The organism is Pseudoalteromonas piscicida (assembly GCF_002208135.1).
Classification (GTDB): domain Bacteria; phylum Pseudomonadota; class Gammaproteobacteria; order Enterobacterales; family Alteromonadaceae; genus Pseudoalteromonas; species Pseudoalteromonas piscicida_A.
Genome location: NZ_CP021647.1, coordinates 588,873 through 646,543, shown reverse-complemented (window position 1 = coordinate 646,543; position 57,671 = coordinate 588,873). Strand labels below are relative to the sequence as shown.

Annotated in this window: 48 protein-coding genes, 1 pseudogene and 1 riboswitch (2 of these 50 cut by a window edge); of the genes and pseudogenes, 29 read left to right on the top strand and 20 right to left on the bottom strand. The window is 42.9% G+C overall.

Translation table 11 applies throughout. The features are described 5' to 3' along the window. Together B1L02_RS21335 and B1L02_RS21330 are read left to right on the top strand one after the other, a co-directional pair. Positions 1–683 carry the 3' portion of an aspartyl/asparaginyl beta-hydroxylase domain-containing protein gene (locus B1L02_RS21335; RefSeq protein WP_088532763.1) on the top strand. 478 nt of this gene lie to the left of the window's left edge, so only the last 683 of its 1,161 coding nucleotides appear in the window; its start codon lies beyond the left edge, outside the window; it ends in the stop codon at positions 681–683. Positions 684–886: 203 nt separating this feature from the next. Further along, complete coding sequence (locus B1L02_RS21330) at positions 887–1,162, top strand: SelT/SelW/SelH family protein (RefSeq protein ID WP_088532762.1); 276 nt, start codon at positions 887–889, stop codon at positions 1,160–1,162. 60 nt (positions 1,163–1,222) lie between these two features. On the opposite strand, the gene B1L02_RS21325 is transcribed toward B1L02_RS21330, so the two are convergent. After that, positions 1,223–1,699, bottom strand: coding sequence for a GNAT family N-acetyltransferase (locus B1L02_RS21325; RefSeq protein ID WP_088532761.1), 477 nt, complete (start codon positions 1,697–1,699; stop codon positions 1,223–1,225). A 342-nt stretch (positions 1,700–2,041) separates the two neighbouring features. On the opposite strand from B1L02_RS21325, the gene B1L02_RS24785 reads away from it, so the two are divergent. From B1L02_RS24785 to B1L02_RS21305, 4 genes are all read left to right on the top strand, one after another. Continuing rightward, the gene (locus B1L02_RS24785; RefSeq protein ID WP_232003190.1) at positions 2,042–2,368 is read left to right on the top strand and encodes a chalcone isomerase family protein; all 327 of its coding nucleotides are present in this window, start codon (positions 2,042–2,044) and stop codon (positions 2,366–2,368) included. 102 nt (positions 2,369–2,470) lie between these two features. Next, positions 2,471–3,001: a DUF3833 domain-containing protein gene (locus B1L02_RS21315; RefSeq protein ID WP_088532760.1), complete on the top strand. Its 531-nt coding sequence runs from the start codon at positions 2,471–2,473 to the stop codon at positions 2,999–3,001. 231 nt (positions 3,002–3,232) lie between these two features. After that, complete coding sequence (locus tag B1L02_RS21310; protein ID WP_088532759.1) at positions 3,233–5,374, top strand: prolyl oligopeptidase family serine peptidase; 2,142 nt, start codon at positions 3,233–3,235, stop codon at positions 5,372–5,374. Positions 5,375–5,601: 227 nt separating this feature from the next. After that, on the top strand, positions 5,602–5,841 hold the full coding sequence (locus tag B1L02_RS21305; RefSeq protein ID WP_088532758.1) for a Rho-binding antiterminator: 240 nt from the start codon (positions 5,602–5,604) through the stop codon (positions 5,839–5,841). Here B1L02_RS21305 and B1L02_RS21300 read toward each other — a convergent pair. The 3 genes from B1L02_RS21300 to B1L02_RS21295 all read right to left on the bottom strand — a co-directional run bounded on the left by B1L02_RS21300 (position 5,830) and on the right by B1L02_RS21295 (position 8,708). Next, positions 5,830–6,291 (bottom strand): GNAT family N-acetyltransferase, encoded by a 462-nt coding sequence (locus B1L02_RS21300; RefSeq protein ID WP_088532757.1) that lies wholly within the window; start codon positions 6,289–6,291, stop codon positions 5,830–5,832. The two genes, B1L02_RS21305 and B1L02_RS21300, sit on opposite strands and share 12 nt — an antisense overlap. A 279-nt stretch (positions 6,292–6,570) precedes the next feature. After that, the gene (locus B1L02_RS23900) at positions 6,571–6,753 is read right to left on the bottom strand and encodes a hypothetical protein (RefSeq protein WP_151201446.1); all 183 of its coding nucleotides are present in this window, start codon (positions 6,751–6,753) and stop codon (positions 6,571–6,573) included. 224 nt (positions 6,754–6,977) lie between these two features. After that, positions 6,978–8,708: an ABC transporter ATP-binding protein gene (locus B1L02_RS21295; RefSeq protein ID WP_088532756.1), complete on the bottom strand. Its 1,731-nt coding sequence runs from the start codon at positions 8,706–8,708 to the stop codon at positions 6,978–6,980. A 125-nt stretch (positions 8,709–8,833) separates the two neighbouring features. Between B1L02_RS21295 and B1L02_RS21290 the strand changes: the two genes are divergently transcribed. The 3 genes from B1L02_RS21290 (at position 8,834) to B1L02_RS21280 (ending at position 13,118) form a co-directional block, all read left to right on the top strand. Next, positions 8,834–9,724, top strand: coding sequence for a TetR/AcrR family transcriptional regulator (locus B1L02_RS21290; RefSeq protein WP_088532755.1), 891 nt, complete (start codon positions 8,834–8,836; stop codon positions 9,722–9,724). A gap of 290 nt (positions 9,725–10,014) precedes the next feature. Further along, positions 10,015–12,765, top strand: coding sequence for an ATP-binding protein (locus B1L02_RS21285; RefSeq protein WP_223229969.1), 2,751 nt, complete (start codon positions 10,015–10,017; stop codon positions 12,763–12,765). Continuing rightward, positions 12,762–13,118, top strand: a complete 357-nt coding sequence (locus B1L02_RS21280) for an Hpt domain-containing protein (protein ID WP_088532754.1) — start codon at positions 12,762–12,764, stop codon at positions 13,116–13,118. The genes B1L02_RS21285 and B1L02_RS21280 overlap by 4 nt, the downstream gene beginning before the upstream one ends. Here the strand turns inward: B1L02_RS21280 and B1L02_RS21275 are convergent. Further along, positions 13,115–13,897 (bottom strand): MBL fold metallo-hydrolase, encoded by a 783-nt coding sequence (locus B1L02_RS21275; protein ID WP_088532753.1) that lies wholly within the window; start codon positions 13,895–13,897, stop codon positions 13,115–13,117. The two genes, B1L02_RS21280 and B1L02_RS21275, sit on opposite strands and share 4 nt — an antisense overlap. A gap of 201 nt (positions 13,898–14,098) precedes the next feature. Between B1L02_RS21275 and B1L02_RS21270 the strand changes: the two genes are divergently transcribed. The 5 genes from B1L02_RS21270 to B1L02_RS21240 all read left to right on the top strand — a co-directional run bounded on the left by B1L02_RS21270 (position 14,099) and on the right by B1L02_RS21240 (position 21,575). Beyond that, complete coding sequence (locus B1L02_RS21270; protein WP_223192172.1) at positions 14,099–15,097, top strand: hypothetical protein; 999 nt, start codon at positions 14,099–14,101, stop codon at positions 15,095–15,097. Between the two features lie 1,053 nt (positions 15,098–16,150). Beyond that, positions 16,151–19,780 carry a polymorphic toxin type 15 domain-containing protein gene (locus B1L02_RS24780; protein WP_223192173.1) on the top strand — a complete coding sequence of 1,210 codons (3,630 nt, stop codon included), beginning with the start codon at positions 16,151–16,153 and terminating at the stop codon, positions 19,778–19,780. After that, positions 19,780–20,466, top strand: a complete 687-nt coding sequence (locus tag B1L02_RS21250; protein ID WP_088532751.1) for a GAD-like domain-containing protein — start codon at positions 19,780–19,782, stop codon at positions 20,464–20,466. The genes B1L02_RS24780 and B1L02_RS21250 overlap by 1 nt, the downstream gene beginning before the upstream one ends. A 407-nt stretch (positions 20,467–20,873) precedes the next feature. Beyond that, positions 20,874–21,047, top strand: coding sequence for a hypothetical protein (locus B1L02_RS23895; protein WP_157757272.1), 174 nt, complete (start codon positions 20,874–20,876; stop codon positions 21,045–21,047). 264 nt (positions 21,048–21,311) lie between these two features. Further along, the gene (locus B1L02_RS21240) at positions 21,312–21,575 is read left to right on the top strand and encodes a hypothetical protein (RefSeq protein WP_088532750.1); all 264 of its coding nucleotides are present in this window, start codon (positions 21,312–21,314) and stop codon (positions 21,573–21,575) included. Between the two features lie 147 nt (positions 21,576–21,722). Here the strand turns inward: B1L02_RS21240 and B1L02_RS21235 are convergent, their stop codons facing one another. Continuing rightward, positions 21,723–22,256 carry a DinB family protein gene (locus B1L02_RS21235; protein WP_088532749.1) on the bottom strand — a complete coding sequence of 178 codons (534 nt, stop codon included), beginning with the start codon at positions 22,254–22,256 and terminating at the stop codon, positions 21,723–21,725. Positions 22,257–22,442: 186 nt separating this feature from the next. On the opposite strand from B1L02_RS21235, the gene B1L02_RS21230 reads away from it, so the two are divergent. Both B1L02_RS21230 and B1L02_RS21225 read left to right on the top strand, forming a co-directional pair. After that, the gene (locus B1L02_RS21230; RefSeq protein ID WP_088532748.1) at positions 22,443–23,171 is read left to right on the top strand and encodes a glutathione peroxidase; all 729 of its coding nucleotides are present in this window, start codon (positions 22,443–22,445) and stop codon (positions 23,169–23,171) included. Positions 23,172–23,460: 289 nt separating this feature from the next. Then, positions 23,461–24,921 (top strand): dihydrolipoyl dehydrogenase, encoded by a 1,461-nt coding sequence (locus B1L02_RS21225; protein ID WP_088532747.1) that lies wholly within the window; start codon positions 23,461–23,463, stop codon positions 24,919–24,921. Positions 24,922–24,965: 44 nt separating this feature from the next. On the opposite strand, the gene B1L02_RS21220 is transcribed toward B1L02_RS21225, so the two are convergent. Continuing rightward, complete coding sequence (locus B1L02_RS21220) at positions 24,966–26,033, bottom strand: ABC transporter permease (protein ID WP_223192174.1); 1,068 nt, start codon at positions 26,031–26,033, stop codon at positions 24,966–24,968. On the opposite strand from B1L02_RS21220, the gene B1L02_RS21215 reads away from it, so the two are divergent. The 3 genes from B1L02_RS21215 to B1L02_RS21205 all read left to right on the top strand — a co-directional run bounded on the left by B1L02_RS21215 (position 26,011) and on the right by B1L02_RS21205 (position 28,115). Next, positions 26,011–26,154, top strand: a complete 144-nt coding sequence (locus tag B1L02_RS21215) for an ATP-binding protein (protein WP_223192206.1) — start codon at positions 26,011–26,013, stop codon at positions 26,152–26,154. The two genes, B1L02_RS21220 and B1L02_RS21215, sit on opposite strands and share 23 nt — an antisense overlap. A 94-nt stretch (positions 26,155–26,248) precedes the next feature. Next, positions 26,249–26,391, top strand: a riboswitch (yybP-ykoY riboswitch). A gap of 34 nt (positions 26,392–26,425) precedes the next feature. Beyond that, positions 26,426–26,989 (top strand): manganese efflux pump MntP family protein, encoded by a 564-nt coding sequence (locus B1L02_RS21210; RefSeq protein ID WP_088532746.1) that lies wholly within the window; start codon positions 26,426–26,428, stop codon positions 26,987–26,989. A 448-nt stretch (positions 26,990–27,437) separates the two neighbouring features. Then, complete coding sequence (locus tag B1L02_RS21205) at positions 27,438–28,115, top strand: LiaF domain-containing protein (protein WP_088532745.1); 678 nt, start codon at positions 27,438–27,440, stop codon at positions 28,113–28,115. Between the two features lie 68 nt (positions 28,116–28,183). Here the strand turns inward: B1L02_RS21205 and B1L02_RS21200 are convergent, their stop codons facing one another. Beyond that, positions 28,184–30,349, bottom strand: a complete 2,166-nt coding sequence (locus B1L02_RS21200; protein ID WP_088532744.1) for a M3 family metallopeptidase — start codon at positions 30,347–30,349, stop codon at positions 28,184–28,186. A 237-nt stretch (positions 30,350–30,586) separates the two neighbouring features. On the opposite strand from B1L02_RS21200, the gene B1L02_RS21195 reads away from it, so the two are divergent. Beyond that, a complete protein-coding gene (locus B1L02_RS21195; protein WP_088532743.1) occupies positions 30,587–31,162 on the top strand; it encodes a DJ-1/PfpI family protein in 576 nt (191 codons plus the stop codon). Positions 31,163–31,205: 43 nt separating this feature from the next. Here B1L02_RS21195 and B1L02_RS21190 read toward each other — a convergent pair whose 3' ends face one another. The 3 genes from B1L02_RS21190 to B1L02_RS21180 all read right to left on the bottom strand — a co-directional run bounded on the left by B1L02_RS21190 (position 31,206) and on the right by B1L02_RS21180 (position 36,596). Beyond that, complete coding sequence (locus B1L02_RS21190) at positions 31,206–34,604, bottom strand: ATP-binding protein (protein ID WP_088532742.1); 3,399 nt, start codon at positions 34,602–34,604, stop codon at positions 31,206–31,208. Between the two features lie 171 nt (positions 34,605–34,775). Beyond that, positions 34,776–35,759 (bottom strand): glutathione S-transferase family protein, encoded by a 984-nt coding sequence (locus B1L02_RS21185; RefSeq protein WP_088532741.1) that lies wholly within the window; start codon positions 35,757–35,759, stop codon positions 34,776–34,778. 9 nt (positions 35,760–35,768) lie between these two features. Continuing rightward, the gene (locus B1L02_RS21180) at positions 35,769–36,596 is read right to left on the bottom strand and encodes a pirin family protein (RefSeq protein WP_088532740.1); all 828 of its coding nucleotides are present in this window, start codon (positions 36,594–36,596) and stop codon (positions 35,769–35,771) included. A gap of 270 nt (positions 36,597–36,866) precedes the next feature. Between B1L02_RS21180 and B1L02_RS21175 the strand changes: the two genes are divergently transcribed. The 3 genes from B1L02_RS21175 (at position 36,867) to B1L02_RS21165 (ending at position 39,140) form a co-directional block, all read left to right on the top strand. Then, positions 36,867–37,376 carry a DUF2141 domain-containing protein gene (locus B1L02_RS21175; protein WP_010376030.1) on the top strand — a complete coding sequence of 170 codons (510 nt, stop codon included), beginning with the start codon at positions 36,867–36,869 and terminating at the stop codon, positions 37,374–37,376. 148 nt (positions 37,377–37,524) lie between these two features. Beyond that, a complete protein-coding gene (locus tag B1L02_RS21170) occupies positions 37,525–38,412 on the top strand; it encodes an ABC transporter ATP-binding protein (protein ID WP_088532739.1) in 888 nt (295 codons plus the stop codon). A gap of 2 nt (positions 38,413–38,414) precedes the next feature. Continuing rightward, a complete protein-coding gene (locus B1L02_RS21165; protein ID WP_088532738.1) occupies positions 38,415–39,140 on the top strand; it encodes an ABC transporter permease in 726 nt (241 codons plus the stop codon). Between the two features lie 333 nt (positions 39,141–39,473). On the opposite strand, the gene B1L02_RS21160 is transcribed toward B1L02_RS21165, so the two are convergent. Next, positions 39,474–39,824: a LysR substrate-binding domain-containing protein gene (locus tag B1L02_RS21160; protein ID WP_223192175.1), complete on the bottom strand. Its 351-nt coding sequence runs from the start codon at positions 39,822–39,824 to the stop codon at positions 39,474–39,476. Positions 39,825–40,017: 193 nt separating this feature from the next. On the opposite strand from B1L02_RS21160, the gene B1L02_RS24775 reads away from it, so the two are divergent. Further along, positions 40,018–40,239, top strand: coding sequence for a hypothetical protein (locus tag B1L02_RS24775; protein ID WP_223192176.1), 222 nt, complete (start codon positions 40,018–40,020; stop codon positions 40,237–40,239). A 50-nt stretch (positions 40,240–40,289) separates the two neighbouring features. Here B1L02_RS24775 and B1L02_RS21150 read toward each other — a convergent pair whose 3' ends face one another. Together B1L02_RS21150 and B1L02_RS21145 are read right to left on the bottom strand one after the other, a co-directional pair. Further along, positions 40,290–40,646, bottom strand: coding sequence for a hypothetical protein (locus B1L02_RS21150; RefSeq protein WP_088532737.1), 357 nt, complete (start codon positions 40,644–40,646; stop codon positions 40,290–40,292). A 199-nt stretch (positions 40,647–40,845) separates the two neighbouring features. Then, positions 40,846–41,412 (bottom strand): uracil-DNA glycosylase family protein, encoded by a 567-nt coding sequence (locus tag B1L02_RS21145; RefSeq protein WP_088532736.1) that lies wholly within the window; start codon positions 41,410–41,412, stop codon positions 40,846–40,848. Between the two features lie 201 nt (positions 41,413–41,613). Here B1L02_RS21145 and B1L02_RS21140 point away from each other — a divergent pair, with 201 nt between their 5' ends. From B1L02_RS21140 to B1L02_RS21130, 3 genes are read left to right on the top strand one after another with little or no spacing between them, the layout of a single operon-like run. Continuing rightward, positions 41,614–41,919 (top strand): hypothetical protein, encoded by a 306-nt coding sequence (locus B1L02_RS21140; protein ID WP_088532735.1) that lies wholly within the window; start codon positions 41,614–41,616, stop codon positions 41,917–41,919. Continuing rightward, positions 41,916–43,499: a PepSY-associated TM helix domain-containing protein gene (locus B1L02_RS21135; protein WP_088532734.1), complete on the top strand. Its 1,584-nt coding sequence runs from the start codon at positions 41,916–41,918 to the stop codon at positions 43,497–43,499. The genes B1L02_RS21140 and B1L02_RS21135 overlap by 4 nt, the downstream gene beginning before the upstream one ends. Further along, on the top strand, positions 43,499–43,831 hold the full coding sequence (locus B1L02_RS21130; RefSeq protein ID WP_088532733.1) for a DUF3325 domain-containing protein: 333 nt from the start codon (positions 43,499–43,501) through the stop codon (positions 43,829–43,831). The genes B1L02_RS21135 and B1L02_RS21130 overlap by 1 nt, the downstream gene beginning before the upstream one ends. 348 nt (positions 43,832–44,179) lie before the next feature. On the opposite strand, the gene B1L02_RS21125 is transcribed toward B1L02_RS21130, so the two are convergent. After that, a complete protein-coding gene (locus B1L02_RS21125) occupies positions 44,180–44,746 on the bottom strand; it encodes a hypothetical protein (RefSeq protein ID WP_088532732.1) in 567 nt (188 codons plus the stop codon). A gap of 459 nt (positions 44,747–45,205) precedes the next feature. Between B1L02_RS21125 and B1L02_RS21120 the strand changes: the two genes are divergently transcribed. Further along, positions 45,206–48,088, top strand: coding sequence for a hypothetical protein (locus B1L02_RS21120; RefSeq protein WP_088532731.1), 2,883 nt, complete (start codon positions 45,206–45,208; stop codon positions 48,086–48,088). Positions 48,089–48,122: 34 nt separating this feature from the next. Here B1L02_RS21120 and B1L02_RS21115 read toward each other — a convergent pair whose 3' ends face one another. From B1L02_RS21115 to B1L02_RS21105, 3 genes and pseudogenes are all read right to left on the bottom strand, one after another. Next, positions 48,123–49,778 (bottom strand): hypothetical protein, encoded by a 1,656-nt coding sequence (locus B1L02_RS21115; RefSeq protein ID WP_088532730.1) that lies wholly within the window; start codon positions 49,776–49,778, stop codon positions 48,123–48,125. A 66-nt stretch (positions 49,779–49,844) separates the two neighbouring features. Next, positions 49,845–51,763: pseudogene (locus B1L02_RS21110) on the bottom strand (alkaline phosphatase PhoX). Between the two features lie 196 nt (positions 51,764–51,959). After that, positions 51,960–52,496, bottom strand: a complete 537-nt coding sequence (locus B1L02_RS21105) for a lipocalin family protein (protein WP_088532729.1) — start codon at positions 52,494–52,496, stop codon at positions 51,960–51,962. Positions 52,497–52,671: 175 nt separating this feature from the next. Here B1L02_RS21105 and B1L02_RS21100 point away from each other — a divergent pair, with 175 nt between their 5' ends. Next, positions 52,672–53,211: a DUF6942 family protein gene (locus B1L02_RS21100; protein ID WP_088532728.1), complete on the top strand. Its 540-nt coding sequence runs from the start codon at positions 52,672–52,674 to the stop codon at positions 53,209–53,211. Between the two features lie 309 nt (positions 53,212–53,520). Here the strand turns inward: B1L02_RS21100 and B1L02_RS21095 are convergent, their stop codons facing one another. Together B1L02_RS21095 and B1L02_RS21090 are read right to left on the bottom strand one after the other, a co-directional pair. Beyond that, complete coding sequence (locus B1L02_RS21095) at positions 53,521–54,183, bottom strand: class I SAM-dependent methyltransferase (RefSeq protein WP_088532727.1); 663 nt, start codon at positions 54,181–54,183, stop codon at positions 53,521–53,523. A gap of 10 nt (positions 54,184–54,193) precedes the next feature. Beyond that, positions 54,194–57,671, bottom strand: partial view of an SbcC/MukB-like Walker B domain-containing protein gene (locus tag B1L02_RS21090; protein ID WP_088532726.1) — the 3' portion only. The gene runs 182 nt beyond the window's last position; the window shows 3,478 of its 3,660 coding nt (coding positions 183–3,660); its start codon lies off the right edge, out of view; its stop codon occupies positions 54,194–54,196.

The following is a 57,671-nucleotide window of genomic DNA, read 5'->3' as shown; positions in this document are numbered from 1 at the left end:
AAGCACCACACCTGTTTTACGTGGCAAATCTTAGTGCGCATCCAATTTGGCCCGCAGAGCAATTTTCATGGTATGAAAGCTTTAACGCCGCGATCCCCGACATAATCAAAGAGTTTCACACGGCTTTTGATACAGCATCTTCGCACCTTACCCCCTATTTGTCGGGTAAGGTGTATGAAAGTGCATTTCCATCGCTTGCAAACAGCAACAACTGGCAGGCATTATCCCTTTTTAAGGAGGGCGTGGAAGACGTTTCAGTGTCAAAGCACTTCCCTATTCTAAAAAAAGCTTTAGAGAAAGTGCCGTACTATGGCTTGACGACATCCCCATACGAAGTGTTTTACTCTAAATTAGCCAAAGGCCAAACTATTACTCCCCATTACGGCCTTTCCAATCACAGTCTAACAGTACATTTGGCTATAGATATTCCCTACGACTGCTACTTGGAGGTCGATGGTAACCGCGTTTTATGGCAAGAACATCAACTCACCATATTCGACGACTCTTATTTACATTTAGCGCACAACGGCAGTGACCGAGATCGGATTGTGCTTATTTTCTCCATTTGGCACCCTGATCTATCATTGACTCAACGCCAAGCAATCCAATCAGAATTTAAGAATAGACAACACTGGATTGATAATTTAAGTACAACTTTGGATCAATATAAAAACGATCACTAAAATCTCAATTTTCGTCACTGTTAACCCCCAACTTACCACAAAAGGGGTTGTTACTAGGTAAAGAACCCGTAACTTAAAGACTGACCTTATGATTAAGGTCTCCCTGGATAATTTCGGGGGCAACCCCCGTTTTTTTTTATGCTAGCCACGTGATAAATCGCAGTGCTAGAATCCAGTAACAATCCTCAAACTAATGTAAATTCATGCAAAAACCCATTATCACTATCCATTATTGTGTGCTTTGCCAATGGATGTTGCGAGCCGCTTGGCTTGCACAGGAGCTGCTTTCAACTTTCTCTGATGATTTAAAACAAGTTGCGCTAGCGCCAGCAAGTAAAGGCATATTCGAAATTTACTATAACGATACGTTAATTTGGTGCCGAAAAATGGATGAAGGGTTTCCTGAAGCCAAGGTACTAAAAAGAAGAGTGAGGGATCTATTAGATCCAGAACGTGATTTAGGTCATGTAGACAAATAGCCCACACCCAAATTAAATAAAAAAGAGAGCGAGCGAAATAGCCCGCTCAATCCACCATGCTTACTCAGCAAAATCGATGAGTTCTTGTCCTGTAAGGCGATAAATAATCCATTCGTTTTGTGCTTTAGCGCCGATGCTTTCATAAAAGTCGATTGATGGTTTGTTCCAGTCAAGTACTACCCACTCAAAGCGACCGCAGTCCTTTTGTAGTGCAAGTCTTGCTAGGTACTTCATGATCCCTTTACCTGCGCCAACACCGCGTTTGTCTTGTGACACATATAGGTCTTCAAGATAAAGTCCGTGCTTGCCAAGCCAAGTAGAATAATTAAAGAAATACACTGCGAACCCGATTGCTTCACCATCTAGTTCACAAATAACGCTGTGTGCTCTGGCTTCTTTACCAAACAATTTCTGTTCTATTTCTTCCACGGTATTGAGCACTGCATCTGGCTCTTTCTCATAAATTGCAAGTTCGTTAATAAAGTGCAGTATTGTCGCGGCATCAGCTACTTCTGCTGGGCGAATTGAAAGGCTCATAATGGCTCCTGTATGTAGGTTTTAGTCAGCTTAACAAATTGTAAAGGGGGATGACAGCACCTTTCAGGCAGCATCAAAGTGAACAAACTCTCCAACTCGTTCGTATAAGAAGTTAACCGTTTTTATACAGGAAGAGGTTAATATGCAAAGGACGATCTTTGCCTTTTTGATGTTGCTATTCAGCACTCAGGGTTTCGCAAGCACCAGTGATCTTGTAAATCAATTTATAGAGAACCCTCAACAAGTCGGCAAAACAAGTCGAATGACCTATTTGTTTTGGGATGTTTATGATGCCAGCCTTTATGCCCCCAAGGAGCGTACTCTCAAGACCAGCCTTTTGTATTGGCACTACATTATTTACGCGCGCTTGACGGCAAAGAGATAGCAAAACGATCTCTTAAAGAGATGGAAAAGCAAGGATTTAATAATTCGAGTAAAGGTGAGCGATGGCTAACAAAAATGGTGCAAATATTTCCTGACGTCTCGAAAGGTACCCTACTATTTGGCGTAAGAACACCTGACGGCTATACCCAATTTTATGAAGATGAAAAGCTTATTGGCGAAGTGAATGATCCGGAATTTACTACCCGGTTTTTCAACATTTGGCTTGGTGAAAAAACGTCCGAACCGACCATGCGAGCCGAGCTTCTCGGTCTAGAGCGGAAATAGTATATGACTCTTTTTCCCACAGTTACAACGTCGCTATTTAGTTCAACGAGACATACCAGAAGCGATAACACTCAACCACATTTCAAGCTTAAGGAGAAAACAATGCGCGTTACCCTCGTAATACTTACTTTATTTTTATTGTCGGCTTGCAGCTCCGGCATTGATGGTAAAAAGTACTCTACACTCAAACCGCAATTTGACCCCTATGAGTTTTTTGTTGGTGATGTAAAAGCATGGGGAATAGTCCAAGACAGAGATGGTAACTTAGTGCAACAGTTTACCGTCGATATCAAAGGCTCAATCAATAACCAGTCAGAGCTTGTTTTAGATGAATCCTTCAACTATTTGCTCGGTGATGGCGTCAAGACCCGAGTATGGACGATCACACAAACAGCTGATAATCAGTATTCTGGTCGTGCTGGCGATATTCTCGATTCAGCATCTGGTCAAACCTACGGCAATGCCATGAATTGGCAGTATAGAATGGACTTACCCGTTGACGACACCAGCTACGAAGTACACTTTGATGATTGGATGTGGTCTTTTGACCAAACCACTCTCATGAACCGGTCTTATATTGAAAAGTTCGGTATTGTAATGGCTGAAGTGACAATATTTATGCAAAGGCAATAATAAGTACGCCAAATTGACTTCAGTTTAACCTTCTTACTCGTGTATTTGTCTACAATTTGTAGACAAATACACCGGTTTCACTACAATCCACAACTATTCTAGTAGCGCAATCAGTGCCCAACACTGATAAATACTTAACAGAAATGCCGTATCGAAGCGTTTCATTACTGAGTAAAGCGCAAGAAACTGCGGCGATATTGTAGCTCATAAAAACCAATAGGAATCCCTACAATGATAAAGAAGATACTAGCTGGAGCCATAGCTCTTGCGCTTGTCGGATGTGTTAATACCGAAAATGAACAATCTAAAAATGCAACATTGGCACAGTCTGTAAAATACCCAATCACTAAAACGGGCACTGTTGTAGACAGTTATTTTGGTACTCAAGTGGCAGATCCATATCGCTGGTTAGAAGACGATAAAAGCGCAGAAACCGCTGCATGGGTAAAAGCACAAAACGAGACCACCCAAGCATATTTATCGCAAATTCCGTATCGTAAAGATATCGAAAAGCGCCTCACTGAACTACTTGATTACGAACGTGTTTCTCAACCGTTTAAGCACGGCAACTATACCTATTTTTACAAAAATGATGGGTTACAAAACCAAAGTGTTTTGTACCGCCAAAAAGAAGGTGGAGAGGCTGAGGTATTTTTAGACCCAAATACCATGAGTGACGATGGTACAACATCACTTGCAGGATTAAGTTTTAGTAAAGACGCTTCATTAGTGGCTTATCAAATTTCCGAAGGTGGGAGTGACTGGCGTAAAGTAATTGTGCTAAACGCCGAGACTAAAGAGCAGGTCGGTGAAACGCTAGTCGACGTGAAGTTTAGTGGTATCTCTTGGTTTGGTAATGAAGGTTTTTACTACTCAAGCTATGATAAACCTAAGGGCAGCGAACTTTCTGCAAAAACTGACCAACATAAAGTGTATTACCACAAGATTGGCACACCTCAAGATCAAGACAAGGTCATTTTTGGTGCTACTGATGCGCAAAAACACCGTTATGTTTATGGTGGTGTGACAGACGATAAAAAATACTTGGTGATCTCTGCTGCGGTATCAACATCTGGTAATAAGCTATTTATTCGTGACTTAAGCAAACCAAATAGTGACTGGGTAACGATTTTAGACCATACCAACTCTGATACCAGCGTGATCCACAGTGAAGGCGACACATTGTTCCTAAGCACTAACTTAGATGCGCCGAACCGTCGTATCGTTAAAGTCAATGCGAAACAGCCACAACCAGAAAACTGGCAAGATGTGATCCCAGAAACCGACAATGTACTATCGGTATCTACGGGCTCTGGTTACCTATTTGCGACTTACATCAAAGATGCAATTTCATTGGTAAAACAATACGACTTCACAGGTAAATTGATCCGTGACATTACCCTTCCAGGCGTAGGCACAGCGAGCGGGTTTAGCGGTGAGGAAGAAGACGAGGTACTTTATTACTCATTCACTAATTACAAAACGCCAAGATCTATCTTTGCTTTCAATGCAAAGTCTGGCACCAGCGAATTATACAGCTCAGATAAAGTAGATTTTGATTCAGATGCTTACGTATCAAAACAAGTTTTCTACACCTCAAAAGACGGTACCCGCGTACCGATGATCATCACCCATAAAAAAGGGTTGAAATTGGATGGTAACAACCCAACTCTGTTGTACGGTTATGGTGGATTTAATGTCAGTCTTAAGCCTTACTTTAGCCCTACACGTGCAGCTTGGTTGGAACTGGGTGGGGTTTATGCTGTAGCAAACTTACGTGGCGGCGGTGAGTATGGCAAAAAATGGCACAAAGCAGGTACTCAAATGCAGAAACAAAACGTCTTTGATGACTTTATTGCTGCAGGCGAATATTTAGTATCTGAAAACTATACTTCAAGTGAAAAACTCGCGATTAACGGCGGTTCGAACGGTGGCTTATTAGTAGGCGCAACGATGTTGCAACGCCCAGACTTATTCAAAGTGGCTGTACCTGCGGTTGGGGTACTTGATATGCTGCGTTACCACACGTTTACTGCAGGAGCTGGCTGGGCTTACGACTACGGTACAGCAGAAGACAACAAAGAGATGTTTGAATATCTGAAAAGTTATTCACCAGTACATAACGTGAAAGCTGGCGTAAATTATCCAGCAACCATGATCACAACAGGTGATCATGACGACCGCGTAGTACCTGCGCACTCTTACAAGTTCGCAGCTGAGCTACAAAGCAAACACACCGGTGCTAATCCGACGCTTATTCGTATCGAAACCAATGCTGGACACGGCGCAGGTACACCAATAAGCAAGACGATTGAGCAGTATGCCGATATTTATGGCTTTACGCTTTACAATATGGGAATTAAATCTCTTTAGGCATAAGCCAAACTTCAAAAGCCATCTGTACAAGCAGATGGCTTTATACCAATTAGTCTTAATACTTGCTCAATTTGAAGGAACAAATCTGACGCTAACTGCGTTAAAAATTTCTCATTTAGAACAACTAAATAGCAAAATTTTCGCCTAGTTATCGACAAGATTTTCTCGCCTCAAAATAGATCACTTAATTAAGCTAATTGGTATTACTCAATAAGGACGTATCTATGATCAGTTGCCAACAATATGATTATATCGAACTTACGTGCCTTAAACGCCTGGCGGTAACTATTGAGATGAAAGATGGTGAAGTTGTGCGTGGCAGCTGCGAAAACACGGCCATAGTCGACGCTCAGGAGTGTTTATTTTTAGAACAAGAAAGCCAAACTGCAACTACGGTGCTTACAGCAATTGCCAGTATCTCTGTCGATACCGACAACCCCTATTTTACTACATTAAGATTTTAGTGATAACGCCATAAAGACACTTAGCGGGTTGTCACGATACATACCAAAACGTTCACATCGCTCAAATCCCAAACTCTCATAAAGACTTATCGCATTGGCTTGCTTAGAGCCTGTTTCCAGCCGAATAAGAGGGATCTGCGCTTCACCCGCGTAGTGAAGCAAAATTTGCATAATACGTTTAGAAAGCCCTTTACCTCGATAGCTAGGTTTCACGTATAGGCGTTTAATTTCACCGTATAAGGTTTTATCAAACTGCTTTACAATTGCACCACACGCCACAATCCCCTCTTCATTTTGTAAGCCAACGGCATACACGTTAGGTTGATTGATTTCTTCTATTGATAAAGACTGTGCGCTCGCGATTGGATATAAGCTGTTCATAAGCTTATCGATTTCAGAAAACACCGCGACTACTTGTGGGTCATCTGACTTTAACTGAATTAATTGCATACCTGCCTCTGAGAAGTAAAGCCAATTTGTCCTGCGTCCATAAACTGAGCAATATTATTACTATTCTGGCCGACGTCAAACTATACCGAGTTAGAAATAATAAGCAAATTATAGAGGTAAGATGATAGGCTGAATGCCTACGGAAACTTTATGATGATACTAGTCCAATAAAATAACCATCTGTTTTTAATAAATAAAAATTAGTAAACCCGAACTGTTACAAAGTGTAAGGTGAAGAGGTGAATTAGATATTTCAAGGTAACTAAGAATTTTTCATTCTTATTCTGTCGGGCGAACATCATGCTTTATCGCGCCATTCTTATGTATTGTTACTTTGATTTCTACAGGCTCTTTGCTCTTGCTTGGAAAGCTCAGTAAAGTCAGTAACAACAACACGCCTGTTAGCACGACAATAAGAGGGATAGAGGTATGCGAACTTGTATGTGATGCTCTATGGGGCATAAACAAACCTACTCAAATGAATCTGTCTTCCCTCAGAACCAATCCTTTTTAACCAAAAACCAATATAGCACTTAGTTAAATATAATTACTTTTTATCACACCTATGCATTTAGTGCTATATCACTTAAAAAAAACATCAAAAAGTATTAATTTAATCGTTTACCAATGACGTTGCTGTTCATTCACTTGACACCTATCCGACTGGCGGACCCCAACCAAAGTTATTAGCTTGCAGCTTGAAGGCTGAACTGTTTATTCACTAGGCTTTGGTAAAGCGAAGAGTGTTGCATCAAATACTGATGATCTCCCTGTGACTCAATCTCACCTTTGTTAATGACGATAATATTATCAGCATCCATAACCGTACTGAGTCGATGTGCGGCGATAATTGTAGTACGACCTTTTTTTGCATTTTTCAGGGCAATTTGAATGGCAGCTTCACTTTGTGAATCAAGGCTTGCCGTTGCTTCATCCAACAGCAGCAATGCTGGATCTTTTAATAGTGCTCGCGCTAATGCTACTCGTTGTCTTTGCCCGCCAGACAGAGTAATGCCACGTTCACCAATTTGAGTATTCAATCCATCAGATAGTGTCGCGATGAACTCAGCTAAATCGGCCGAGGCAATGGCATGCTGTAATTGTTCATCGTCTATTGTCTCATAAGCACCGTAGAGCAAGTTTTCATATAAGGTGCCGCACAACAGCGGGCTCTCTTGCGCAGCGTAACCAATTTGCGCTCTTAAATTGGCTCGGTCTAGCTCTTCAACATTAAGCCCAGCAATTTCAATGCAACCACGCTGCGCCTGATAAAAACCCTGCAACAAAGCAAAGAGTGTAGACTTACCAACTCCTGATGGCCCAACAATAGCGGTCTTTTTTCCACTTAAGAATTCACAGCTCAAGCTTTTAAAAACCGGTTTATCATCAGCATAACTAAAAGATAAATTGCGAACATAAATTGACTTATCAGTCAGGCTAATCATATGACCACTGTCATTTTGTGGTGTCGCTGCTAAGATCTCATTAATACGAACGGCAGCTCCTTTTGCTTTATTAAAGGCGGCTACGACCATGCTTAACTGCCCCATCGGCAACACAATGTTCAGTAAAAACATAATAAACGCTACAAAAGCGCCTAGCGTCATCGCACTGTTGGCAACCCTTGATGCGCCAAATCCTAGTACCAACACTATCGAAGCCATGATCACTAAATTCACCAATGCGCCCATGGTAGCTAAAAGTGTATGTTCTGACATTGCGGTTTTATAGAGTGACTTCAATTCATTATTATTCTTTTTAGCTTCTATTTTCTCTGCACCTTGTGCTCTTAGTAAGCGGATATTGGCAAACAGTTCGGTTAACCTTCCAAGCATAGAGGCTTCAGTATCTTGTAATGACTTAGACAGATCCGTCAGCCTGACAGAAAACGGTAAGATAATCAGAAAACTAACCATAACTGCACTGAGCATCACGAGTGTCATTTGCCAGTCTAAAAACCATAGAATAATAAAAGAACCAAATAATGAAACCACGCCAGATATAAAAGATACAGACTGCTCGCTCACGAGGTTTTCAATAATTTCAGTGTCTTTTACGATACGATTCGCGGGTTCCCCAGCCCTTGTATTATCAAAGAAGGAAACAGGCAAACGAATGAGGTGCTGAAAAAGGTCTCCGCGTAATTTAAGCTTTTGCTCATTGCCAATTTTACCCATGATATAAGTCATCAACCCTGTTAGCACAGCGGAAAGTACTAATACCATGATTAATATGACTACCTGTTCATTTGAAAAATGACCTTTTTCTCCGAGTTCTTCCAGCAATCTTTTTGTTTGCAATGGCACCAACAAACCTAAAATACTAGAAATAAGCGTAAAAAAAACCAGAATTGATAGTAATAGGCGGCTTGGCCGCGTGCGCCTGACTAGCTGTATTAAAGATGATGTATTGCTCATAATTATGATGTCCCCGTTGAATAGATAACACAATAATTGACCATATTTTAAATTTAGTCAATTTAAACCTGACCTATTGGTCATTTTTAAATTGACTGTATACTGCAATGTGAACAGGAGGAGCTATGTCTGATAAGCGGAAATTAATACTGGCATGCGCGGAGCAGTTACTTTTAGCTGAGGGCGATAGTGCCTTTAGCATGCAAACCATCGCCAATAAAGTGGGCATTTCGAAAGGTGCTATTTACCTACACTTTAAGTCAAAAGACGAACTACTATTAGCCGTTTTTGAGCGTCAAACAGCGGATCTGCTGGATAAAATAAGAGCAATACTAGAAAGTGATAAATTGACTCCAATTGCCAAGCTAAAACAACAAATCCGCTTCCAGCACGAAGATTTACAGCAGTACCAAGCGATGTTTCAGCTCTTATTGCAGGAGGAGTCACTGAGCTTTTCAAATAATTTGATCATGTTCTATCAAGAATTTCGCTTAACGTGGCTTACGCTACAGGAAGGTTTTTTACTTGAAAACTATGGCAAGCAAGTCCGGCCATGGAAAACCGATCTTGCAATGACACTTGATGGCATTATAGCTAACTATCTTTCGCTTCCCGTGATTGAAGGTATTAATTTCGACACTGAAAAGCTGGTTAATTGGGTGGTGTCATGCATGGACTCAATTTGTACAGCGCTACCAAATCAAGCACTGTTGCCGGTGTTAACCGAGCAGGATTTCCCGTCCCAAAAAGAGATCGAAGCCAAAAAACGACAACTCCACGAACAAAAGGTCCAACAAGCTTTTTTACAGCTCCAAGAAAAATCTCAAAAGCTAAAGCTTGCACCACAAAAGCGTGAGATCGTTGACCATACAATCGCTCTGTTGGAAGCTCAACTACAAGGTGAAAGCCCTGATACAGTATTAATCAGGGCACTTCTCGCAGGACTTCGAGACTACAGAGGATTAAATACTGAGCGCCAGCTACTCGCAGAAAGGCTCAATGTAGAGGCGGTGTAAACCACCGAGTAATGTGGTACTCGTACGGTTAGAGGAAAGCAAAATATTGCCTTACACTGCTAACTATTTTTCTTTTAAGAATAAGACTCTCTTAATCAATCCATCGACGACTTCATAGATCGCGATGGCTTTCTACTTTAATTTATATTCCTCACCATCCGCATTAGACAAAACTCTATAACCTCAGTATCTACAATTTACAACCTTTACACATCCCCTTAAACCTCACTAGATTGACCATAAATCCAGCAAGTTAATCATGAACTGCTATATTGTCTTAAGAAGAGATTATGGGGGATACGATGCTAACAGCGCTTAAAGACAGTATGCCAATTTTAATTGTTACATCTGAATGGTATGTCAGTCATACAACCGCCGTTGCGGAAAAACTGTTCGCACCTGTCGATATCGTCATCAATAAACACCTTGAAGACCTATTTATCTTTCCTTTATGCGTGGAAGAACAGCAAAAGACGATTGCTGACGGCTCCTTAGTACAAGTGTCATTACGTACCTCGCCGAATGTACAATTTTTACTGTCATTTTATGATGTCCGCAGCAACGAAATATTTGTACATATTGCCGAGCTCTCTACGTATTATTGTCAAAATCCTTTGGAAGACGAACAAACTCGAATTTTGCGTCACGCCGTGAACAGCGCAAATCTAGGTGTTTGGTGTTACGACCTCCTTAACAAGACGGCGTATTTTTCTCCTAAATTCAAATCATTAATAGGTCTCCCAGCCTCAGCAGAACTTGACTGGGACACCTTAAAAAGCATGATTTACCACGAAGATCAGCCGCTATTTGCCGAGCTACTCGCTCACCATATTGAACAAGGGCTTATGCTGCATTTTGAGTTCCGGCTTGAGGTGAGGGGAACAATTCATTGGTTTGAATTCAAAGGAGAGCAAGTTAAGTATTGTATTCGCACTCACAGTGTTTATGGGATATTGGCTGACTGTACTCACGAAAAAGACATGTTAGTCGCTTTGCATGATGCAGAGGAAAGCAAAGAGCTTGCCATGCAAGCTGGAAAAATAGGCACTTGGCGAGCAATACGAGTGGCGAATCAATGGATCTGGAATTGGGATCATCAGGCCAATGACATCTTTAAGCTTTCGGAAGATGATATTGGTAATTTGCATCTTTGGGAAGAAAGCCTTCACCCTGACGATAAAGTACGGGTTACTCAAGCGCTAGAGACATCACTCAATTCAGGCGAGATCTTTGAGCAGCGATATCGTGGCCTACTCAACGACAAAGATATTGTTGTGGTGTATGCCAAGGGTGTTGTGGGACTTGATGAACAGGGCCAACCGGCACGGATTGATGGTGTTGTTATCGATCAAACCGATGTATATATTGCCCAGAAAAAGCTCCAGCACATTAATCAAGAGTTAGAACAACGCGTCGCAGAGCGCACCGCCGATCTTGAAGCCGCGATTATTAAAGCCGAGCAGGCCAATCGCACTAAATCAGACTTTTTGTCCATGATGAGCCATGAACTCAGAACTCCCATGAATGGCATTATCGGCTCCTTAGATCTCATGGCACTATCAGAGCTTGATGAAGACAACCAAGAACTCTTAGAAACTGCGTCTATTTCAGCCAATAATTTAGTCTCAATATTGAATGACATTTTAGACTTAGCCAAAGTTGAACAAGGGAAAATGGAGCTTGAAAGTTACCCATTTTCCCCTTCTAAAATGCTCAATAACATCATCAAAACCTTCGAAGCCCATGCACGAGACAAATCGGTAAAATTAACAGTGCATGAGGACATAAAATTACCGCTAGAAGTGATTGGCGATGAAAATAGAGTGCGGCAAATTATCTTTAACGTTGTCAGCAATGCCATCAAATTCAGCGTTGCTGAGCGCGAAGGCGGAGCAAAAGTGACCATTAATGTGCACTGGGCATGTGAGGGCGTAGCCTTATCTCACTTGATATTTAAGATAGAAGACAATGGTATTGGCATTGCACCAGAAGTACAAAAGAAACTGTTTACCCCCTTTACACAAGCCGAACGCTCTACCACTAGGAAATACGGTGGTACAGGGTTAGGACTTGCAATATGTGGCAAGCTCATCGACCTAATGGGCGGCAAAGTCGTCTTAAAAAGTAAATCAGGTGAGGGGTCAACATTTACCATCACCATTCCTGTTTGGCGCCCAAGGACGCAACAACAGCCCGACGCTCTCTTTAACACACTCTATTGGTTAAGTGATACCCCTTGGCAAAGCTCATTGGGGCTGACACAGCTGTACAATGCCTGCCCACATTTTTGTAATGAGCTCACTATCATCGAGTCGCCCAGTGAAATCAAAGAGACAGACGATGCTGCACTTATTCGTGTTGTCACGACTCAAGCCGAAGCCTCTACAAAGCAAATACTCTCGCCTATTCCAGAATTAGTATTTCTTGATGAAAAAGCATTTGCCAACTTGAACAGTACAGTGTTAACGACACCAAAACCAATTGCTCCGCAGACTCAATACTCAATAGGTCAACTTTTGAGAAAACTTAAAGCAAGTCAACAAGATGGCGAGGCTGACTTAGGTGAATTAACCGATCTCAGTGAACTAGATGCGCTACTTTCACTTGAGGATAAAGCATCCAGTCCAACCGATGATAAAACGGACACTAATGGTAAGCAGCATATACTCCTTGCCGAGGACAATCCCTTTAACCAAAAACTCATCGTCAAACAGCTTTCTAGACTTGGAGTTTCCTGTGATATTGCCAACAATGGCAAAGAAGCCTTGGCGATGTATAAAAGCCAGCAATATCAGCTTTTGTTGACGGATTGTCATATGCCAGAGATAGATGGCTATGAATTAACTAAGTTAATTCGCGCATTTGAGTCCAGAGAAGAACGAAATGCTATTCCTATTATTGCCGTCACAGGCGCCGCTATGAAAGGGGATAAAGAGCTTTGTTTAGATAGCGGCATGAATGACTATGTTAGCAAACCTGTGCGACTACAAGAGCTTAAAAACACCTTAGGTAAATGGTTAGATATGGACTTTACACAATGAGCAAAACCCTCAATCCTCAGGTGCTTATCGACTTAATCGGTGATGATTTTGCCACGGCGAAAAAGTTTTACACCGACTTTCTAGTGCAATCGAAATCTAGCTGCGCAAAGATTAAAGCGGCTTACCAAACTCGTGCTTTTCAAGCCTTAAAAGACGAAGCGCATTACCTCAAAACCTCCGCCAAAGCAGTGGGTGCGGAGGTATTATCTGAACATCTACAGGCGTTAGAATATTCAGCACTTGATAACAACACCGCTGAGTGTGCCGAAAGAATAAAAGCGATACACCACGAGATCGGCAGCGAGTTTGTTAGAGAATTAAAAGCCTACTTAACTTCTCAGTCGCAAAATTAAAGCGCAATCGACTGCTCAGCAAGCACCGCTTTGAGCCCTGCGCGTTCGAACTTCATAACATCTTCTTGATACTGGTAATGGTAGATCCAAATATTTTTAATGATGTCTTCACGATAGCTCATCAACAACTCATCTAGAGAGCAGTGGCTGGGATTAGTTGCAAGACCGCAGTCATGAAAAATAACCTCACCGTTACTGACGTGGTGATGGAGCAGCTCAGGAATCGCTTTAGTATCACCGCTATAAAACAGGCTCCCTGGGAGATGTAACGAAAAAGCGCTATTGGGCTCATGATGACGAACGGCATAACTATGTATACGTTGCCCACGATGAAGAAAGCTTTCTGAGATTGGAAATAAACGAAAAACCTGCCATAGACCGCAATTCCCTTCGCTTAAGCCGGTGTACGCGAGCATATTACACAACCCAACAACTAGCTCTGCAGGGGCGTATAACGTGACTTGGTGCTGACTCAATGCAGCCTGAAAGTAAAGCTGCTCCAATCCACTAACATGGTCATAATGAAGGTGGGTGATAAACACAGCATCGGGTAATGACGAAAAGTGCTTTTTATAACGCGACACCGTATCAAAACCACAATCTATCAATAACCAAGGTAGGCCTTTATGGGTCAATACACAGGCAGAGCACCCGAGAGTTGCAGCACTGGCGGCACTTCCGACTCCCAAAAAAACAGCAGCATCTGGTTTACAGTGACTGTCAACGAATGATTTCGGATTGACAGCGTGTAGCTCGGTTGTCTTCGTTATGTCTTTCATTGCACAGCCAAAGAAATCAACAAACAATAGCGCCAGACTACATTGTCGGATTTACAGCCATATGACAGTCACATCTGCAAACTTTTGGTTCAGCTCACTATTTGATTTCGCTATTTTGACCACCCTAAAGTTCGCTACCTGCTTAATCTATTGATTTTTTATAACTTCATTCTGGTATAACTATTGCTTAATGGTAACCTTATGTCATCACCACTATGGAAAATAACAACGATGAAAAAGCTCTTCACCAGTTTAGCTGCTCTTAGTCTTTTATCTGGCTGTGTCGTACATATCTCTCCAAGCGCAGCCGCTACCAAAACACTCCATAAATCTCTGCAACTCAACGCTGCAGACATCAGCAAACTTGATGCAAATACCACCTCGGGTAATATCCAGATCATTGGATACGATAACCAACAAGAGATCCAAGTGGAAGCTTCAGTGTTAACCACAGAAGCAGAGAACTACCAACTTACACTGGAAAAATCCGGTGACACCGCCATGTTGGTGGCCGACTCAGATACAAGTTCTGGTGTACAATGGTATCGCAATAATAGCCCTAGAATTGACTTAACCATCACCATGCCAAGCCAACTTGCGCTAACACTTGATGACAGTTCGGGCGATATAGCCATCAAAAGTATCAAAGGTTTTATCAAACTAGATGATGGCTCTGGCAATATAACGTTGGAAGATATTCAAGGTGCTGAAATTGATGACGGCAGTGGCAATATCCATATCACTAACGTCCAGCAACTTGTTATCGACGATGGTTCTGGCGACATAACCATAAAGGGGTTGATCGATACACTCGAGTTGGAGGATGGCTCGGGTAATATTGATGTGACTGGCGGCACAGATATCAAAATAGAAGATGAGTCGGGCGATCTAACCCTTCGCGGTTTTAGCGGCAACGCAGATATCATCGATGGCTCTGGCTCACTGATTATTGAAGGTGGACGCAATATTAAAATCGATGACGAGTCCGGTAATATTCAAGTTCGTCACGCCCAAGGCGATGTCACTATCGTTGATGGTTCGGGCAATACGGATATCGAAGCAGTTAAGGGCCACGTTCAAATAGAAGACGGCGCTGGAAATATCCGTGTGGTAAATGCCGGTTCCTTGACCATTACCGAATCAGGTTCAGGCTCGGTGAAAATAGATAGGATAGCTGGAGCCGTAAAGCTAGATGACTAGCTGAATAACTTTAGTGTGGAGCAATATGCGATTGCTCCACAGTCAGTAAAGTTCAACATTAACTCGACACTATGAGTTAAGTCAGCCCGTCTTCCTGACAGGTTTCGACGCCCATCCATGGGCTACGACTACCTTTCTTTGATACCCAAAGAAAAGATAGCAAAAGAAAGAGCACTCTCTCATCACCCGAAAAACATACTTCTCGGCGGGTGAACCGCCTCCCACAACACTATTTAGACTGTGAGTTAGGAGGCTACGCTGATAGCTTTTGCAATGCTTTAGAGCAGCTTAATCGTAAAAATCGTAGAAGATCTCACAACCAACTTATTCCCCTCCATCACACCCGAAAAGCATAAGCCGATATGCAATGTGCCGACAGAATGTCGGCTAAGTCTTGTCTGGCACAGGGACGTGCCTTACAAGACGGTTGCACTATATCGGCTTAGGGTTTGAGGGTTAAGTGTGATGCTGGGCGACGTTGTCTTGGTTCGCTCGATCGCGTCGTTTCAAAAGAATGAACGAGAAGCGCATGGATGCGCTTTGATACGAGCCATGGAGGGTAAGGCTAATATGTCCTCCTGACTGACTTCGACGCCCATCCATGGGCTACGACTTACTTTTCTTTGATGCCCAAAGAATCGTTGCGCAAAAGAAAAGGCACTCCCAACATCACACTGACTCCTCAAGTAAATTGCCAATATGAACGTCACCGCAGTGTAAGGGCCATCCTTGGTTCACGCATCCATGCGTTGAAATGACGCATTGGCAATTTACTTTCGGGTGTGATGAGGGAGACACAAGGCGCTGATAAGTTCTTGTGGTGCTTGTAAGCGACTTAACTGCTTCAGGAGATAAAATCAGAATTAACAATCAGCGCTACTTTCCTCTCTCCAGCACACCCAATAAGCATTCTAATGCTGAATAAAAAAATCAGTTAAAAATGCTTACCTTTTATGTAACAATAGCGCGCAAATAAAAACCAATCGCAGCACACTAGGAAGTAGTACCGCGTATTGGTGGAACAGCTTTAACCAACAACAGTGGACATAAAAAATGCAAACAAGGATTGTGGTGTATGGTACTAACCATCCTGTACATGTCGTCGATTTTGAACTCACGACCTGTATCAATAGCGGCTTTTTACTCAAAGCGAACCTAGAATCCCAATTTGACCTGGCTGATGAGTTACTCGTCGGCAATATGCTCACGTTTGAAATTGAGTCACCAGATGCAATATCAACGTATTTCACTGGGACTTTGTTTGATATCCAATCTGGTTTTGTGTCTGAGCACACCTGTAGTGCAGAGGTGGTTTTAAAGCCTCGCCTTGAGTTACTTAAGCAAACAGAAAAAAGCCAAATCTTTGTACAAGCCAATGTCCAGACTGTCCTCAATAAGTTGATACAAAAAGCCGGCTATTCACAAGACCGGATAAAATGGCGAGTCACTAAAGACTTACCCACGCTACCGCAGTGCGTACAAGCGCTAGAAAACGACTACACCTTTTTCACCCGACTATTAGCAAAGTACGGCTTAATTTATTGGTTTGAATGCCATGATTTTATTGAGTCGATAGTGATTGCCGAGGGGAATCTTGCAAGCCCGTATATTGAGCGAGGCTTACTGTCGGTGACGGATAAAGATGGTCTGGTTCACGAACATGAAACTGGCTTTGTTGGGTTTACGCAGTGCCAAAGTCGCCATCGTTTTAGAATGGGTGGCTCCCAAGTGCATATGAATGCCCATCCACCAACCTCGGTCAGCTCGGCGCAGCGCAGCTATTTTGAGCCTGCTGCACACAATCCCGCTGAGCAATTTGAGCGCACCGGCAATCTTGAGCTTGCCTATCAACAAGGTAAAAATGAAGTCACGCTGGTAGGGAACGTAGCCGAAGCCAATGCCGGTTATTCGTTTTCGTTAAATGGTAAATTGGGCACAGCGAAAGGTGGCGATTATACCTGTATTCGCAGTAAACAGGTGTATAAGCAAGGCAGTGCTAATGACCCTAAGCAAGTTGCATATCATAGCGAGTCGGTGTGTGTACCACGGGGTGAGCCAATACGTATCGCGCCCCCAGAGCATAGCCCTAAACCGATGGTGTTTACCGCCACAGTGCGCTCGCTGTCAGGGTCAAAGGCCAATCCTCATCTAGATACCCAAGGGCAATATGCCACGCAAGTACATTTTGATAGTCAGGTGACTGAATCAGTAAAGCGCCTCACACAATATGCCTGTCGCGGTCAAAAGCAACCAACGGGATTACACTTTCCACTGCTGCCAGACAGTAATGTGCTCATCGGTTGTATGAACAACGACCCTGACCAAAGTTACCTGTTAGGGTTTGCGCTTAACGACACCCAACCATCGGTTGTTACTAGCGCCAATAACGCCCAAAACGTGTTGTGCTCTCGCGGCCAAAACCTATTGATGTTTGATGACACCCCAAATACCCCGCATATTGTGTTGCAAACCCTAGCGAGCAATCAGTACTTAGTCTTACATGGGGATAAAAAGCAGCCCTATATTCACTGGCTTGCGCAACTTGGTGCGATGAATATTTTTGCGGCCAAAGACATACAACTTGGCAGTGTTAAAAGCGCAATTCGACTACTCACCAATAAAACCTTTATTGCCAGCGCCAAACAACAACTGGCACTGGAGAGTAAAAAGTCGGTGATTATTGATGCAGCAACCAACCTAGACGTCACCGCCAATCAAATTGACGTCAGCGCCAAACAAAATTTGACCCTTAAGGCGGGTCGCAGCCATCGCAGTGTTATCCAAAGTGATATAAACCTCAAGGCAGATAACAACCTTACCATTACCGCTCCCGCGGGAAGTCAAATCATCCAAAGTCAAGGCAATATCGCAGTAAAAGGCAGTGGCTCTGGCAACCTCACCCTTGCCAATGGCGGCAGTGAAATCAGTATTGACTCAAGTGGTAACGTCAACATCTTTGCAGACAAGTTACTGACCTTAAAAGGCAAAGCCATGACCGTGTTTGACGGTAGCATGGAGCAAGATATTGGTGGTAAACAAAGCGCCACGATGCCGAGTGTGCCGCAAATTCAAGCGCTGTCTGAAAATGCTCGACTCTCACTGGCCGCCGATGGCATTGCCACCATGGCGAGTAGTACCATTGAGCTGTCTTATACCTATCAAGATGGCAGCCCAATTATGGGCGCGCCTTATACCATTCGATTTGCAAACGGCACAGAGTTGACTGGTAACTTAGATGACAGCGGTAAAGCAAAAATTGAGAATGCCCCGCCTGGTCAATACACCGTGCAATATGGTGAGGACAAACGCGATTACCTGCCAGAAGATAATCGCCCTAAAAACCCACTGTATGGACAAATCACTCCAGCGCAAGCGGCTGAAATGGTACGCAGCGGCAATACCGCACCACTGATAGAAGCCAATGGCATTGCAACCCAAGCAGGGGATTGGTTGTGGGGCACACTACAAGGCGACTTTAATCAAAACCCCTCCACGTCACAAATCGTGGTAGGTACCTTGATTTCCATGATACCAATTATCGACCAAGTCATGGATTTACGAGATATCACCGCCAATGTCATGCTACTAACTGACGATGATGAAGCCAACGACACCGACGCTTGGCTTGCCTTTACCCTCACCGGTATTGGTTTAGTGCCAGTTGTGGGCTCAGCAGTCAAAGGCGTGGGCAAGGTTATCTTAAAAAATACCGGAGAATCACTCTCCGCTGCGCTTGCCGTTTTACGCAAGCTCGGTAAAGGCGACCCAGTTAAATACCTAAGAGACATCAACTGGCAAGACCTAGGAAAACAATCCGCTACGGAAGTTAAAAACATCGTCAAAGGCCTACGCGATTCACTTGATGACATGTCTACCAGTTGGCACTACGACCTACTACTTCCAGACGCCGCTATCGAAGGCATGCAAGCCACGGTAAAACGCCTAGACGACGTCACCCCCAAAATCGACCAGCATATACAACAAGCCGCCCAAGAAATCGGACAGCGAGTTAATAAAGCACTGGATGAGTATCAAGGCCAATCACCAATTCGAGGCGTCACCGACAAGCCCACCAAAGCCAAAGCCGATGAGTTGGAGCCGCCAAAAGGGAATGAGTTGCCGGGGGCGGCAATAAAACGTATGCCGCAATACAACGTGCCTTGTTTTAAAAAGAATGCCAAAGGAACCGCAGTTGAATATGACCGCCAATTAAAAGGACAAATGGATGGGCTAAATAGCATGACTGTAAAACAGTATCTTGAAAATCGCGATGCTTATAAAAAGATTGGACGAAAAGGAACTGGTAAGGCGCAGAAGGCGGCTAGAGAAAAGTTTAAGAAAAAGTTAATTGACAAATACAAATTAGAGCTCCAAGAAAGTGGAGAGTACTTCGGCGAAGAAGCTGTTAGAAAAGCTGAAGAATTAGCAAAAAGGGACATGAAAACCCTCAATGCTTTACATAACCCTGATATGATTGCAGGGGGGTTAGATGAGGTGGTTGATTTAGGTGACGCTAGTGTTAACCAATCTATTGGCGCGCGATGGAATAAAAAAGGTTTTGATAACTCAGGTAAAAAGACTACGTTAAGTCGTGTTGAGCTAATGGATAATGAGGCAGAGAAAGCACTAAAAGCATTGGGCCCAGATGCAAAATTGAATATGAATCTACATAGGTGCAAATAATGAACAAGTTTTTTGACAATTTTTATAACTTTGGTGGGTTTGGCCCAGCGATAGAAGCGATTCAACCAACAGATGAGCAACTCCAGTATTACCAAGGTATTTTACCTAATAATTTACTAGAGTATTGGAAGGAGTACGGCTTTTGTGGTTGGGGGAGTGGTCGCTTGTGGATGGTCAACCCAAAGGATTATCAAGATATCTTGACTGAATGGTTAAGAGGCACGAAGTTTGAAAAAATGCAAAATGACGGTATAGACAGCTTCCATGTAATTGCACTAGATGCATTCGGTGAGATCTATGTCTGGGGAAAGAATTCAGGGAATAGCATTTCAATAACAAGTAGTTATGGCATGATTTTCCCGACCTTTGATAATGAAAAATATGTTAGTAGAGGTGAAACTAGAAGCCTAGACCTTTTCTTTTCTATAAAAACAACTTCAGAAATTGATTTAGACGATATCAATGATCAGCCTCTTTTTGAACGTGCTGTCGAAAAACTAGGTCCTCTTGAAAATGGAGAGATCTATGGCTTCGTGCCAGCTCTTGCCCTTGGTGGCGAACCTAAGCTTGAGAATCTCCAAAAGGTTAAAGCCACGGAACATTTAGCTTTCCTAGCTGACCTTGGAGAGAAACGTGTTATGGCTGATATCGTTGCGCTATCTAACCAATTACCCCATAACCAATAGCACTTTTTTAAGTCCTTTAAATGCATAGATGTTGTGAGGCTAGGTTCAATCATCCTCCTAGCCTACACTTCTCACCAAATTTCTTTTGCTGCTTTCGTTTACATGTTTAATTAGAGAAACCACGGTAGCTAACTTTCAACTGTTTTGTTGAGATGATATGCAGTGGTAAGACAAAGTCACAAATAGAAGCCCAAGACATACCACAACCATAGTCAAAGTTATCTTAAAAAAATACCGGAGAATCACTCTCCGCTGCGCTTGCAGTACTGCGGCTTTTTACCCAAAGAAAAGTCGGTAAAGGCGACCCAGTTAAATACCTAAGAGACATCAACTGGCAAGACCTAGGAAAACAATCCGCCACGAAAGTTAAAAACATCGTCAAAGGTCTGCGCGATTCACTCGATGATATGTCTACCAGTTGGCACTACGACCTACTACTCCCTGACGCCGCCATCGAAGGCATGCAAGCCACGGTTAAACGCCTAGACGACTTCAACACCACACCAGAAAAGCATAACTTCTCGGCGGGTAAACCGCCTCCCACAACGATATTCGGCTTGTGGTATGAAGAGCAGGTGTGATGTGGGACGAGGTTTTCTTGATTCGCTCAATAACGTCGTTTTGAAGGCATAAACGAGGAGCGCATAAATACCGCTTGAAGATATTTTTGGCTATAACTACAGAAATGCGGTACGGGGAATAACTAGACTAGCTTCCAAGAAAAACCCCCACTGGATACGAGGTTACAGATTTTTCAAACGGAAACGCCAAAGCTATATATCTAATAGAAGATGGTAACATTAAATTGCACACATTATACCCTGAACTAAAGAAGTAAATATACGATGAATAAACTTGAAGATCCTTTAAGAACCATTTTAAAAACTTATTGTCATGTCGAAAGCTATGACCCCAGTATTTTGAGAAGAGCTGTCGGCATTGGAGAAAACTACCCTTATGACTTGATTAAAGTCAGAGCCCAACTTCGGGAGGCTATAGACTTAAATCTTATTTCACTAACAGAGTATGAAGAATTAACAGACGAAGATTTTGACTCCATAGAGGACCTTCATGAATGGCTAGAGGAGCTCTATTCAGAGTTATTGTAAAAGTTAGCGAGTGAAATTCTTCTTAGCAGGCTTTACCGACCACGGTTTCTAAAGGCCTGTAGAGCTAATGTCTAGCTTTACAACCCTTCTCATAGCCACTAGCACAAAACACTAGACATAACTGAAGCGGTAAAACCAGCCAGAGCACTAACCAAATGATGTGGGGATCCGAGCTAATAGGTCGGTTTCTCCCATATCAATACCAATCTGGCTGAGTAATGTCGTTATTTGCCCTCTATGGTGTGTCTGATGATTAAATAAATGATGCACTAAAAAACCAAACTTGCGAGAAAAGGTTTTACCTTGTGTGTTTTTGTAGTGTAAATCGGCTGCAAGCGCCTCCTCAGTGACTTCATTCGCAAATTCAATAATCACCCTATCCATTTCCGCCCTTGCCTGTCTCAACGCTGCAAAATCTTCATACAGCATCGCATCAAGTTTTGTCGGCAGCGGCATCGTTGCAACAGCGTTCAGTGCTTCAACATGATGGCTATGCTCTGTATAGCGCTTAAGCCAAATAATATCGGCAACAAGAATATGGTTTAATGACCCCATAATAGATCCAAAAAAAGCCCCTCGATCTTGGTGTAATTCCGTGGCGTTCAATCCCGAAACAGCTTCAAATAATCTTTCGTTCATCCAGCGATTGTAATCCGCCATTAATTCAAAATTTGCTTTCATCTAAATATTCCCTGCTCTTATAAAAATTGACTAATCTCAACTTAGCGGCATTGGCTAGGTTAAAAAATACAAATACTTGAAGTCGAAAACAATCAATTTTATTGAACACTTTAACCTTAACTATCAATTATACAAATCAAAATGCGCACGGCATAATGGCTACATCAACTTAAGAAGGAAAGCAAAATGTTAAAGAATATTGAAGGTCAACGCGTACCACAGGTTACATTCCCAATTAGAGAAAATGAAGAGTGGAAGCACGTCACCACCGATGAAATTTTTAAAGGTAAAACTGTAGTTGTATTTTCTTTGCCTGGTGCCTTTACACCAACTTGTTCGTCTACGCACTTACCTCGCTATAACGAGCTTGCTAGCGTATTTAAACAAAATGGTGTCGACGAAATCGCGTGTTTATCCGTTAATGATACGTTTGTAATGAACGCATGGGCACAGTACCAAGAAGCGCAGAATATTACACTACTACCTGACGGTAACGGCGAATTCACTGACGGCATGGGCATGTTAGTTGATAAAAACGATTTAGGTTTTGGCAAACGCAGCTGGCGTTATTCAATGCTGGTAAAAGATGGTGTGATTGACAAAATGTTTATCGAACCAGAAAAGCCTGGCGACCCATTTGAAGTGTCAGACGCTGATACTATGTTGGAGTACATTAACCCGCGCCAAATCAAACCAGAGCCGGTTACCGTTATTAGCAAGATTGGCTGTCCATTCTGTGAAAAAGCCAAAGCCTTGCTAAAAGAAAAAGGACTGGCATATGAAGAGCTAGTACTTGGTCAACAAGCATCGCTAACCAGCCTTAAAGCGCTGTCTGGGCGCGAAACCGTTCCGCAAGTATTTATCGGCGGTAAACACATCGGTGGCTCAGACGATTTAGCTGAATATTTCGCTTAATCACTCATCCCCCACAACATGACTTGGTGAATTTGCTCACCAAGTCAAAATGTTCCCCCTCAACACAACACGATGGCTAATAACTGACTGTCATGGGGGAGTATACCAATTTATCTTAATACTTGCTCAATTTGAAGGAGCAAATCTGACGCTAACTGCGTTAAAAATTTCTCATTTAGAACAACTAAATAGCAAAATTTTTGCCTGGTTATCGACAAGATTTTCTCGCCTCAAATAGACCTCTTAATTAAGTAAATTGGTATTCCACTTTCTGATTTCGGAGCAAAAAATGAAAAAGATAAACACCGATGTAGTCGTGATTGGTGCGGGAACAGCGGGTCTCAGCGCCTATAGAAATGCCAAAAAATATACCTCAGAAGTACTGATGATTGAGTCTGGCGTATACGGCACAACATGCGCACGGGTTGGCTGCATGCCGAGTAAGTTACTGATTGCCGCAGCTGAAGCCGCACACCAAATTGAAGTCGCGCCTAAATTTGGTATTAATGTAAAACCCGCTGAAATTGACGGTAAAGCGGTTATGGCGAGAGTCAAAAGTGAGCGAGATCGTTTCGTTGGCTTTGTCGTCGAAGCTGTCGACGAATTGCCTCTGCAGGATAAACTACGCGGCAGTGCAAAATTTATCGACAGCCATACGCTACAGTTGGACGATCATACCCTGATCACAGCAAAACGTTTTGTTATCGCCACGGGTTCAAGACCTAGCTACCCCGGCGCCTTTAATAATTTTGGCGACCGCTTAGTCATTAACGATAACGTTTTTGACTGGGACGATTTACCTGACTCTGTCGCCGTATTTGGCCCCGGCGTGATTGGCTTAGAACTAGGTCAAGCGCTACACAGACTTGGCGTTAAGGTCAAAGTATTTGGTGTCGGCGGTGGCCTTGGGCCACTCACCGACCCAATCGTCAAAGACTACGCAATCACCGTGTTCAGTGATGAGTTTTACCTCGACACTGATGCCAAAGTATCAGACATGAAACAGGTCGGTGACAAAGCCGAGCTTACCTACATTGACAAACAAGGGAAACCACAAACCGAGCAGTTTGACTATGTGTTGGCAGCTACAGGCCGTGTGCCCAATGTTGATAACCTTGGGCTAGAAAATACCACGCTTGAGCTTGATGACCGAGGCGTACCGCTAGCCGACCCACATACCATGCAATGTCTTGATGGCTCTGGTAACGCCCCTATTTTTATTGCGGGTGATGCCAGTAACCAGATCCCGCTTCTACATGAAGCCGCAGATCAGGGCACAATTGCAGGTGAAAATGCCGGTCGTTACCCGGATGTGAGAGTGGGACTGCGCCGCGCAAAGCTTGCGGCTGTATTTAGCGACCCACAAATTGCTATGGTTGGAGCAAGTTATAAAGAACTGGAAAAGCAATATGGCAATTGCGGCTGCTTCGCCATCGGAGAGGTGAGCTTTGAAAACCAAGGCCGCAGCCGCGTGATGTTAAAAAACAAAGGCCATATGCGAGTCTACGCTGAGCAAGGCTCCGGATTATTCTTAGGCGCCGAATTTGTCGGCCCTGCTGCTGAGCACATGGCGCATTTACTTGCTTGGGCGCTGCAAAGCAAGATGACCGTGCCACAAATGCTCGAAATGCCTTTCTATCACCCAGTGATAGAAGAAGGCTTAAGAACGGCACTGCGGAATCTAAATGCAAACTTGAAGTTTGGCCCAGATATTATCAAGCACTGCTTGGAATGTGGTCCTGGCGCTTAACTTATCTCTGTTCAGGCCTCATTATGAGGCCTGTTTTGTTGCAGTTACTCGTATCTTAATGATTTTACAGGTCGCGCTTGTGCGGCTACTAGCGTTAACGAGCCGACCGTTAGCCAAGCAATTACAAACGCTAAACTTGCTGCAATCAAAAATGGTACGATTGAAAGGTCAATACGATAGACAAAGTTGTTTAACCACTGCTGCATCACAAAGTACGCAAGCGGCCACGCTATCAGGTTTGCAATCAGCACTTGCTTTGAGAATTCCTTGTTGATCAATATCACGATATCCATCACGGAAGCACCAAGCACTTTACGTACCCCAATCTCTTTGGTGCGCCTTTTTGTGGTAAAAGAAGCAAGACCAAATAAGCCTAAACAAGCAATGAAAATCGCCAGCATAGAAAACAAATTAAACACAATGATTTCTTTGTCTTCCTGGCGATACATCTGCTCAAATTTAGTTTGTAGATAAGTCAGTTCCATTTCTTGTTCTGGTACTAGCTTGCGCCAAGTGGCCTCTATAAAGTCGCGAGTTTGCGCTGTATCACCTTGGAATTTAATCGCCATCGAATTGCCTTCATGCTCTCTTAGCAAGTGATACGTTGGGCTTATCTCTGTTTTAAGTGAAGAAAAATAGTAGTTTTGCGTCACCCCGATAATAGTCGCCATAGCGCTTGAATGCCGAGTTAATCGTACTTCAAATGTTTTACCAACAGCCTCATCAGCACTAAATCCTAAACTCTGCGCCGCCTTTTCATTAATCACAACCGAAAAACGCGGATTTGGCTCAGCCGCACTCGGCATCGCGAACTTATCGGCAGGAAAATCGCGACTAAACCCTCGGCCACTCAGTAGCTTAATGTTGTAGCTGCTAAAATAATCTTCATCTACTGCCAATGTCGGCATGGTTTGCGACAATTGTGTTTTTGGATTAACCATCCCAAATGCATCGACAATGGTCTCTGTTGGTACCGCCGAACTTGCCGTCACGCTAACAATATTTGGGTGAGAGAGCAACTGTGTTTTTAATGCGCTACGCTGTTGACTGGCGATGTCTGTATAAAGACGGCTCAGCACACTTGATAAAATATTCGTACCATTTTTTACCACAAAACCTCATGGTTCAAGAATTGGACTTGCACTCAGCCAACAAATTATCCATCACCACAAAGGGCGGATCAGCGCGACTTCTGAAGCAGGAAAAGGGAGCTGCTTTAGTGTATTGCTGTAAGATAAATAACTAAAAAATGGAGCCAACTCATTCACCATATCGTGTTGAACTAGCTATAAACTTAGATTTCTATTTAGAACAATTCTTGATATTATCGCAACTCGTTGGGGAGTAGCCTGCTTCCAATGCTCGGAAGAGTCCGTATCAACATAATTGGCCACACGCCATGGTGCGGACACCTCTCGGTTGGCGAGACCATCGATATATCCATACCTGTGGTCGGGCGTGTGGATATGTCGTGGACTCAAATCGCCCGACCGGAGCAATGTAAATGAATTTCGTCACCCTGCTACTGTTAGCATACGCCATGTCTACCGATGCGTTTGCCGCGGCAATCGGTAAAGGCGCCAGCCTAAAATCACCTCGGCTTACCGAAGCCATAAAAATCGGCCTTATTTTTGGGATTATTGAAGCCAGTACACCGCTGATTGGCTGGTTAATAGGACAATCTGCTGCAGACTATGTCGAGGCTTGGGATCACTGGATTGCCTTTATCTTACTGTTAGGGCTTGGCGCTCATATGATTTATGAGAGCCTTAAGGGTGATGACGATGCGCCAACTCAACACGCTAAACAACCTTGGTTAAAAACCATTATCACAGCGTTTGGCACCAGTATTGATGCAATGGCTGTCGGTGTCAGTCTCGCATTTGTTGATGTGAATATATGGCTCGCCGCTGCGCTCATCGGCCTTGCCACCACCATGATGGTAACGATTGGTGTGATGATTGGGCACTCGGCAGGAAAGTTTCTTGGTAGTCGAGCTGAAACCTTTGGTGGGGTGATCTTAATCTGTGTGGGAACTTGGTTGCTATATAGCCACCTTTCGATTTAATCTAACCCGCAAGAAGAGCGGTATATTTACCGCTCGCTTACTTATCCCTTTACGTTAGGGCTAATGGCTTTTAAGCCTTTTTAATCGCTTTTTTCAGCTTTTTGATTTTCGCTTCATGCTTTTCAATCTTTGCTTTACGCGCTTTCAGCTCTTTTTTAAGCGCTTTAACATCACTTTTCTTCGCCATAACTGATCTCCTTTGGTTGTTTTGCGAACACCTACTACCATAGCAAAGTGACTGACAATATCAAACTGAACCTGCGCTACTGCGTTGCCAGCCATCTAAGAGTGGTAATTTTGACCAAATACTATTTTGTATAACTAAATATTAGTAAATAAATAGAGTAAGTTGATATTATAAAATACTAACCATTTGTTTTATATAATATTTAATATTGGCTTGGTTGTTGCACCCCTAACCACAAATCAAGAGAACGGAACCAACCATATGTCTGTACCATTAAAAGATAGACCTCTCGAATCCGTCAGGGAAGAGGTGATTGACCAGTTAATTCTAAATTACAGCCACGGTGAGCTTTCAGCAGATGCATTCGAGAGACGACTAGATCAAGCATATAACCTGAACGAGCAAGAACAAATTGCAGCACTTAGTGCTGATTTACCGCTCAAGTCGGATGCAAGATATCACAGCGAAAAAGCCGCTCGTTTGGGTCCAAAATTTACCTCAAACGTAGATGGCTCTGAGGTAATAAGCATTACCTCTATACTTAGTTCCAACCATCGCAGTGGCGAGTGGGTCGTACCTAAAGAGATCCACCTAAAAAACTACCTTGGCAGCTTGGAATTAGATTTTAGCAACGCAATTTTTAGTCACCCTGAAGTACATATTTATATAGATTGCATTTTAGGCAGTGACGAAATCTTTGTACCAGACACAGTCGACGTCGTCACCGATATTCGTAATATTATGGGTTCAGTAGAAAACACAAGAAATACGCTTGCATCTGCAGGACAGGTGAAACAGCGTCCACGAATTTATATTCACGGCAGAATGATTTTGGGTAGCATTGAAGTTAGTGTAAAACGCTCGATGAAAGCGCAAATAAAGCAATTTGCCGACGGCCTTAAATCCCTATTTGGTGACGGCACGAAATCCAAAAGCTAAAGCTTTATAAAAAACCCCTGGCATCAAGTTCAGGGGTTTTTTATTATCCGAATAGCAGAGTAAACTTTTTACTTCTCTACCGGAAAGCCTCTATCACGCATTAGCGCCTCAACTTCAGCGTCACGGCCTCTAAACTTGCGATATGCTTCAGCAGGATCCATTGAGTTGCGAACTGAGAATAGGTAATCTACCAAACGCTGTGCTACGTCTTTGTCGTAGAAGCCACCTGGCGCTTCAGCAAACGCTTCTGCTGCATCAGAGGTCAATACCTCAGCCCATAGGTAACCGTAGTAACCCGCTGAATAACCTTCACCTGAGAATACATGTCCAAAGTGAGTAGTGCGATGACGCATCACGACCTCGTCCGGCATGCCTAGCGCACCTAACTGAGACTTTTCGAATGCAACAGGGTCACCAATTTTGTCTGGATCTGTGGTATGGAAAAGCATATCCATGATAGCCGATCCAAGGTACTCAGTCGTCGCGAACCCTTGGTTAAAGGTTGCTGACTTCTTGATTTTCTCGACTAGTGCTTTAGGCATAGGTTTGCCTGTTTTATAGTGAACTAGGTAACGATTGATCACTTCATCAGTCGCCAACCAACGCTCCAATAACTGAGATTGAAACTCAGTGTAGTCGCGCACGCCAGAGTTTGAACTTGGATACTTCACGTTTGATGAAAGCGCATGCAGCGCGTGACCAAACTCGTGGAAATAGGTTTCTGCATCTGACCAAGAAATTAAGGTCGCTTCACCTTCTGGTGCTTTCACAAAGTTGGAGTTGTTTGAGCTAAGCACATTTGTTTTACCATCAAATGTTGTATGGCTACGATATGATAAGGCCCACGCACCAGAGCGTTTACCTTTACGTGCGAACGGGTCTAAATACCAAAGGCCGATATTATCACCGGTGGTTTTGTCTGTTACTTCCCATACACGAACGTCAGGGTGGAACACTGGTACTGAGCCCTTAGGCACTTCGGTGAACTCAAAGTTAAACAAACGGCCTGCAACATAGAACATCGCTTCACGCAAATTGTCTAGCTGTAAATAGGCTTTAACTTCGTTTGAATCCAATTGATATTTTGCTTGGCGAACCTTCTCGGCGTAGAAACGGTAGTCCCACGGCTTAATGGTGATATTAGCGCCTTCTTTATCGGCAATCGCTTGCATGTCAGCAACTTCTTCTTTCACGCGCGCAATTGCAGCTGGCCACACTTTCTTCATCAGCGCCATCGCGTTTTCAGGCTTCTTCGCCATTCGATCTTCAAGACGCCACTGCGCGTAATTATCGTAGCCTAGTAAGTTAACGCGCTCATGTCTAAGCTTTAGGATGTCAGAGATAATCGCTTTGTTGTCGTACTCATCGCCGTTGTTGCCGCGGTTATAGTAGTTGTTCCATACTTTCTCGCGTAACTCACGCTCTGTTGAGTAGGTTAAAAATGGATCCATTGACGAGCGAGAGTTGGTGATCGCGTACATATCCGCCTTGCCGCGTGCTTTTGCAGCGGCCGCTGCCGACGCAACAAACGACTCAGGCAAACCTGACAACTGGTCTTTAGTGAGGTAAACCACATAGTTTTCTTCATCCGCAAGTACGTTGTTTGCAAATTTAGTATGTAGCTTCGATAGCTCAAGATTAATGTCTGCGTAGCGCTTAGCGTCATCACCTTTTAACGTCGCACCATTGCGGGCAAAGCTGTTATAACGCATCCAAGTAATGCGCTGCTCTTCCGCCGTTAGCTTTTTATATTCAGCACCTTCGTATACTGCTTTTACTCGTTCAAAAAGTGGTTGGTTTTGGGTGATTTTAGAACTGAACTCTGAAAACTTAGGCACAACTCGCGATTGGATTTCTCTAAACTCTGGGCTTGAAATGTTTGCACTCCAAAGGCCGTAGTAGGTAAAAACACGATCCAAAGCAGCCCCAGCTCTTTCTAAAGCAACAATTGTATTCTCAAAAGTTGGCTTCGCGGGGTTATTGGCAATTGCTTCAATTTCTTTCAAATTATCAGCCATACCGATTTCAAGAGCGGCTTCTAAATCCTCAAGTTTCATCTTGTCAAAGTGAGGAACGCCTTGATATGGTCCTGAAAACTCCTGCAAAAGCACGTTATCATATTGCTTACTTTGAAGTGATTTTACTGGTTCTTGAATTTGCTCTGCAGTGCCAGCACAACCCGCAAGGGCTAAACATACAGCAGCGCTTAATAATGTAATGGAAGGTTTGAACATATTGTTTCATCGCTTGTTGTTATCGTGGGTAAGATATTACGGATCGTCTCTAAAAGTGCAATCGCTTTGCGGGAGAAACTAGGTTCTCTGCGATAGAGCAGAAAAGCTTGAGTTCATAGTAGCTTAAAGATACTAAGACTACAGTATGTGGAGTTTTTTCATGGGTTGTTACAATTTACCTTGAAAATTTAACTAAAATCAGCCAAGTTAGTAAAAAACTGATCTGTGGGGAAAATAATGGAAGTTGGCATTTTCATCTATGACGGTGCGGAGTGTTTAGATTTTTGTGGTCCGTTTGAGGTATTCAACACCGCAAAGCGATTTATCGAAACCCCGATTAACGTCAGCCTTGTCGCACCAAGTCATGTGCCAGTAACCTCGCGTGGCGGCATGAGTGTAAACCCCCATTACAGTATCTACTCACATCCAAAATTTGATTTGCTCATCGTTGTCGGCGGAATTCATCACCAAATTTGCAATGATCACAACGTACTTAATTGGCTTGCAGAAACAGCGAATCATACCTCTCAGTGCGCATCAGTTTGTACAGGTGTGTTCTTATATGCCGAAGCAGGCCTCATTGATGGCAAGCGAGTTACCACCCATTGGCAGGATATCGACGATTTGAGAGAGCAATATCCCTCTCTAGAAGTCGTTGAAGACGTAAGGTTTATTATGGATCAAAATTTTACTAGCTCAGCGGGTATTTCAGCAGGTATCGATATGAGTTTAGAGCTGGTGAAAAAACGCTTTGGGCAATCTGTTGCAGGAAAAACAGCAACCCAAATGGATTATGACTGGCCCAGAATTTAATAATGGTAAATAAGGTCATTGTTGAACTAAGACCTCACTCACTTTAGCCGTTGTTGATATCTGCGAACTCTAGCTCACTCACGCGCTTTTTCGCAAATACTACGACTTTATCGTATTCACTTTGCGCCTGCTCCAAGTATGATTTACATTGCCCAGCTTGGTGTTCTCGCGCATAAGTCTCTATTTTATCGAACAAATCAAAGAGTCCTTCTGCAGCTAAATCCCCAGCTTGACCTTTAAGTGCATGGCTATATCTTGCTGATGCGTCACAATTACTATTTTTAATACTTAATCTGAGCTGTTGCATTTGATTTTCAGAGTCATTCAAGAACAAGGTGTACATCTTTTTAAGTAATTCTTCATTTCCAGAAAGGCGCTCGAGTACATCAGCTTCATTTATCGGCAGGCTCGTTTGTACTTCTGCCACGCTCTCAAACGGGTGAATAAGCACAGAATCATCATCTTTAGCATGCACACCTAGCGTATCTAGCACTTCAAATAACCGCTCGATGACCACAGGTTTAGTTACAAACTCATCCATTCCCACATTTAGGCAACGCTCTTTTTCACCAGCAAGAGCGCTGGCTGTCATCGCAATAACGATCACATCTTTGTACTTATCACCACCTTGACCCTGACGAATTGCTCTTGTGGCTTGATAACCATCCATTCCTGGCATATTACAGTCCATAAAGATAGCATCAAAATCAACCTCTTGATGCTCAAATAACAGTAGTTTATTCACCGCGTCTTGGCCATCAACGGCAAAACTCACCTTAGCCCCTTGTCCTTCCAAAATGCCTTTTGCCACAATCCGGTTGATTTGATTATCGTCCACAACCAAGAAGTGACAGCCTGCGACCAAGTTACCGCTTAACGCGACTGTCTCACCCGATTTCTTCAAGCTAGGCTGTAATCTAATTGCTTTGTTTAAGTCAAATAGCGCGACAAACTCTCCAATCCGAAGAGGTGAAGAGATATGCACAATGTTATCGGAGTCGTTAATATGCTGAAGCTCATCCCCTACCAAAATTAGTTTCTCAAACTGATTTTGAGCCGATTTCACTTGCATATAATCTTGCTTGTTTGTAATGATGCATATATCACTCTTTGCTCCTTTATCAACGTATTCACCACCACATTTGACAATGAGTTTGGCGATAGTGTCTGACTCTAGTTTTGTTTTGCTGAACACAGAGACTGTTTTACCTGCCAACACTTCAGGCACGTTGATAGGCTTAGTTTGCACACTGGAAAATGGTAATTCAAACCAAAACTTGCTGCCTTTAAACTTTTCACTCTCAAAATGAATATGGCCGAGCATTTTTTCAACTAACTGCTTGCAAATGGAGAGTCCAAGGCCTGTACCACCAAACTCGTTTGAGGTGTTAATGGATTCTTGGCTAAACGATTGAAATAGCTTGTTTTGATTAGCCTTTTCAATTCCCACTCCAGTGTCCTCCACAATAACTTTAAGCCATACCGTGTCGTCAAGTTGCTCAGTAGTGACAGTCAATTTCACATGTCCTTTTTTGGTAAATTTAATCGCGTTACTGAGAAGGTTATAAATTATTTGTTTAACGCGCGCCGCATCACCGCACAGTTCAATGTGTTCTAAACCGGTTTGGTCTAAAATATAAGTGATATCCTGTTCCTTGGCCTTTGCCGACATAGAAAGCGCGACATGCTCAATGACAGAGAGCGGGTTGAATGGTTCATTATCAATGTCTAGCTTGCCCGCTTCTATCTTCGACAGATCCAGTACATCGTTAATTAACGACAAGAGCGTAGTCGAGCTCGTTTCCATCATTTCTAAGTACTTATGCTGGAGCTTAGAAACTGGCTCTTTTCTCACCAAATTAAGTGACCCTAAAATCCCATTGAGAGGCGTTCTCATTTCATGGCTAATAGTGGATATAAACGCGCTTTTTACTTCTGACGCTTTAGCGGCTTTATCTCGCGCATCCACCAGCTCTTTAGTACGCTCTTTCACTTCTTGCTCGAGTCGCTCATTGGCACCAACTAACTGCGCTTCCGCTTCTTTCTTGGCTGTGATGTCTTCAACAAATAATGCCACCCCCTGAATGCGTCCACTTCGTGCGTAAATTGGCGATAAGCTAAGTGAAAGCCAAATATTTTCACGTGCATTCAAGTCTAGTTGTAATGGCTTAGATTCCACCACTTCGCCCTGTAAAACCATATTGGCGTAGTGAAATAAAAACTGATGCACAGCTTCTGGCAGAAACTGTGGGTTGCTACCTAAGCGACTGTTATTTAATTGCTTAAAAAAGCGCTGTGCTGACTCATTAAAGCTGGTGAGCTTTAAATTATCATCAAAACCCAATACGCCGTCAGACGCACCATCCAAAATTGCTTTGAACTCTGCTCGCGTAGAATCAAGGGTGCGCAAGCTACTAGTATATTGCCAAAACGCAAAAAAGATTAAGGCAAAGACACTACTAGCAACGGCTAGCAAAACATAGGTCGTTAATCGTTTTTCATTAAGGCTTTGCTGATAAGCAGTAAAGGGAATGAGATTAACCAGCTTAGCCTCTAAGTTATTAAAGTTGGCCCCTTCAACCTTACTAATTAACGCTAAAAACTGTTCACCCGTTTGCTTATCTTCTACCAGCTGGATTTTACTGGACCATGGAGTAACGCGATACAGAGTATTAAAGCTGATTTCTGGGTTTAGATCCTTGCTATATCGTAGCGAAAACTCTGGATGATAAATAAACGAATCATCTGCACCTAAGAACATCACTTTTTGTATATCCGGCGCTCGAGAGACGATTCTGTCCATCATTTTTTCGGCATCAGTATTGATGATCAGTATACCAAAAAGGTCGTTATCTATATCGTAAGTCGGTAAAGTAAAACGTTTGGTTGGTTGAAAAGGCGTGACAATTTGTCCGTGTTCTCGATTCAAATTAATGGTTGTGGAATAGATAGTGCGCTCTGGAAGTTGCAGTGCTCGAACGTAATAGTCGTGCTTACTTTTGTCTTGTAATTTGCTATCAGGAACCGTGATCACTTGGCCTAACTGCCGCTCAACTCTAACCATTTCCATCCCTGTATGGGCATCAATTAGGCGGATCTGATTAATGCCATCATAGGAATATAGTATTGACCTAAAAATCGTGCTTAGTCGTGCCCGCCAGACATCAAGCTGAGTGTTTTCTTGAGGGTCAATACCATCGTTTTTTTCGGCTCTGGCGATGCCCTGAATTGGTGGGGTGTCTAGTAGAAAATAAAGAAACCGGCGATTGTCGTCGATCTCTCCCAAATAAATACTATTTTGTGCCGTATAAACCTGCTCTAACCGCTGGTAAAAGCTCTCGTTAAGGTCGCGATGGATACTATTTTCAAAATATAAGATAGCACTCACCATCACAGCGAGCATAAGTACAATAGCGCCCTTAGCAATATTGGAAGAAGACACATTTTCTCCTTGGACAGTGGCCTGACTGTTAGGCATAAAGACCTAAAATGCGTTTGCACTTAAGTACAAATGACAACTACCAGCAAACGCATTATTAAATCTAGTCCAAATAGAAACAAAGACAAAGACAAAGATTACTTAACCTGAACTCAGGATAAGAAGTTAGGTTACTTATAACGTGATGCCGCTCCGGTTATGAAAACGCTGATAGTCAATGCTTGGCCCTTCTGGTACGACTTGGGTGGGATTGATCATCGTATGGCTAAAGTAGTAGTGCCTTTTAATGTGATAAAAATCAACCGTATCTGCAATACCTTGATGTTGATATAAGTCACGCACATACGCAGAAATATTGCGGTAATCTTCGATTTGCTTAATGTTGCACTTAAAGTGGCCATGATACACGCTGTCGAAACGGATGAGAGTCGTAAATAATCGCCAGTCGGCTTCCGTTAATTGTCCTTTCACAAGATAACGTTGCGCAGCCAGTCTGGTTTCGAGCTTATCCAACGCTTTAAATAACGCGGTTACCGCACTATGATAAGCATCTTGCGTTGTCGCAAATCCGGCCTTATATACGCCATTGTTAATATTGTGATAAACAAATTCGTTTATTTCATCGATTTCATGCTGTAGTACCTCTGGATAATAGTCAGTCTCGTTTCCCGTTACCTGGTTAAACGCACTATTAAACATACGAATGATTTCACTCGATTCGTTGCTAACGATTTGCTCCGTTTGTTTATCCCAAAGGACGGGGACCGTAACTCGGCCCGAATAACTTGGGTCGTTTTTAGTATACAGCTGATGCATAAAGCTTAGCTGATACAGGCCATCACCGACTTCTGGACGCTGACTTGTAAAGCGCCAACCTTGATCTAACATATCCGGGTCAACTATCGACACGTCGATATGCGCCTCCAATTGTTTGAGCTTTCGGAAAATGAGCGTTCTATGTGCCCAAGGACATGCAAGGGAAACATATAAATGATAGCGTCCGGACTCGGCTTTAAAACCCGCTTTACCCGTTGGCCCCGCACTGCCGTCTTCTGTTACCCAGTTTCTTAATTTTGCAGACTCACGCTCAAATTTGCCTTGGCTGCTTTTTGTGTCATACCACTTATCGTGCCATTGACCATCTATTAATAACCCCATGTAAACCCCCTATACAATATCGCCGAAGCGGCCTTGTTGATAATCTCTTACCGCTTGATGAAGCTCCTCTTGAGTATTCATCACAAATGGCCCCATATGCGCTATTTTTTCATTAATTGGCTGCCCTGCAAGGACCAAAAAGCCGACATCATCCGTCGCTAAGAGATCAAGGTCTTGGCTTGGGTCAAGCTCAAGCAACGTTTGCTCCCCATAGTTTTCAAGCCGGCCCGAATGAATGTAGATCATCACCTTGCCAAACTGCTCCAGTTCAAGATGCAATCGACTTCCCGCAGTTAAAGTCACATCTGCAAGTGCGCCCTCGCCCGCAAGTGACTGTAATGACGATGTAAGTACTTCGCCTGCCACTTGCCACGTGCCAGCCAATGCCTTGAAATAACCGACCTTTCCTATCACTATTTGTGGCGCAGGATGCTCGGTTGTATCTTGATATCTAGGCGCACGCATTTTGTCTTTTGCTGGCATATTTAACCAAATTTGAAAGCCATGCATGCCCTCGGCGTCGCTAAGCGGCATTTCTGAATGCACTACACCACGCCCGGTACTCATCCACTGCACATCACCGCTGCGAATGGCTTTGACATTACCCATTTGATCTCTATGCTCAAAGCCGCCTTTACGAATATAGGTAAAGGTTTCAATGCCTCGGTGTGGGTGCGGCGGGAAGCCAGCCATAAAGTCACTGCGATTATCTGATTTCAATTCATCAATCATGAGATAAGGATCTAAACTCTTGCCGTCAAATCCAGCGATGCGGTTAATATTTACGCCAGCACCATCTTGTGTTGCCTGTGCTTTGTTAATTCGAATAATTTTCATAATGCCTCTCGGTTTAGCTTGAACTTGGGATAATAAGTTCAGCTCAATTATTTAATGGATAGCCTACCAAACCTATGCGAGAATAAAATTAGTCAAACTTGTCCATTTCGTTCGATTAAATCGAATGATTATTCCGTTCTATTACAGTGCTTAGTCACACTGGTCAGAATAGTCTTTATTATTTCCTGCATCTAACAATTTTTAACAGTATTTACACAATTATCTGACAAGCTTGTGGAGCTACAAACTAACCCTTAATAGGAGCAAAGGATGAGGTCCCTAAGTTTATTGTTTGCGCTGGCACTACTTGCGGCGTGTAGTTCAACAAGTCCGGTAAGCGTAAATACGGTTGCAGGTCCCCCAACGAATCTTACGGTTGAGATCACAGATGTGACCAATACCGACGGTCAAATGTTAGTACTGTTATTTGACAACAGCGCGGACTACCACAGCGATAAAAATGTGAATGATCCTGACGCTCACTTTTTTCGCAAGCTGATTGTCACACCGCAAACTCCTACCACTACGGTCACTTTTGAAGGCGTGCCTGCGGGACAGTATGCGATCCACGTAATTCATGACGAAGATGGTGATGGTGGCATGGATAGAATGATCTTCCCATTTACCGGCATGCCAAGTGAGCCTTACGCACTGTCGAATAACATTCACGATAGCTTTTCAAAAGGCGATTTTGAAGAGGCTTTGTTTACTGTAAAGGCCCCTGACACTAAGATCCAACTTGCCCTCTCTACGCATTTATCGAAAATGACAGGGCTGTAATGCTTGAATACTCACAGGTGTTGCTACACCTGTGAGTTATCTTTTCAAGTCCTGACATTTGTCATTTTATTTCCTGACAACCCTCACTCACGCTTCACCTTAAAGCCGCGCATACTGCAACTCGTACAGTTCAGTAGGAGCGAAGACCTTGAGCAACGCCATTGAGTTATCAAATATCAGTTTTGCATACAACAATACTAAGCCAATATTAGCAGACCTAAATCTTACGCTTGAACAGGGTAAGATATATTCCATTCTTGGTCCAAATGGCGCAGGAAAAACCACCCTGATCAATATAATGCTTGGCAGACTAAGACCCACTTCAGGACGAGTTTCCGTTCTTGGCCATCAGCCAGAGTCTGACTTTTGCCGCCAGCGCGTGGGTGCCATGATGCAGTTAGGCGGGCTACCTCTGCAAACCAAAGTGAGAGAGTTTCTGGCGTTATTTGCAAGTTACCATCAAACCCCAATTCCATTGGAGAAGTTAATTTCACTCTGCCAATTAGCACCATTTTTAGAACAAACCTTTGATACGTTATCTGGAGGCCAGAAGCAACGACTGTTTATGGCAATTGCGCTAGCAGGCAACCCCGATATTGTTTTTTTGGATGAACCCAGTGTTGGTATGGATGTAGAGTCAAGACAGCAATTGTGGCAGGCCATACGCACGTTAAAACAACAAAATAAAACGGTACTCCTTACTACACATTATCTTCACGAGGCAGAAGCATTAGCAGATGAATTGTTAGTTTTAAAAGAAGGAAAATGTACCAAGCTTAACGACATACCTGAGCTTGCCAACACCTATCGTCGCTCACAAATCAAGTTCACCAGCAACCTGTCTGCAGCTGCACTGGTTAACGCACTTCCCATGATAGACCTGAATGTTAAAGGCGATCAGTTCACTATCTTGACGGACGAGCCAAACCATATTTTGAAGCAGTTATTAGAGAAATTTTCTATCCGCAATTTATATGTAGCCCCAATGAGCCTCGAAGAAGCTTATTTATCCCTGATGAATGTTAGGAGCGCTTAGCCATGATAAACACTGCATCTTTTATACTTGAAAGCAAAACTGAACTCTTGAGCACATTTAGAAGTAAGGGGTTTGTGATCCCAGCAACGCTATTTCCTTGCTTGTTTTATCTTTTCTTCGGCGTGTTGTTCAGTCATCATGACTCCCATAACTATATGTATATCAATTATCTGATATTTGGCATGATAGGGCCTGCGCTATTTTCCTTTGGCGTTAACGTCGCCCTTGAAAAACAAAATGGTTGGCTGATACTCAAGCAGCTCTCTCCCGTTTCTCCCTATCAGTATTTGCTCGCAAAATGTGTGAGTGCGACGGCTTTTTCATTGCTCGTAGCCTGTCTAATGAGCTTGCTGGCATTATTTTCCGGCGTATCTTTAAGCTTAGGTCAATGGTTACTCGTGATTGCAATTGCCCTGCTCGGCACCTTGCCTTTGTGTATGTTAGGGCTGTTAGTTGGGCTGTCAGTGTCTGCAAAAGCGGCACCTGCAGTGGTTAATTTAGTTTACCTACCACTCTCATTGCTTTCTGGCCTGTGGCTACCTATCACGCTATTTCCTGAAGCAATGCAATGGTTTGCTTGGCTGTTGCCAACTTTCCATATTTCCCAGTTGGCGCTTTCGACCATTGATGCCACCTTGGGCTTTCCAATTTACCTCCATGTGGCCGTCCTAATTACACAAACGCTTGCATTATTCTTTGTCGCGCAAATTAAATTTAAGAAGGCTTAATACAGTTGGTATAGCACCACAACCACAAGCGCACAGTCCCAACCCTGTGCGCTTTATTTTTATCAGTAAGTTATTACCTACCATCATTTCACTTACTATCAATACTGAATTTTATCGCAGCCAATATAAAAATGACTGATAACCCTACTCGACCAAATCAAGACTGGATTCGCTCTAGGTGATGAGCCGTTGAAAGAAAGTATACGTTCGCTTTAAAATAACCAAATAAGTAAAAATATCACATATCATTCTATTAAAAAGAGCAAAACCTATCCAAATAAGTTCGCTTCCAATAGATAGTCAATAACAGCCCGTGTCCTAGATGGAATTTGTTTACGTGATGGATAAACCATGGAGTGCTATCAGTTTAGGACTTGCATAGAGCTTAAAACATTCTTGATGTAATTGCCTTGCAACCAGTGCGCTGTCTTTAGGAAAGCCAACCCTGATGGCGAGATCTATTTGGTCGTTAATAATATCGCGCTTGTCATCATCAACGATGATATTTAATTGGATCTTCGGATATCGCGCCGTGAGCTCAGGCTGTGTTGGTAACAAAAATTTATGTGCGGTGTCGTGTGTCATGGTTATTGAGACCATACCATGAGGCTCTTTGTTATCGAGCAATACCTCAACATCATCCAAAATAGCATGCTGAGAAATGGATGGTATAACGAAAACCACACTGATTTAGTGCCTTGTATTTACAGCGGTTCATGCTATTACCTCAATCGCGCCACAAGTTCAGATCAACGGTGCTGCTCGTACAGACTACGCGCTGGCTGCTGCAACCGTATTAAGTAGCTCAGGCCATAACAACTCGGTTTATGAGCTGGCTGGCGATAATACATTTACAATTGAAGGTTTGGCACAAGCGGTGTCAAAGCACACGCAAGTTGAAGTAAAAGCAAAGTTTGTATCTGACGAAGCGTATATGATCTACTTGGTTGCTCTAGGTGTGCCAACAGCTTTTGCCGCATTATTGGTTGACGCTGAGGCACAAGCGCAAAAAGAATTTTTTGCGATCCAGAGTAATGCACTCAGTCGGTTGATTGGTCGCCCGACCACAACGGTGACCCATTCGCTAGCAGCAAATTAAGCATATTTCACCGCTGACGTAGTACACGAGCTCTGGCTTGTGTACTTTTTTCACTCAATCTTACCTTCTAAGGTTGATATCAATAAGTTTCGGCTCACTAGAAAGCCACAAATACTCACCACGACTAAAAAGATACCGTACATAGAGCCGATATACACCCAGTCGCTTTGGCCAAACCAAAGGCTTGCACGAGTACCATCATTCACTAATAAGATGTTAACAAGAGACAGTGTGATCACGCTGCGAAAATAAATCGGTTTATCCATATGGCTCGCAAATGCTGCGATAATGAGGGAAAACAGGCATAAGTAGAAGCCTATAACGGAAAACGCACCAGGTTGCATACTTGGATAAAATGCGACGAGAGAAAGGAGTACCGCAGCCCAACCGGTAGTTTTGTATATCATTATCAAGTCCTTTGAAAATGTTAAAAAGTGTTTGTTATGTAAACAGGCTGGAGTATGAGGTAATACTCGTAATTACGCAACTAAATGGTGATAAATATTGGCTGATATGACCTTTATTCCTTAGTTTTAAACCTATCAGATTGCCTTTGATTTTAAACCTAAGTCTAAAGCATTAAGTGAAAATTTAATTAATGCATTCTCAAGATGATAGCGCAGCTGAAACTCTTGTCTTTAACTGCGGTACTACGTCTTTTTCAAACCAATCGTGCTTTTTTAACCAGATCTGATTACGAGGGCTTGGATGAGGTAATGGCAAATGACTTTGACTGGAAAAGTCAGCATTTTTTACCATCTCAGTTACTGATGAATATTGCGTTAAGTAGCATTTTTGCGCGTATTGCCCAATAAGTAGTGTCAGCGATACGTGGCTGAGTGTAGCTAGCACCTGAGAATGCCACGTTGGCGCGCAGATTTTAGGTGGTGGTAAATCTCCAGATTTCCCTTTACCAGGGTAACAAAACGCCATTGGCATAATGGCAAATAGTTCAGGGTTATAAAACTGTATTCGACTTACACCCAGCCAGTCTCGCAATCTTTCTCCACTTGGGTCATTAAACGGCTGGCAGGTTTGATGTGCTTTTAAACCCGGCGCTTGACCTATAATTAAGACTTTAGCCCTATAACTGCCTTGAATGATAGGTTTTGCCTCCATGGGAAGCGCTTTATCGCAAAGCTTGCACTGCCTAACACGTTCAAAAATATCCATCTTCCCTTACTTATTTTGCCCAACGACACCGAGGGTCATTATGGCATAGCCACATTCAAAACCCCATTTAACCAACAGAACTTAAAGTGCTTAGTCGTTAAACCGACTCCACTCAACTTAAAACAAGTGCGAATCACTATCATTTAGATGCAAATTATTGGATAATATTCTATTACGTTTGCTGTCTTTTGAAGGGGTGCTATGCCTAGTCGGGATAACACAAATAATAAGGCTATTTTATATAGAACTGAAGTGCTAGCACGCTTTTTTATCGCTATTTTCGGCGGCTATTACGTGACTGTTTTAGCTTCATCTTTATTGGCTTTAATTTTACCTACTCCGCGCCTAGATGCGCTGTTATATGCATTAACAACTGGCATCGTCTTTTACGCCATTGTCTTTATTTGGGTGTTTGGATGCCGCTCTTTTAAAAAGGTATTTCTTGGCATGATCGGACTACTTTGTATTCTTTACGGTACTTTGACGCATTTTGGAGGCTCCCTGTGAGAGAGTCATTTTTCCGTAGTATGACTTGGCTACACACTTGGGTTGGTTTACTCGTTTGTTGGTTGCTGTTTTTAATCTTTTTTGCCGGTACTGCGAGCTTTTTCAGACATGAGATCAGTCTGTGGGCGCAACCTGCAACGCACCATCTTCCTCATTACGATAGTACTCAACAAAATGAAACAGTCAAAAAGAGTATCGAACGATTTCAAGATATAGCGCCAAACGCAGAGTCTTGGCGTATTGAAATGCCGACGGAGCGTCGCCCAAGCCTGCTATTAATGTATTCCGAAAAGCCAGCCGAAGGAGAAAGGCGCGGAAAACGTCACTCTGAGTATCTTGACCCAGTAACGCTGGAGGCACTTCCTGAGTTTAGGGAGACTAGAGGCGGTAACTTTTTTTACCGTCTGCATTTTGACTTGCATTACATGAACGCAATCACCGCGCGTTGGATTGTCTGTTTTGCAACTCTGTTTATGCTGATTGCACTTATCTCTGGCGTGGTGATCCATAAGCGCATTTTCAAAGACCTATTCCAATTTAGAAACGGGAAGGGGCTGAGAAGTTGGCTAGACGCCCACAATCTCTCGTCAGTGGTGGCTTTACCGTTTCATATTATGATCACTTATACTGGCTTAGTAACGCTTATCTTTATGTTGTTACCACAACCTGCCGAGCAGCGCTTTGAAGATACAAAAACGCTTAGAGCTGAACGCTACCCATTTCTTGCTGCGATCCCTGAAACAGCACAGCCACTAACGGATCTAGCATTAAATACAGCGTTAGATCATTATTTTACTAACTCTGGTGACGCACCGCTTCGCCGCATTGTGATCTCATCGCCAGGGGATACAAGCGCAACGATTAAGCTTTATGCCAATGCGCAACGTGCTATACAAGATGATCCGCCTAGCTGGATGTACAGCGCGGCATCAGGAGAGTTGTTAAAAACACACAATGTGACACTTTCTGGCGCTGAAAATCTTTACGGCGGAATGATAGCACTACACACAGGGCGGTTAGCAGAGCCGCTTTTGCGTTGGTTATACTTTGTTGCTGGATTAGCAGGATGTGCCATGATTGCAACGGGTGCGGTTATGTGGGCAAAAAGACTGCGCCAAAAGCTCAAAGGTGATGACAAGCCGGGTGTAGGCCTTAGGCTTGTGGAGTCGCTCAATTTAGGCACCATTATGGGTCTGCCAGCCGCAACGGCGATGTTCTTTTATGCAAACCGGTTGCTTCCAATGGAATTAGCGGGACGTGCAGACAAAGAAGTTCTAGCGTTCTTTGTCACTTGGGGAGTATTCACCCTAGCCGCTCTATTTAAGTCGGATAGGCTGGCGTGGCTGCTATCTGCAAGAGTAAATGCAATCGTGTGGGGCTTACTGCCTGTCGTAAACATGCTAACCACTGATGGCAGCCTTGTGAGCTATTTCATTAATGGTCAGTGGGTATTATTTGGTTTTGATGTGATGGCTATTGGTATCGCGTTCGGTTTCTTGGTTCAAGCCAAAAAGCTCGGCAGTACCAAAGCAGCGCCAGTGACACCACGTCGCCAAGCAAAACGCGAGGTAAATGCCTAATGGAATGGCTAACGTTTTTACTTTGTCTGCTTGCGTTTATGGGTTTTGCAGTAGCAAAACCCAATCACTATAAAGAAGTATTTGGTACACGCCCAAAAGGTAACGTAACAAGTCAATTAACCATTGCCGGCTGGCTTTGCCTTGGCAGCAGTTTAGCACTGGCTCTTAAGACTCAAGGAACCTATGGTAGCTTAGAGTTTATTGGTTATATGACCTTAGCGGTACTACTCCTTGTCGTTACCTTTGCAACTAAACCAAGTTATTTCAGATCACTATTTTACCTAGTCATTACCGGTTTGCTACTCAGTACGCTGTATTGGATCATATTTTAACTAAGGCGCCACTAATGGCGCCTTTTTTAGATCACAATTTTACTAACATTCCTTTGTTAACTCTTTGAAACCACATCATTTAGCATAAAATATCAGCAATAATGACGCAATACACCGCAAATTTACTAACTCAAACTAAGATAAGTTAGTAAAACCGTGATCTAATGAGCCCAATTAGCTTAATCAGTTAGTAAAAATATGATCTGATAGTCTTGTTTTCGGACTAGCTTAGTAAAATCCTGATCTAAGCGCCAAAGGAATACTATTGGTTAGTTAAATTCTGATCCAGAAAACGAGAAGAGTAACTCAGCTCTGCTCCGAGCTTAAGTTTTATCTTACCTTCAAGGTCTATAGCGCTCTATGCTGCGCTAAAAAGTCACGGGTCAGTTCGTTGGCTTGAATAATTTCTTCTGGTGACATTTTTCCCTCGAGATCTCTGATAGTCCACTCAACTCTGCCAAATACCTCACTGTTACTCACCACTTCTACAAAAAAGTAAGCAAAAGCGAGAGACTTAACATAATCCTGCCCACCAGTTTGTGGATCTAAGTGTTGAAAGCCAGAGATAAGCTTTAGCATCGAACTCTCACCACCTTGAAGTGCGACCTTGTGCGCTAAGCGATACTTAGTCGTGATAAATGCTTGTCGACGCGAAACTTGTTCATCTCTTGGGACATCTTTTAACTTCAGCTCATCAACCAGCTCAACGTCGCCCAGTAGCCAAAGCAAAGACACCGCTTTATCTGAGCCCTTTTCAGCAGCTTCTATCAACATGTCAACATAAGGGCCATCGCGATCTGCGATGCCTAAGCACATTTTAAATTTTCTATGCATACTATCTATGATTTCATAGTACTCATCATTAGCATGCGCTCGCTCAGCCCAAGTATCGAGTTCGCTCTGCGTTTTAGGCACTCTTCTGCATATTCTTATGTTGTTTGCATTTTGAAATAGACGCTCACGATCTAAATGATCCGATTGGGTTATGACTTCATTACATACAGTTTTCTTGCTCGCATAAGCTTCTATTATGGAAGGTTTTTTAACGACATTAATATCGTTACTTGCCGGTATTTTATGAGTATTTTCGTACAAGCTCAGAGAAAATAGAATGCAAAGGCTAATAAAAATGACTATTACAGCTAACTTTTTCAATCAACAACCACTCCCAACTCTTCATGATTTACACAGAGATATAATTAGGTGAACCAGAATTAACTACTTACTGCTATCCAACAATAACTCGTGCTATATTCTTTCGACAAAAAGCTTTTCATAAAAAAACAGCCAAACTAAGTTACTGATAATAAACAATGTAAGTAACTCATGATACCCCATTAAATATAAAGTTCTTATAAAACAAAAGGATTATGTATGCAGAGTGTACCTTTAAAAGTAAGTAATAGCTTTGCTCTAGCACTTCTTCTTACAGCTTCATTTGCTCAAGCTCAAAATGAATTACCACAGTCTTATTTCAACCTCTCTGAAATTGGACAATTTGAAAAAGTTTTACATGCAGAGAAAAAACCAAATGGAGAGCATGAAATAGTATTAGCCGACACAATCGACAATTCTAATTATGTGACTTTCTTAGTCAAAAAAGATGATCGTTTTATCGTTAATCAAAGAATGTTACTTGGTGCAGCTACAAGTAAACATGCACTTGTTACTGTAAATAACACTGCGTCTCAGTTTTTAGTCTTGGCAGCAGAAAATCGATTATTAGTTATTGATACTAATAGTAAAACTCTTGTTAATTCGACTGAAATATCAACATCTCCCATTGTTTCTTTGCAAAAATCGCCTTGGAAACAAAGCGAGGTGTTGATTACAACAGCAAGTTCAATATACGCAGTATCCATCGACAGTAATACCGAAGTTCGAAAACTATCTGATGTTGGTGGTAGCATGCTCGCAGGTAGCTTTACTGCTGATAATCGTAAACAGATATTGCTGTCCACAGGATCTATCTATGAGCTCATCGCGGAACAGTTAACGGTGGTGGGTAATGCCAATGCAAATGTATTATCTGGCAAAAACTTCTTAAAGACTTTAGATGAAAATAAGGACGGTATTCACGAAATCTTAATGCAAAATGACGCTGATTCTCAAGTTGAGATCTTTGATAGTATTTCTCAACGAGTTGAAGCTATTTTCGGACTGCCAGATGAGCACCGAATAGTCCATCCAATAAATCAAACAGAAACTGATAAGTTGATAACTTGGTCATCGCACACAAGAGGCCTCGAACGGCAGTTTGAGCGATACCGATACTGTGTTAGAGACTTAAAAAGAAATGCTCCCGCAGCAAAATGCTATCGCTTCGATCATGACCTTACATACGTCCATCGTTTTATAACCTACTATGGAGACATCACTTTCGATGGTAAAGTAGATTTGATTTATACTACTGAATTTAACCGTCAAAACATTATTTTTGATACTCATGTCGCTTCACAGCAAGCCATGTTACCAGAATATGATGTTCGCTGTATGCATTCTCAGCAGAATATGGTTGAGGATGTCAACAACGATCAAGCGCAATTATCTTGCCACTCCAAAACGCTTTTTGAAAGTGCAATGAGCGGGGGAACTTACACCAAGAACATGAGAACCAAAATCAGCTTACAAAACAGCGATACACTCTCAAGGTATACGTATGATTCTGAATTTGCCGAGTACCTCACAAGCAAAAAGTTTGAATTTTATGATGACTTCAACAACGATGGAAAGCTAGATAAACTCTTCTATACGTATTTGCTACTCGACAAATATCCTCATCGCTTCATTGTTACCACTCAAGAAGAAGCCAATGAAAACAGTCTAGATAGTGCTACTCTCCCTCTAGAATTTCATGTCGAACCACTTAAAAAGCTTGTCTACGCAAGAACGATAGAGAGCCATCTATTGCATGGGTTATATGTTCAAGTGCAGGATTCTACATGGTATTACCAATTTGATTCAGAATTTCAGCAAATTGGTGACGGGTCATATGTCGACATAGCATCTGCAGCATACCATGAAGAAATTGGCACTTATGCCTTAACGAAAGATGGTGCCATTCTTGTGATCAATACAAGCGAAACTCCACTTCCAATCACAACAGTGTGTGAAGGTGATGTGCCGGTCGGGTTACACCAAAGTGGCCCACATTCACTGATCTATTCTTGCAGTACAAAGTTCGGCCAGCTTGATACATTTTCTCAGCAAATAGATTGGGAAATCAATGGGGTTGCCAATAACGGCTATGTTAATACTTCGGTAGTGAACGATAGTAAGTTTTTGGTGACATCTGGATCCGCTCCCCAAGTGTTTGAAATCGCAAAAGGCCTGCCAAATCAGGAAGTAATACCGCCACTCGACTATAGAGTTCATATTAGTGAACAATTATCTATTACGCTACCAGAAAAACATGAAAATACCTCCTACGCTTTCACAAATTACACCCGTCATGGGGAGCTAAGCTCAATAGATCCTGCACCTAGCCAGCGCTTTTTATATCAGCCACAGTCTCTTGGCCATGAATACTTAGAATATAGTGCAACGCAAGGAGAGTGGGAAGTCGCAAAAGGGGACATCAACATTGAAGTCTACAATGCCCAACCACAAGTAAACAATATTGAAGTGGCTACTCACTGGAATAAGCCTTTAAAGATTACATTACCTGCAAAAGACGAAGATTCAACATCTTTAAGCTATTCCTTGCTAAATAAAGAAAATATCGAAGGGCTCACATGGCTTGATAGAGAAGCCGGGATTTTACTATTTACACCCACATCTTGTTGCGGTGACGTCCATATACAATACAAAGTAAATGATGGTTATGTGGACTCTGAAACTGGCATTGTATCGATTAAACTCACCAACAGCACACCAACCGCCGAGAACTTGGCGTTTGATGCTGTACTAAATGAGCTGACAACAATTAAACTTGATGGTAACGATGCTGACTCAGACCTACTCATTTACACTGTGAGTAACCCAAATAAGCTTGCAAATTTCATTCTTGATAGCCAAACAGGGGTTGTAAAATTTACAGCGAATGAAAGTACACCACAAAAATTCCACTTTGAGTACTTTGTATCTGATGGTTTCGCGAACTCAGAAACTAAGATGGTTGAAATCAGTGTGAAAAATCAGCCAAAAACACCACCAGAGAAAGATTCTGGCAACATGAATATGCTTTTACTTATTTTTCTCCTAGGGACCTTCGTCCTGAGATCCCCAAAGCGCTTGTTAATCTTTAAAAGAGGTTAACTCTAAGGTAGGAGCTCATTGAGCTCCTACCATTTTACTCACCTTTATTCCAATCCAGCTGCATATCCCATACATATCGGTGCTCTGGCTCTAGAGGCTGTTGAGAATCATCGACTTGTTCAAGCACATTACGCGCTTTTACTATGGTGGCGTCACGACCGAATAGGTAACTTTGCTCTTTGACAATGGTCAAGTAGGCTTTATTCAGTGCCAGCGCACGTGGTTTTGATGGTGTGATCAATTCATAAAGGTTTTTCGCAGACTGCACTTTTTTGCTGTTTACCGTGCCATCTTCGTTAAACCAGCGCATAAGCATCTCTTGGTTTTGCCTAAACTCATCACCGCCGCCAACACGCATCATATAGGTCAAGAATTCGCCCCGCTCTTCGCCTTTGTTAGGTACGTCTTGCATCTCTTTTAAATTGATATAACCCCAACCCAGTTTGCCTTCAACTTTACGCGCAAACGAGAAGGTTTGGTCATAGGTTGAGCCAATGGTTTTGTGACAACCATTACAGAAAGCAAGCTCTTGCTCATGTTGCGGACGAAGTGCACCATTTTTGTCTTCAATATAACCGTTAATCGTCCAACCGAAGTTGTTATTGATCCCTTGGTCGCCCAAATAAAGCGTTTGTGGGTAATTTTCGAATGACTTTTCTTTCGCTTCTCTGTAATAAGCAGCACCGAGTGATTGCTTGGATTTAAAGTTGTGCTTCTTCATGTAGCGCACTTCTTTCATTCTTGGCGCATTAAATACTTGGCCATTATCATCCACTCCAATATACCGAACGGTGTGTAAGAATTCAGTGTCTTGTGGATATAACTGATGAGCAAGCTCGATAGTATTGGCATCACCAAGGTAACGTTCACTGCGCAGCATGCTGGTGATCTGTGTGAGTTTGCCATCACCATTTAAATCTACGCCAACTCGCGATTCAGAAATCACTGGCGTTGATATTTCGTCAAGCCCCTTTACAGCCATTTCAACCAGACTTAAGTTGGCAAGATAGACGTCCTGATTATACGTTTCGCCCTTTTCTCTGAAGGCGTCAGCAAGGCGGATCATGACATCCCCCGTCGAGCCATTGGTTGGCCAAAAAGTACTAGGAAAAGGCTTATAATTGAATGCCACCCAGCCACTGCCGTCTTTTGCTATACCCAGGTCATCGAAGGCTTTTTCTGGATATGCCAAGTTGTTAAGCGGGGTGATCTCACCTTTCCAATCAGGGTTATTTTTTAGTTTTTCGATGAAAGGGCTGTAATTATCTTGGTTGATCCAGTTAGTAATATCTTGATCTGAGATACCTTTGATAAGCTCAGAACGATCTTTAAATAAATTTTTCCAGTGGTTTTTAAATCCAAGATCGGAAAACTCATAGGCGCCTTGTAAATTGGCATCGCGCATCATATTTGGTCGGTTTTTTTCATCATATGACTGATGGCAAGCATAGCAAGGGTTATTCACGCCATCCGTTTTGGTGTAACACTGAGGTGGGATCACTGACTCGGGGTTATAGACTTCATTGTGCTGCATAAACGCGGTCGCAGGAATGTCATCACCCTGTTTATAAGGTGCTGTAGTTTGCGCCGACATAAGTGCGGTATTGGTTAGCCCTTGAGTCTGTTCATCATTACAACCAAACAAGGCTACGCTCGTCAATGCCACTAGAGTTAGGCTAACGTATTTCATTTTTATGACTCCAAAATTTTGCTAAAAAAAAGCAGCGCACCATGAAGTGCGCTGCTACTTGCTTAATTATTTTGCTTTAGGGTCATAAAGCCAAAGCGTGTTGTTTTCTTGGAAACCATCTTCACCAATAATGATGCGACCATCTTCCATAACGATTACGTTATCAGGCTGTGAAAGCTGATTGACGTCACAACGCTCAGCGCCAGTCAGTGAAGAGCGGTAAGTTGCACCCATAACAACTGGCTCAATGCGAGTTAGGTTATAGTTGTTATCGATATGTGCACGGTATACACCACCACAATCTTTAACACGCGCAGAAAGCTGCATGTCACCTTTGCCATCAATCATGGTGTTGTCGATATCAGAGATACCAATATACATATAGGCTTTGTCTACCACCTCACCCGCAACAACGTCTTGACCAGTTACTGCTTCAAGTACGCGGTTATGGTTGATGCTTAAGCCTTCCAGTTTACGCCATTCAGCTGTTGCCCCTTTTTGACGCGCTGCTTGACGAGACTCTAGGAAAATTGCACGGTTGTCCATAGGCTTGCCGGCTGTTACCTTACCACCGCCGTTTTCAACCGTTGGGTAAGTCGCAGCGCCTTCAGCCCATGCTTTTACGTCAGCAACTGATAGATAGCTTGTTTGACCTTCAACATAGTCAGTTTCATTGATGCCATCATATTCAGCCACCCAAGTTTCAATCTGTGCATTACTGCCACGACCAAGCTCAACCCAGCTAATGTCAAAGCCAGTTACAGCCGGATCGGTAAGACCTGCATCTTGAGTTAGTTTTGCTGCGTACAAGGTACCTGCACTCAGGTCTTCCGGTTGATCTGCAACAAATTTAAATAGTACGCCACCGGTATCATCTTGTGATGAATAAACAGTACGACGGTCCGGCATTACAACTGAGTTTTCATGCTCATAACGACCAATTGTGAAGTGTTTCACAACATCAGGCGTTTCGGTCGTAGGATTTTTGATTTCTGCAATGTAACCGTAGCGATAAGGGTTAGGGAAATCAGGTGCCATTAGCGCTTCCATTGTGTCGTTACCTGTTTCAGCAGGGTTATTCCACTCTGGATCTTGTGTAGTATCAACTGCCGACCAGACAATCCATTCTTCCGAAGTCAGCGGTGTGCCCCACGGCGATACTGAACCAAAACAGTTAGCTGCGGTGCCTTTAACACCGTCGAAGTCTACCATCATTGCTTCTTCAATTGACCATTTACCCGTTGCCGCTTTGCTCATTTTCAAACGACTTACACCACCTGGGTACGCTTCCCAGTTTGTGAATAGGTAACCTGTGTCTGCGTCTACAGGGATATAACCATTGAAATCAGGGTTATCATTTTTAATAATTTCTTCGCCGGTTGAGATGCTGTAGTGCACACCCAAACCACCTGCTAAACCTTTAGCGCCTAGGTTTGCAAATGTATCGCCTGTTTGGCCCAGAATTTGATATTGACCAATCGCAGAAATCACGGTTTGTTGTTCCATGGTCGAAGCAGGAACTGGCGCGCTTGGAATATTTGCAGGTAGATTATTGAAGTTCACACCCGTTAGTACACCGACAGTACCTGTATTGAAAGGCTTGCTGTTAAACTTATCAGTCGCTGTGTTTGTGTCATTAGGGTGCTGAACATTGAAGAACAAGTCCCCCCTTCAGAGAGAAATAGACCAGTTACCTCAGCGCCAGCTGGTACTGTTGCGATGCGAACAAGGCCAGGTACACTGTAACTACCATCTCGACCATTTTGACCGTCTTGTCCATTCTGACCATCCTGCCCGTCAGTGCCATTTTGTCCGTTTGTACCGTCAGCACCATCAGTGCCGTTTGTTCCATTAGTACCATTTTGGCCAGCAGTGCCCTGCTCACCTTGAGGACCCGCAGGACCTTGTTCTCCATCGTCACCATCACAGGCTGTAAGTGCCATTGCAACTGCCGCTGCAATTAAAGAATATGCTACACGCTTCATAAGTTACTCCAGTTCCTAAGTATTGTTTTTTGTAAAGCGTGCAACAGTGTGAAGTGTTCCTGTTACAGTTGACTGAATGATTTATTAACCATTTCCTACAGGAATAAGACACTTATACTCAACTCACATACAGCCTCCCTTCTGTTAATATGTTAAAGTACCCATGAAAGGAACTTAAGTGTAAAGGGGGTTTACACTATTCTTTTTGAACGGTTTCGTGCCTCATATAGATAAGTTCATTGGTGTTAAAACCATATTGTTCAGACATGGTTTTAAACTTGTTCATTACGGTATCGGACACTTTAGGCACTCTAGAAAGCAACCAAAGGTAATCACGATTGTAGCTGGTAACAAATGCATACTGGTAATCTTCATCCAACTCGAATACCACATAACTGCCATAAAACGGACCAAAAAATGACACTTTTAAATGCGCTATTTCGTCGTTTGCAACAAACTTGGCTTTGCCAACCGCTTCTTTCCACTCACCTTCCTCTGTTACATATCCCTTATTTACGACTTTAATTGAACCGTCGGGATTTTGGCTATAAGTCGCGGTAACGTTTTGCATCCCTCTTTCAAATGAATGATCTAATCTTGCGATTTCATACCAAGTGCCTGTATAGCGCTCTACATTAAAATCTTTAACCGGTTTAATGCCATCAGGAAGACCTGTGCATGCTGAAACTGCAAGCACTAAAATCACCGTGTAAAATAACTGTCGTACTTTCATATAAGTTCTCCATGTTCCATCTTAGTGTCATACGTAGTAACCAAGCGCTAAGATTAACAATAGTTCAAGTAGTAAGAATAAAAATAAATTCAGGCCCTTACCATGCCAATTTCACCTTATTTATTTTAGACTTACGTGTAATGCTAATTATATAAGTAGATCGAAGCAAAGCGCGATGAACACAGCACAGAGCAAAAAAATACTAACTCATGGTTTGGGTGCAACAGCGGGCAAAGTTGCGTTTTATATTGAGCACCCACCAAGCTTAGAACCTTATAACAATTTGATGCAAGTCAGTGCGTTAGCCAATGGAGAGATCGAACATATTAATACTCACTGCGGAAACGGTTGGCGGAAAATCTTCAATGTTTTTGCCAAGTTTTTATTTGCGGCAAAGCTGCCAGATCACGATATTACTAACTATCCAACTTGGCAGTCATATCGTGATAGCGCGTTACTTCAAGCTTCAAGTCAAGAAGCTCTGCTCTTCTCAACGCCTGATTTTTCAGCAAAAACATACGATTGGCATATTATCGCAGGGCGAACATACGCAAAATCATTACTTAGAGATCAGATTTTTACTAACAATCTAATCTGGCTGGATAATGAGTTTGCCGTTGACTTTAACTTACGCCTTGTCATTTCCCCATTTTTGGATTATCGCCAACTTAGTAATATAAAAATCAATAAGTTAGTGGATATAATAAGACAATGAGTAGATCCTAAGTAGCAACTGAACTGTATGCCAGTTCATAGATAGATCAGTATTTTACTAAGTAAAATACTGATCTACTGCCCGCTGTATAGTCTTTGAGATCAGAATTTTACTAACTTTTTAGAAGTAATTGATTTGAGATTTAGATAAAGCTTGGTGACGCCAGCGGCGGAGCAGCAATTGACTTGGTATAGATCGCTATTTTACTAACTTAATGCAAGCTACTTTGAAAGAGTAAGAAAGGAAAAGCCAAACCCGAATATGGTCTGGCTTATTTATCCGAAGCTCAGGTTATTTAGATAAAAGCTATTACTTATCTACCACAAAGCCCGCAAATCCAAGGGCTTTAAAGAAAGGTTTAGCAATGCCAAAACCTGCGCTGTCTAGCAGCTCTGCAAGGCGGATTTTATCCACGGGGTAAAACTCATGCTCTAAATTCACCCTCATACGCTGCTCACCAACATCAGTCAGCCCAAGTTGTTTGCAAACGATTAACTGCGCTTCACGTTCAAAGTTTGTCGCAGGTTTCTCTAAGTCAGCAATAAAAAGACGCCCATCCGACTTTAGCTGCTCACTCATTTGTTTAAACAAGCTTGCTTTATCGCCGTTATCTTTTACAAAGTGCATCACCAGCAAGCACAGTACTGCATCCGCTTGATAGGCCTGAGGTGAAATCGCGCCATGATGGATCTGCACACGCTCCTGTAGGCCTAACTTAGTAAAATGCTGATCTGCAATTGCCAACATATCAGCAGATACATCTTGCGCTATAAACCGCCAACTCGGGTTTAGCTGAGCAAGCTCTACAATTTCCTTGCCTGTCCCTGCCCCCACAACCAAAATGGTCGCGCTATCTGGGTAAAGTGCTAAAAGTTGTGCCCCGGTAAGTTGGTGAATTAACGCATATCCTGGTACAAGCTTTGTGATTCTTGAGTCATAGTTTTGGGCTTCTTCGCCCGTAAAAGTCGGCATCCAAATTTCCTCATGTTTGTGGTACTAAATTTAAAGATGAGTAGCCTCCCGGCTGTTTATTCACATGGATACGGGTGGCGATCCGCTCGCTCATCTGAGCGACATGTGAGATAACTCCAACCTTGCGGCCTTGTGATTGCAACGCGTCCAAAGCATCAATCGCGACACCCAGCGTCTCGGGGTCTAACGTACCAAAGCCTTCATCAATGAATAATGAATGTATTTGCACTTTATTTGATGAAAGCGCGGCAAGTCCAAGCGCTAAAGATAATGATACTAAGAAGGACTCCCCTCCAGATAAGGTGTTGACGCTGCGTTGTTCGTCCGCCATGTCTTTATCTATGACCGCAATTTCTAAAGACTGCTCAATATTAGTAAGCAGATAGCGTCTAGAAAGCGTATGCAATTGCTGATTAGCATACTGCAATAAGATTTTTAACGTTTGCGTTTGCGCCCAATTACGCAGCTTCTTGCCTGTTGCATCACCTAACAGCTTATCTAGCAAATGCCATTGCTCGTAGTCTTGTTGCAGCTGAGCGAGGTTTGCCGCTTGCAAAGAGAACTGTTTTTTATTCTGAGCATCTACCTCTAATGCGCTTTGTACTTGTAGCAATTGATTTTGAGTTTGCTCAAGTGCTTGCTCGGTTTCGGTATGACTTTGCTTAACTTGCTCACCATCGACCCCATCAGGATACTTTTTTTCAAGTTGGTTAAGCTCATCACGCTGATGACTCAGCTGTAGCTTTGTGTTTTGAAACGCTTGTTGAACTTGCGCACACTTCTCTAGATCCGCTCGAGCTTCATCCAGCGAAGCCTCAAGTAGCGCTAATACTTTTACCTTGTCTAACTGACCTTGCTGGTCGAGCAACCATTGTTCAAAGCGTTCGTCTAGTTGTTGCAAACGCGATGTTTGCTCGGCAATTTGCTTTTCTAACTGCGTCAGGCTGTGCTGTGCTTTTTCACGCTGTGCTTCGGTTTGGCTCAGCGCCAGCTGGGTTTGTGTGATCTGCTCTCGGCTTTGTTGCTCTTGCTGCTTAAGCTCAGTAATCCAATCATCTAATCTGGTATGCTGCTGTGGTAAGTATTCGGCGCGTTCGCGATTGAGGTGTTCAATATTCTGTTGGTGTTGTAAAAGCGTATGTTTTAATTCTTCAAGCCGTTGCGCCTCATCTTGTTTTTGTTGACTGACAAGATGTAATTGATGCTCAAGCTGAACTTTATCCTTCGCTAACGCATCGGTACGCTCGGTGGTTTTTAACCAAGTTTGCACTCGCATTTTAAGTTGGCTTATGGCAGTTTGAGGAGATGAATCAAATTCTTGCCACCACGATTTGTCGGAAATTAACGCTTCAAGTCGACAGCGTAAGGCATCCACTGTTTGTGATAGCTGATCATATTCGGTTCGCAAAAAGGCAATATGATTACCTAAATCATGGTGCTGCTGCTGAAGTGCCTGTCCTTTATGTTTAGCCTGCTCAAGATGTTGCTGTGCTTGCTGAACCGATTGCCACTGACGGTCAATATTATTGCGTAACGTTGATAATTCATTTAGCCGTGACTGAATACTCACGAGTTGCATTTCAGCTTGCTCGGCGCTGCCAACTTTATACTCATCACTCAACGCATCTAGTCGAGCACGATTCTCATTTATTTGCTTAGTACAGTGAGCAATCTCCTGACTGACGGACTGCCATAGTGCATTTTCACGCTCTTTTTCACCGACTTGTTGATTATAACGCTGCAACACTTGTTCACGAGCTTGCTCAGCAGCTTGATACTGAGACCGAAAATCCGATAGTAGCTGTTCCCAGTGGACATCGATGTGCTCCACACCATAAGGATGTTCTTTTGAGCCACACACCATGCATTCTTGCCCTGCCCGCAGTTGAGAGCGTAAATCGCTGATCCGCTCACTTGCGCGTAACTGCACTTGCTCCAAATTATCACGAGTTAGGGCTAGGCGCTGCTTAGACAACTCGTCTTGCTGTTTGGTATCGCGGATCAGCATCTCAAGTCTTTCCAAGCCAATATGATGTTGCGTTTGTTGCGATCGTAACTGATGAAGCAAGGCATCACCTTCTTCGATGCTACGGTAGGCTTGCACGCATAGAGACCAGTTCTGCAATGCCAAATTTAGGTCTTGTTGAGTCAAAGGTGCTAGTGCTTTTTTTAACGCTGAGAGCGCGCTGGCTTCGGTGTCGTATACCTTTTGTAGTTGCTGTACCTCAGTCTCATGTTTGCTCAGTTGTATACCTAGCGCTTGCTGTTCGTTCGGTAATTTTTGCAACTGGACTTCATGCTCATTGCGTTGTTGTTGGTACTTTTTCAGATCATCGAATTGAGGCTGAACCACGCTCCATTGGGCGGCAATATTGCTAACTGAGCGCAAGCTCGCTTGCTCATGCTCCAGCTGCTGTAACTCAGTATCTATTTCACCTTGTTGCACTTGGTACTTCTGTATCGCAGCCGCATGTTGTGCAATTAGGTTCGCGTGTTTATCGAGATAAGGCTGAGTTTCGATTGCTTGTGCTTTGTGTAGGCTCAGCTTTTCATCCAATATACGAATGGTGTTAAAGCTTGGCTCTAACTTTACAAAATCAGCTTGCTGCGTAATGAGCTGCTGTTCCAGTTGCTGCTGTTTTGCTTTTAGCGTTGTAATGGCGGATGCAAAATCTTGTTGCTGCAGTGCTAGTCGATCTTGAGATAGCTGCGCAACGCGTTTTTCAGCCAGTTCATGCTGCTCACGGTTATCACGCATCTCGTTGGCTTTTAAGACTTGCTGCGCATATTCCTGCTGCGGTTTTCCCTCTTCTATTTGCTGCTCAAGCGTTTGCAGCGTGTGTTCCACCTCAGCTATTTTTTGTTTTCTCAGTTCGACATCCGCGAGCCATTGCAGCTGAGCTTGCAGCTTTGTGCTTGTCTCTTGTTGTCGATTTCTTGTATCAAGCAATCCCAACTTTTGTGCTTCAAGTTCGGCTTGCTGCTCTGGTGACAAAAGCACAATTTGACCTAGCTTATCCTGCTGAGATTGCAGCTCGATTTTCTTTTGCTTGTGCGCTTCATAAACCGCCTTGCCGATATTACTGAACTTTTCAGTGCCCGTAAGACATTCGAGTAACTGTGCTCGCTCATCTCCGCCTGCTTTTAAAAATGCGGAGAACTCATGCTGAGCAAGTAACACGGCCCGAGTAAACTGTTCAAAGTTAAGCCCGACTAGCTGTTCGATTTTTTGTTCTGTTTCTTTTTTCTTCTCACAGACCAGCGTCATATCAGGTAGACTAAATAACTCTATTGTAGCGGTTTTCAAATTACCTTTAGGGCTCTTTCTCGCACGCTCTACCGACCAGGTAGCTTGATAACGCTTGCTATCTTGAGCAATAAAAACCACGCTCGCAGATGCCGCAACACAGCCCCGACGCAACAAGTTTCGCGGATCGTTTAGCTTAATGTTATCGCCATTAAAGGCTACTTTCTCTTTGTCGTCCGAT

Coding starts and splice junctions, on each gene's coding strand:
- B1L02_RS21230 (WP_088532748.1), top strand. CDS start 22,443: ATGTTAAAGAATATTGAAGGTCAACGCGTACCACAGGTTACATTCCCA.
- B1L02_RS21120 (WP_088532731.1), top strand. CDS start 45,206: ATGCAGAGTGTACCTTTAAAAGTAAGTAATAGCTTTGCTCTAGCACTT.
- B1L02_RS24780 (WP_223192173.1), top strand. CDS start 16,151: ATGCAAACAAGGATTGTGGTGTATGGTACTAACCATCCTGTACATGTC.
- B1L02_RS21130 (WP_088532733.1), top strand. CDS start 43,499: ATGGAATGGCTAACGTTTTTACTTTGTCTGCTTGCGTTTATGGGTTTT.
- B1L02_RS21210 (WP_088532746.1), top strand. CDS start 26,426: ATGAATTTCGTCACCCTGCTACTGTTAGCATACGCCATGTCTACCGAT.
- B1L02_RS21285 (WP_223229969.1), top strand. CDS start 10,015: ATGGGGGATACGATGCTAACAGCGCTTAAAGACAGTATGCCAATTTTA.
- B1L02_RS21165 (WP_088532738.1), top strand. CDS start 38,415: ATGATAAACACTGCATCTTTTATACTTGAAAGCAAAACTGAACTCTTG.
- B1L02_RS21305 (WP_088532758.1), top strand. CDS start 5,602: ATGATCAGTTGCCAACAATATGATTATATCGAACTTACGTGCCTTAAA.
- B1L02_RS21185 (WP_088532741.1), bottom strand. CDS start 35,759: ATGGGGTTATTAATAGATGGTCAATGGCACGATAAGTGGTATGACACA.
- B1L02_RS21275 (WP_088532753.1), bottom strand. CDS start 13,897: ATGAAAGACATAACGAAGACAACCGAGCTACACGCTGTCAATCCGAAA.
- B1L02_RS21145 (WP_088532736.1), bottom strand. CDS start 41,412: ATGGATATTTTTGAACGTGTTAGGCAGTGCAAGCTTTGCGATAAAGCG.
- B1L02_RS23895 (WP_157757272.1), top strand. CDS start 20,874: ATGTCTACCAGTTGGCACTACGACCTACTACTCCCTGACGCCGCCATC.
- B1L02_RS21315 (WP_088532760.1), top strand. CDS start 2,471: ATGCGCGTTACCCTCGTAATACTTACTTTATTTTTATTGTCGGCTTGC.
- B1L02_RS21095 (WP_088532727.1), bottom strand. CDS start 54,183: ATGCCGACTTTTACGGGCGAAGAAGCCCAAAACTATGACTCAAGAATC.
- B1L02_RS21200 (WP_088532744.1), bottom strand. CDS start 30,349: ATGTTCAAACCTTCCATTACATTATTAAGCGCTGCTGTATGTTTAGCC.
- B1L02_RS21140 (WP_088532735.1), top strand. CDS start 41,614: ATGCCTAGTCGGGATAACACAAATAATAAGGCTATTTTATATAGAACT.
- B1L02_RS21300 (WP_088532757.1), bottom strand. CDS start 6,291: ATGCAATTAATTCAGTTAAAGTCAGATGACCCACAAGTAGTCGCGGTG.
- B1L02_RS21180 (WP_088532740.1), bottom strand. CDS start 36,596: ATGAAAATTATTCGAATTAACAAAGCACAGGCAACACAAGATGGTGCT.
- B1L02_RS23900 (WP_151201446.1), bottom strand. CDS start 6,753: ATGCCCCATAGAGCATCACATACAAGTTCGCATACCTCTATCCCTCTT.
- B1L02_RS21115 (WP_088532730.1), bottom strand. CDS start 49,778: ATGAAATACGTTAGCCTAACTCTAGTGGCATTGACGAGCGTAGCCTTG.
- B1L02_RS21235 (WP_088532749.1), bottom strand. CDS start 22,256: ATGAAAGCAAATTTTGAATTAATGGCGGATTACAATCGCTGGATGAAC.
- B1L02_RS21105 (WP_088532729.1), bottom strand. CDS start 52,496: ATGAAAGTACGACAGTTATTTTACACGGTGATTTTAGTGCTTGCAGTT.
- B1L02_RS21205 (WP_088532745.1), top strand. CDS start 27,438: ATGTCTGTACCATTAAAAGATAGACCTCTCGAATCCGTCAGGGAAGAG.
- B1L02_RS21280 (WP_088532754.1), top strand. CDS start 12,762: ATGAGCAAAACCCTCAATCCTCAGGTGCTTATCGACTTAATCGGTGAT.
- B1L02_RS21270 (WP_223192172.1), top strand. CDS start 14,099: ATGTCATCACCACTATGGAAAATAACAACGATGAAAAAGCTCTTCACC.
- B1L02_RS21330 (WP_088532762.1), top strand. CDS start 887: ATGCAAAAACCCATTATCACTATCCATTATTGTGTGCTTTGCCAATGG.
- B1L02_RS21325 (WP_088532761.1), bottom strand. CDS start 1,699: ATGAGCCTTTCAATTCGCCCAGCAGAAGTAGCTGATGCCGCGACAATA.
- B1L02_RS21250 (WP_088532751.1), top strand. CDS start 19,780: ATGAACAAGTTTTTTGACAATTTTTATAACTTTGGTGGGTTTGGCCCA.
- B1L02_RS21240 (WP_088532750.1), top strand. CDS start 21,312: ATGAATAAACTTGAAGATCCTTTAAGAACCATTTTAAAAACTTATTGT.
- B1L02_RS21290 (WP_088532755.1), top strand. CDS start 8,834: ATGTCTGATAAGCGGAAATTAATACTGGCATGCGCGGAGCAGTTACTT.
- B1L02_RS21100 (WP_088532728.1), top strand. CDS start 52,672: ATGAACACAGCACAGAGCAAAAAAATACTAACTCATGGTTTGGGTGCA.
- B1L02_RS21295 (WP_088532756.1), bottom strand. CDS start 8,708: ATGAGCAATACATCATCTTTAATACAGCTAGTCAGGCGCACGCGGCCA.
- B1L02_RS21150 (WP_088532737.1), bottom strand. CDS start 40,646: ATGATATACAAAACTACCGGTTGGGCTGCGGTACTCCTTTCTCTCGTC.
- B1L02_RS21195 (WP_088532743.1), top strand. CDS start 30,587: ATGGAAGTTGGCATTTTCATCTATGACGGTGCGGAGTGTTTAGATTTT.
- B1L02_RS21225 (WP_088532747.1), top strand. CDS start 23,461: ATGAAAAAGATAAACACCGATGTAGTCGTGATTGGTGCGGGAACAGCG.
- B1L02_RS21310 (WP_088532759.1), top strand. CDS start 3,233: ATGATAAAGAAGATACTAGCTGGAGCCATAGCTCTTGCGCTTGTCGGA.
- B1L02_RS21175 (WP_010376030.1), top strand. CDS start 36,867: ATGAGGTCCCTAAGTTTATTGTTTGCGCTGGCACTACTTGCGGCGTGT.